This window comes from Sphingomonas sp. BL-S-25, assembly GCF_055521555.1.
This window is the reverse complement of the sequence record NZ_CM145486.1, coordinates 2,973,391-3,025,518: the sequence shown is the minus strand read 5'-3', so window position 1 is coordinate 3,025,518 and position 52,128 is coordinate 2,973,391. Positions and strand designations below refer to the sequence as shown.

Sequence of the window (52,128 nt, the reverse complement as noted above, 5' to 3'; positions counted from 1 at the left end):
CGGTCCTGGTCCGCCGCCGACATGTTCGGCTCGCCATAGCGGATCCACGCGTCGAGAAAGCTCACCGCCTCGGTCACATGTACCCAGGCCAGCAGATGCGGGTCGGTCGCGCGATAGGGCGTCCCGTCGGGCAGCGTCCCGCGGACATGCTCGTGCACCGCGCGCACCTTCGCGATCGCTGCCTGCGCCAGCGCGCGCTCGCCGTATGTCGTCACCGCGATGAACCGCGCGGTGCGCCGCAGCCGCCCCAGCATGTCCTCGCGAAAGGTCGAATGGTCCCACACCCCGGCCAGCGCCGAGGGGTGCAGCATCTGCAGCAGCAGCGCCGAGACCCCGCCGACCATCATCGACGTGACGTCGCCATGCACGCGCCAGATCACCGAGTCCGGCGGGTACAACGCATGGTCCGACCGCACCACCGGCGTCTCGCCGCGCTCGGCATCGTTGAAGATGTTGCGGATCGTGCCGATCAGCATCCGCCGCACCGGGCCCGCGCCCAGATCGATCGCCATGGCTCCGCCCGCTCCCCCGCTTCAGGCCAGCGCCGGCCCGGCACCCGTCGGCACCGCCGCCGGATCTTCGCCCGCCATAGGCGCACCCTCGCCGCGCGAATAGGTACCGATCAGCACGCCCGCGCCCAGCACCCGGCCCGCAATCGCCTCGACGATCGCCGAGCGCCCGGGGCTCTCGTCCAGATCGGCCAGGCTCGACAGCGCGAACAGCTGGAACACATAGTCATGGCTGCCATGGCCGGTCGGCGGATCGGGCGGCAACCAGCCTTCGCCCAGATAGCTGTTGCGTCCGACATCCGGCCCCGCCTCCACCGCGACATCGGCGACGATCGCCCCTTCGGCCAGCCGGTGGTCGTCCGCCGGGATCGCCCAGACCACGGCATGGACCAGAGGCTGCGGCGTCGGCGCATCGGCATCCTCGACGATCAGCGCGCACCCCGCCGTCCCCTCGGGCAGCGGCCCCCAGACGAGCGGCGGCGACACCCCCTCGCCATCGGCGGTAAACCGATCGGGCAGCCGCGCGCCCGCGGCAAAGGCCGGACTGGACAGGTCGATCTCGGCCACCCCCTCGGCAATACCGGGCTGCGCGACGACCAGCTTGCCATGCCCGGCGCGCACCGAGGCGAAGAGGGACCCGAGCCAGGCGGGAACATGTTCGAGCATGCGGACTCCTGATGCAGTGGTGCGGTCAACGGGTTGGCGGCGACATGGGTCCCGATCCTACATCCTTCTCCCGGCGGGAGAAGGAAGGGGCCCGCTCGCGAAGCGAGTGGGAAGGATGAGGGGGACGACGCCACCTTCGAACACCAGCGCTCCTATGCAAATCGCATTCCCTCTGCTTCACTCCCCCAAACGCGCCCAGCACACGCGCACCGGGGAGGAACCACCATGCCAGCCCAAATCACCCGCATACTCACCCTCCTCGCCGCCCTCCTCCTCCCCCACCCCGCCAACGCCCAGCCCGTCACCCCCAGCACCGCCTGGCAAATCTACGGCGCGCCCTCGGCCCACAGCCTCGACCCCGCCGTCCCCGGCAGCGCCACCGTCACCATCCAACCCCCGACAAAGCGCGCCGAACCCTGGTCGAGCGGCGCCGGCATCCCCATCCCCGGCGCGATTGCGGCGGGCGAGCGGGTCACCGCCGCCTTCTGGGCTCGCGCCGCCCGGCCGCTGCGCCTCACCGCATCGCTCCAGGGCAGCGCCCCCGATTACAAATCCTTCGCCAGCGCGCCCATGTCGCTCACCCCGAAATGGCAGCTCGTCACCATCTCCGGCGTCGCGCCGGCCGCCTTCGCCGCGGACAGCCAGTCGCTGTCGCTCCAGCTCGGCCATGCCGATGCCGAGGTGGCGCTCGGCCCGGTCGCCTTCGTCCGCGGACCCGTCGACCGCGCCGCGCTCACCCGCATCTTCGCCGAGTATCGCCCGAGCAGCATCGCGGTCGACCTGCGCATCGCGTCCGAGCCCGGCGTGACGCTGGCCGCGACGCTGCACCTCCCCACCGGGCGCGGCCCCTTCCCGCTCGCGGTGATGATCCAGGGCCATGGCCCCAATGGCCGCGGCGGCTTCGTGCCGCTGATCGACCGGCTGACCGGCCGCGGGATCGCCGCGCTCGAATATGACAAGCGCGGCATCGCCGGCTCTACCGGCACCTATGTCGAGGATGTCGCCCGCCTGACCGCCGATGCCGCCGCCGCGGTCGCGGCGATGCGCGCCCGCCGCGACATCGACCCCGCGCGCATCGCGCTGATCGGCCACAGCCAGGGCGGGGTGGTCGCCCCCGCACTGGCCGCCGCCGATCCCCGGATCGCGGCGATCGTCACGCTGGGCGGATCGGTCGGCGACGGCTTCCCCTATCTCCACCGCGCCATCCTGGGCCAGATGGTCCATGCCGGCGTCCCCGAAGCCGCGGCTACCCCGGCCGCCGACGCCTCGATCGCCCTGCTCCAGGCGCGCGCCGACAAGGCACCGCCCGCCACCATCGCCGCCCTGCGCAGCGCCGCGATCGACCGCTTCGAGGCCGCCGGTCTCCCCCGCCCCCAGGCCGAGGGCGCGCTGACCATGATCGACACGCCCGAGGCATGGGCGGCCAACAGCCTGCGCTCCGCCTCCGACCTCGCCGCGCTGCGCATCCCCGTACTGGCGGTGTTCGGCGAGAGGGACCCGCTGGTCATCGCCACCACCGAAGCCCCCGCCGCCCGCCAGGCCCTGTCCGCCAACCCCCGCGCCCGCGTCGTCGTGCTGAGCGGCCTCAGCCACTGGTTCCAGGAAGGCACCGTCACCGGCAACGCGGACGAAGTCGCGAAGCTCGGCCCCAATCTGGGCTCGCCGCGTCTGGTGATGCTGGTGGGGGATTGGCTGAACGAGGTGCTGGCGGAGAGGAAGCGGTAGGACGAATCCCTAAACCATCCTGACCATTTCGCTAAAGCTCCTTCTCCCCTTGTGGGAGAAGGAAGGGGCCCGCTGCCGAAGGCAGTGGGAAGGATGAGGGGGACGTACGATCAAGGCAGGTGAGCGCCTGAAACGTCCCACTCGTCCTTCCCTCACCCGCCGATACCCACACGGCGAACGCCGAGCCGCCTCTCGGACCTGCTCGTCGGTGAACAGTCATTCCAGCGCCACGTCGACCGCCAGATACCGAATGCGGAACGCCAGCGAATAGGGGCTGTCCCCACTGCGGCCCAGCACATGCGCGGTATAGAAATTCCCCGCCGCCATCTGCCGGTGACGCGCATCCCCCATCCCGTCACCGGCCAGGCCCGGACGGGGCAACCGGCGGCTGGCCGCGATAGAAACGCATCATGTCATCCCGGACCGCCCACAAGCCGAAGCCCAGGCCGAGCAGCGCCAGAAGGACGGCCCCGAGCACAAGCCCACCGACCAGGCGCCAGCGAGAAGGAATATCGGCAATCGGACGCATCGCAGCGTTTCTCCCATCATGTCACTTTGGTGCGGCGCCCCGAGACTAGTGACGTTATGCTTCCGCAAGCAAAGCCGAGGAACCGCCCATGCGCAACCAGCTACAACGCGCCGTCACCGCACTGGCGCAACCCGCCGAGGTCCAGTTGTCGCTGTTCCCCGACTTCGTGTGCAAGGCGGACGAACTGGCACTCGATTTCGAGGATGGCCTGTACGAGATGGTCGGCTACGAGGCGTCCTTCACGGACGCGCAACGCGCCGCGATCGACGCGATCGACCATCTGCTTTCGTCGATCTCCGGCAGCCGGCATGCCGCGCTGTGGACCGAGGCGGCCCTTAGCGAGCACCCGGTCTGGGACGAGATCCGCGACTTGGCAAAGGCCGCCGCCGCAACCTTCGGCTGGGACCTCCAAGCGATCCCCGCGTCGGACGCCGTCTATATCCCCGCTGCCCGGGACGGCGGCTGACCCGGCTACAGCCGTCCGATGCCGGCAGTCCGACCGCTTCCGCCTCGGTCCGCGATGGCCCGGACGATGCAATCGATCACCGCCCCGCCCGTCACGATCAGCCATCCCTCACCGATGCCGGCGATGCCCCAAAAGCCGCGCCACGCCCGCCCAAAGGACGATCAGCACACCACCGACCCCAAGCACCCACTCCAAGGCGGCGCGCAGGTCGGGCGCCTCTGCCAGCCGAAGCGCGAACAGCGTCGCCATCGCGCCCAATAGGATCAGCATCGCCCGCTCCAGAAAGGCCTTCAGCCCTTCGAGCATGGCATCGACCGCTTCGGCCCCCAATCGGTCCATCATCTACTCGTCTCCCTGCACGCCATCACCCGCCGCCCCTCAATCCGGGGTCGACTGGATCTGGCACACCAGCGCAACCCTGCCGTCGCCCAGATCGTCCAGCGAGAGCTCGGTATGGGGGCGGTTCCCGATCAATCTGCTGTAATGCCGCATCCTGTACCGGTCATGGGACGCCCGATCCAGGTCCAGCCGCGCCGCCTTGACGACCTGATCCACCGTGACGTGGTCACCGAACGTCGTGATATACATCGCGTTCGCATCGCCGATCATCCCGTTGATCCGCACCGACCGCACGGCCAGGCCGAGCAGCGTCATGCCAGGCGGCGCCGCGATTTCCCCGCCAACGCTCTCCAGATCGCCGTCGCGCGCTTCCCTGCTGAAGCCAAGCGCCCGCAACGCCTTCAGATCCTCGGCCCGCTCGGCGCGCCCCGCCGGGGTTCCGTGAGTCCTCCGGTAAGCGGCCAGCGGGTTCTCGTCGAAGACACAGGCGAGCGCCTTCCGATATTTGTCCGGCAGGCCCGCGGGGGCAGCGGAAGGCGACGCCACCTTCTCCATCGCCGCCGCCCGTTCGGCAGCCTGCCCACGTTGATCCGACGCCCCGCTGCACGCGGTCAGCACGATCATGCACGGCAGGACGATCCTCATGACCGACGCGGCGATGTTGCGGGCAACCGGATCAGCCTCCCGATCAATGCGGCGTCCCCTGCACCTGGCAGAGCAGCACGATCCCGCTGGCATTCCGGTCGTTCAAGGAAAGATTCGTATATGGGTTGGTACCGATCAACCTGCTGTACCGCCGCGACTTGTACCGGTCATAGAATTTGCGATCCAGTTCCAGCCTTGCTGCCTTCACGACCTGATCGACGGTGACGCGGGCATCGAACCGGGTGACGTACATTGCGTTGATATCGCCGATCATGCCGTTGAGCTCGATGCGGCGAACAGGCAGGCCGAGCAGGGTCATGCCGGGCGGCGCCGCGATTTCCCCGCCGACACTCTCCAGATCCCCGTCGCGCCCCTCTCTCGCAAAGCCGAGCGACCGCAACGCCTTCAGATCCTCGACCCGCTCGGCGCGCCCCGCCGGCGTCTCGTGCGTCCTTCTGTAAGCGGCCAGCGGGTTCTCGTCGAAGACACAGGCGAGCGCCTTCCGATATTTGTCCGGCAGGCCCGCGTGGGCAACGGAAGGCGACGCCACCTTATCCATCGCCGCCCGCCGCTCACCAGCCTGCCCACGTTGATCCGACGCCCCGCCGCACGCGGTCAGCACGATCATCCAGGGCAGGACGGTCTTCACGACCGGCGCGGCGATGTTGCGGGCAACCGGATCAGGCTCGCGCTCAATCCGGCGTTCCCTGGACATGGCACACCAGCTCGACCCCACTACCACCCCGGTCGTTCAGGGAAAGATCCATATAGGGGTTTTCGCCGATCAACCTGCTATACTCCCGCAACTTGTACCGGTCATAGGACGCGCGATCCATTTCCAGCCGCGCCGCCTTCACGACCTGATCCGCCGTGACACCGGCATCGAACCGGGTGACGTACATCGCGTTCACATCGCCGATCATGCCGTTGAGCTCGATGCGGCGAACGGGCAGGCCGAGCAGGGTCATGCCAGGCGGCGCCGCGATTTCGCCGCCGACGGTCTCCAGATCCCCGTCGCGCCCCTCTCTCGCAAAGCCGAGCGCCCGCAACGCCTTCAGATCCTCCGCCCGTTCGGCGCGCCCCGCCGGGGTTTCGTGGGTCCTCCGGTACGCGGCCAGCGGGTTCTCGTCGAAGACACAGGCGAGCGCCTTCAGATATTTGTCCGGCAGGCCCGCGTGGGCAACGGAAGGCGACGCCACCTTATCCATCGCCGCCCGCCGCTCAGCAGCCTGCCCGCGTTGATCCGACGCCCCGCTGCACGCCGTCAGCACGATCATCCAGGGCAGGACGGTCTTCACGACCGGCGCGGCGATGTTGCGGGCAACCGGATCAGGCTCGCGCTCAATCCGGCGTTCCCTGGACATGGCACACCAGCTCGACCCCACTACCACCCCGGTCGTTCAGGGAAAGATCCATATAGGGGTTTTCGCCGATCAACCTGCCATACTCCCGCAACTTGTACCGGTCATAGGACGCGCGATCCATTTCCAGCCGCGCCGCCTTCACGACCTGATCCGCCGTGACACCGGCATCGAACCGGGTAACGTACATTGCGTTGATATCGCCGATCATGCCGTTGAGCTCGATGCGGCGGACGGGCAGGCCGAGCAGGGTCATGCCGGGTGGCGCCGCGATTTCGCCGCCGACACTCTCCAGATCCCCGTCACGCCCCTCTCTCGCAAAGCCGAGCGACCGCAACGCCTTCAGATCCTCGACCCGCTCGGCGCGCCCCGCCGGCGTCTCGTGCGTCCTTCTGTAAGCGGCCAGCGGGTTCTCGTCGAAGACACAGGCGAGCGCCTTCCGATATTTGTCCGGCAGGCCCGCGTGGGCAACGGAAGGCGACGCCACCTTATCCATCGCCGCCCGCCGCTCACCAGCCTGCCCACGTTGATCCGACGCCCCGCTGCACGCGGTCAGCACGATCATGCACGACAGGACGATCCTCACGACCGACGCGGCACGCCGCGGCGCCCGGCCGATTGCCCGCCGATCGACGGCACCAAAGACGGCAAGACGGCCAATCGACCCATGCTCTCCTCCACCAGCGGAAGCGCGTGCAGGCGCATCATGATCGAGCACCGCGCGAGCGGCAAGTCCCCGCATCCGCACGCCCACCGAACCGCATACCGCCCGCCCCCGTCCATGCTACACCGCACTCCATGAAGACTCGCCCCGCCCTCGCCGCCGCCCTGCTCCTCGCCCTGACCGCGCTCCTCCCCGCCCCCGCCGCGGCCCAGCCCGCGCTCCGGCGCGCGGCTGACGAGCCCGCCACCGCCTTCGCCGCGCGCGTGCTCGGCCAGCCCGAGGCCGAGCTCCAGGTCGTCGAGACCGCCTGGAACGGCGCCCCCGCGATCTTCGCCGATCATCTGGTCCGGCAAACCACCGACAAGGGCTATGCGACCGAAACCCGCAGGCTCGTCCTGCTCTCGCGCGGCGCCGATGGCGGTTGGCGCCGCATCGCGGTGACCGATGCTGAGGAGGAAGGCGGCACCGCCGAGGTCGCGGCGATCGGCTTCGCCAATGCCGATCGCGACAAGGATCGCGAGCTGATCGTCCTGCTCAAATGGCCGCAGGTCCATTACGACTATGGCGGCGCCTTCTACGAAGTCCGCCTGTTCGACACCCCGCGCCCCGGTCAGAAGGCGCTGACCTTCCTCGCCGCGCCCAGCAAGATCTTCGGCGGCATCGGCTGCGAATGCAGCCGCCGCGACGGCAGTTCCTCGACCTTCCGCTTCAAGACGATCGCCCTGATCAAGCGCGAGCTGACGCGCCGGGGGTATTGATCGGGCTTCACGCGCGCACCGGGCAACCGCTCCGCGCACCGACGCTCCGGGATGGAGGACGGGTGGACCCCGGCATTCCAGCCGGGGTGACGCATCCCCTTGAACACCCCACCCGTCATGCCGGCCGAAGTGCCGGCATCCACCGCGCGGCACATCCCGCAGGTCAGGCGCTCACTGAGTCAGCTGGTCAAAGGCTACGACCCGCCCGCCGCCTTAGCGCCAATGCGGAGGACGCAGCCTGACGCAACCGGTGACTCACCGCCGGTTTATCCGGTCGACGCAGGCGACCTCGCGATCGGCGTCCCGAACCTTGGTGACGATCATGACGTCTGCCTCCCGGAACTGGTCGCCCCGCCTGGGCGCCTGTTCCGGGGCAATCGTGACCTGGCATATCCCGTCCGAAGCCAGCTTCAGATAGGCGCGCCGCGCGGTCTCACCCGACGCGGGCCGACCCAGACGGATAACGGCGTGATAGCGAATCGAGTCGGGGCCGATCTGCTGCGGATCGTCATCCCACATGAACGGGCGGATCGACGGCACCCGCCGTCCCGCCACATGCCATGAATCGTCGGCAGGGTGATAGACCGGCAGTTTCGCAAAGCCTTGTTCGTCAATCCCGACTCGTGTCACCGTCGGCTCGGTCAGGAACTCGAGCACCTGTGCCTTGCTGCTGGACATCCAGATAATGTCCGCGATCAGCACCGCGCCTGCCATAATGCATAATGTCGGTCGCAAACCGGGATAGGTCTTCATGGGATCAGTTGATCCGATAATCGCCCCGTCCGCAATGGCAGCGTAGGGCCGCGGCAGGTGCAGCGATCACCACCCCCGCCAGAACCACCATCCCCCGCATCCCCATCCTGCCCGCCCCCGGTTCAACCCGGCGTCTGCGGCAAATCGATCTTCACCGCATGCGTCTCGATCGGCGCCAACAGCAACAGCGCCGCGCAGCACGCGCCGATCCCCGCCCAGACATAGCGCTTCTCCCGCAGATCCACCGCCGCGCGGACGATGCAATAGATCGTCGCGATCATGCCCGCCGCCATCCACCAGGTCATGCCAGCCGCTGTCATGTCGATAGAGAACCACGTTCCCTTCCGCCCGCCAAGGGGAAAGGTGCGACCGTGGGCGCCCCGGTCCAGGCCCGCGCCAGGCTTGCGGTGCTTCCACACGCATGCGACCATCGGCGCGATGCAACGCGATCCATGCTGGTCCTGCGGCGGGGGATCGACCGTGCCGATACCGGCGCGGCGATGATCGGCAGGGATGACGGGTTGGAGAACGCATGGCTCTGAACGCGCACCGACATCTCCGCACGCTGCTCGCGGCGGCACTGCTGGCCGGCTGCACCGCCGCAGCGCCCGCCCCGTCCGAACTACCCGCCCGGATCCACTTCGCGACCGGCGTCTGCGACGGCACCTGCCCGGCATGGGAAGCGACCCTCACCGACAGCGGCGGCATCTTCACCGGCGGCCAGTTCGCGCGGGTCCAGGGCAAGCGCCGCTTCGCCCTGACGCCCGCGCGCTACCGTGAGATCGCCGAAGCCCTCGCCCCGCTGCGCCCCCGCGGCGAACGCGCGCTCTACGCCGGCCAACCGGGCTGCGAACAGGCCATCACCGACATGCGCACGATCGAGGTCCGCTGGGACGACCGCGACCAACTGTCCTTCTACACCGGCTGCGATGGCGCCGAGAATGCGCGCATCCATGACGCGCTGACCAGGGCGGAGCGGCTGATCCCCGTCGCGGCGCTGACCGGCGATGCAGGAGCGGCAGACTGACCGAGACCCCACCCCGGAGATACCAGCCGATCCCCCACCCCGTCATGCCGGCCGAAGTGCCGGCATCCACCGCACGGCACATCCCGCGGCACGGGCGCTCGCACGACCGGGCAGGTCAAAAGCGCGCAATCCGCCCCCTCTTCAGCGCACCGCCTTCGCAAGTGCCCCGATCGACTTGGCCGCCTCGGTGCTGTCGTACACACCCAGACTGTCGGGATCGACGCGCCAGCCCGTGCGGTCGCCCAGCAGGATGATCGCGGTGCGAAACGTCGGACTGGCCGGCGCCGCGCCGGACACATCGTAAATCAACCCGATCCGCCGAGTGGAACCCGCCGAGGACAAGGCATCCGCGTCGACAAGCTTCAGGCAGTCATAGGCGTCCATTTCCCCGCGACCAAACGTTTCCAGACGGTCCTTCCCCACGCGCACCCCGCACTGAACGTCGCTGAGCCCGTGTTTTGCGATCACTCTCCATCCGCGCAGCGTCACCCGGCTCCCGTCGTCGAAGCGGATTCGCCTGGCCGGGCCATCGGGGATGTCGGGATCGCCATGATGATTCTCGGGAATGTCGATGGCGGGGAAAGAGAAGGTGGCGGGCGCGGACGATGGCCGCGCCTGCGCCTCGTTGCCCGCCTCCCGCGGCGCCCCCTCCGGCGCGCCGCACGCAGCGAGCGCCAGCGCCGCCGCCGCCGCCGCCGGGACCAAGAACGCGATCGGTCGCCTGGTCACCGCACCCCTCCTCCCCACGGACGAGGCGCCAGCCCCAAATGAGTTGCCATCCCGGTCACCCTCGCCTTTGCGGTGCGGCGCAACGCCCGCCGGGTCCTTCAAGCCCGCACGGCGCTCAATAAAACGCCCCCCGATGCGCAAAGGCAGCCACACATCCATAGTGGCGACAATTTATGCCTCCGTCGCCACCGCCACCGCGCACCCTTGCCGCCCGCCCACCCGCGTGCGACCTTCGCCACCATGAACGAATATAGTTGCTGGTTCTGTGCCGGGAACATCGACCGCGTCGATACCGGCGCGGTGATGATCGTCGTCGAGAGCCTGTGGGACTGGGACGACGGGAACCGCAGCGACGCGTGGCAGAGCGTCTATGCCCACTCGCACTGCGCAAAGGCACGGCTGACGGGCGCCACGATGAGCATCGAGCCGCATATCTTCGGCGAGGCGCTGGAAACGTCGGAAAACCCGCCTAGCGAGGCCGAGGCTTGAGCCACCGCTGCAACGCGCGCGCCCCCTGAACCTGTCCGGCGAAGCGCCCCACATCCCCCATGACGAACCCCGCTTCCTTATCTAAGGTCGCCTGAATCACCGGCGCCATCGCCCGCGCCGGCCACCGGGACTGCGTGACGAATGAATGCCGTAGAAATCGAAGAAGCCGTTTCCGACCTGGTGCTCCAGCCGTTCGACCCGGCCGAATTCCCCTTTCAGTTCCTCCAGGCCTTCGGCGCGAAGGACACCACGCTCAAGCGCCTGCGCAAGGGCGATTCCAACGCGTCCGACGTCCCCGGCGCGGTGCTTCAGCGTAACAACATCCACATCGCCGTCGCCCCCGCGGGTCAGGTGACCGCGACCCTCGCCGCCCTGCGCGCCAGCCCGAAGACCGCGGCCGCCAAGGCCAAGTTCCTGCTCGCCACCGATGGCGACATGGTCGAGGCGGAGGATCTCGGCTCGGGCGACACCATCGCCTGCGCCTTCGCCGATCTGCCGCGCCACTTCGCCTTCTTCCTGCAGCTCGCCGGCATCTCCACCGTCAAGGAGATCAAGAACAACCCGATCGACGTCAAGGCGACCGGCCGGCTCAACCGCCTCTATGTCGAGCTGCTGAAGGACAATCCCGACTGGGCGACCGAGGATCGCCGCCACGAACTCAACCAGTTCATGGCGCGGCTGATCTTCTGCTTCTTTGCCGAGGATACCGGCATCTTCCGCGACAATCAGTTCACCGCGACCGTCGATCAGATGAGCCATGCCGGTCATGGCAGCGGCCCGGATCAATGGGGCAACACCCATCTCGTCCTGGCCGAACTGTTCCGCGCGATGGACACGCCCGTCACGCATGACGGCAATCTCGACGGCCGCCATCGCCGCGCGGCGGGCATCCGCCCCTATGCCGATGTCTTTCCCTATGTGAATGGCGGCCTGTTCACCGGCGTCACCGAATGCCCGCGCTTCAGCCGCACCGCCCGCGCTTACCTGCTGCGCGCCGGCGAGCTGGACTGGAAGGAGATCAACCCCGACATCTTCGGATCGATGATCCAGGCGGTCGCCGACGATGGCGAACGCGGCGAACTGGGCATGCACTATACCAGCGTGCCCAACATCCTGAAGGTGCTCAACCCGCTGTTCCTCGACGACCTGCGCGATCAGCTGGAGGCCGCGGGCGACAGCAAGTCGAAACTGCGCACGCTGCGCCGCCGACTGGCGCGGATCCGCGTGTTCGACCCCGCCTGCGGATCGGGCAATTTCCTGGTGATCGCGTACAAGGAAATGCGCGGCATCGAGGCACAGATCGTCACCCGCCTGGGCGGGGAGGCCAATCTCAAGCTCGACGAACGCCGCAGCGTCATCCCCCTGAGCAATTTCTACGGCATCGAGATCAAGGGCTTCGCGGCAGAGATCGCCCGCCTCGCCCTGCTGATCGCCGAATTCCAGGCCGACTGCCTCTATCTCAGCCAGCAGGAGGCCCGCGCGATGGTCCTGCCGCTGCACAAGACCGGGCAGATCACCGTTGGCAATGCGCTGCGGCTGGACTGGCTGGAGGTGTGTCCGCCGGTCGGGGCGACGATGGTCGAGGAGGAGGACCTGGCCGGGCCGACGGGGCGGTTGGCGCTGGAGGATGGGCTCGGTGAGGGCGCCGGGTGGGAGACGTATATTTGTGGGAATCCTCCTTATTACGGCAGCAAATGGCAATCTGAAGATCAGAAGGCTGACATGGCCTTGGTTTTTGGCGAGCAACTTGAGGGTTGGAGATCGCTGGATTACGTCGCCGGCTGGATTTACAAAGCTGCTCTATACAGTGTTTTTCAGAGATCATCAGCAGCTTTCGTGATGACCAACTCGATTTGCCAGGGGCAGCAGGTGCCAGCTCTATGGCCCGCCATTCGCAGGATGGGAACGGAGATTACATTCGCCTATACATCTTTCAAATGGGCAAATCTTGCTAATAACAATGCCGGGGTGACGGTAGTTATAGTCGGCATAGGAAACGGAATATTAGGTAAAAAGACCATATTTTCCACTGATGACGGAGGAACTTCTGTCGCGCGTTTAGTAGATAATATTAGCCCTTACTTGGTCGCAGGGTCGGATACATGGGTCGAAAAGGCATCATCATCGATCAGCAATCTACCGGACATGACTAGGGGGAACTCGCCTACAGATGGCGGACATCTTCTCGCAACCGGGCAAGAAGTCGATGATCTCGCACTTACAGACAACGAGAAGACGAGGTTCATTCGTCGCTTCTCAGGCTCTTACGAATTAATAAATGGAGTAGTCCGCTATTGCGTATGGATAGGAGATGACGAAATCGAACAAGCGCGCGGCATCCCGTCACTGGCGAGACGAATCGAAGCCGTTCGTGCATTCCGCATGGCCAGTAATAAGCAAGCAACCCGCGACGCTTCAGCGTGGCCGCATCGCTTCGATGAACGAAAGCGCCCGTCGAAGCGGCACTCTGTAGTCGTTCCGGTAGTCAGCTCCGAGAACAGGCCGTATTTGCCAGTCGGCATTGAAGACTCTTCTGTTATGCTATCGAACAAGAACTTTGCCATCCAAGACGGCCCGCTTTGGACGTTTGCCATTATCGCATCCCGTCTTCATTGGGTCTGGATCGGGACGGTTTGCGCGCGAATGAGGACGGACTTTTCCTATACTAACACTCTCGGCTGGAACACCTTCCCCGTCCCCAGGCTCACCGAACAGGATAAGGCAGACCTCACCCGCACCGCAGAGAATATACTACTCGCGCGCGAGGCGCATTTCCCCGCGACCATCGCCGATCTCTACGATCCCGATGCGATGCCGGACGACCTGCGCCGCGCGCATGACGAGAATGACGAGGTGCTGGAACGCATCTATATCGGCCGCCGCTTCCGCAACGACACCGAACGCCTGGAAAAGCTGTTCGACCTCTACACGAAGATGACCGCCGACCAGCCCAAGGCGAAGAAGGGCAGGAAGGCGGCATGACCCGCCTGTTCCGCATCGCTGATAACGGGCTGGTGGAAAGCCGTCGCAAGCCGCTCGATCTCGAAAGCCGGATCGAGGACTGGGTCGCGTCCGACCTCAGCCTGATCGGCGTCGATGGCATCATCATCGGGCGACAGGTGGCGACCGACCATGGCAAGCGGATCGACCTGCTCGCGATGGACGAGGACGGCAATCTGATCATCGTCGAATTGAAGCGCGACCGATCCCCGCGCGATATCGTCGGACAGGTGCTCGACTATGCGTCCTGGGTCCGCCACCTGACGACGAAGGACGTTCACGAACTGGCGCGCGCCGCGACCGGACGATCGCTGCCCGATCTCTACCGCGACCGCTATGCCAAGGCCGTGCCGGAAACCCTCAACGCCTCGCATCAGATGATCGTGGTGGCCAGCGAGGTCGACGAAGCGACCAAGCGGATCATCGAATATCTGTCCGAAGAACATGATGTCGGCATCAACGCCAGCTTCTTCAACATCTTCGGCGCCGAGGGTCATGAATGGCTGACCACCGAAAGCCTGTTGGATCAGGAGGAGGTCAAGGATCGCGCCGTCAAAAAGGCGCGCGCACCCTGGTCCGGCCTCTACTATGTCACCGGGGGCGCCGAGGAGGATCGGCCGTGGGAAGAATTGCGCCAGCACGGTTTCTTCACGGCCGATGGTGGCCGTCACTATACCAATCAGCTCGACCGGCTCGAGATCGGCGCACCGATCTTCTACTATCAGAAAAAGACCGGCTATCTCGGCTATGGCCGCGTCACGACCGAGAAGACGCTGGCGTCCGAGTTCGTGCTGGCGGACGGACGAAAACTGATCGAGGTGCTGCCGACGCGTTACCTGACGCAGTTCGCGGATGATCCCGATCGCGCCGCCTATGTGGTCGGCGTCGATTGGCGGCGCACCTTCGGCCGGGCAGATGCGAAGACGTATCAAGGCATCTTTGCGAACCAGGCGATCGCCTGCAAAATCTATGATCCGCAAACCGCCGATTTTCTGCGGGAACAGTTCGGCCTGCGTCTGGGGGAGGACCAATGAGTCAGTTCGAACCGGGCGGCGACGCCAAGGCGATTTCTCGCATCGCGACCGCCAAATATGGTGGCTTCGCCGGCATGTTCGAGGCGCATGGCTGGGCAGAACGCGGACGCGAAATGATGCGGAAGGTGCAGACGCGCGTACGGGATCATTACGGCTCGGTCGCTGCGTTCGTCGATCACCATGAACAGGCAGGCAAGTAGTCGAAGCGTGCCGCCGAAGCGGCACCCGGGGTCCGACCATCCGCTTGAACCCCCGCGCCGATCCATTATGTATCGCAATTGAGATACAGGAGGCAATGATGGCGACGTCCATGCTCCACGTGCGGATGGATGACAAGTTAAAGGCCGATGCGACGGCGGCGCTCGATGCGATCGGGCTGTCGACGGCGGATGCGGTGCGGCTGCTGTTCCGCCGCATCGTCGCCGAACAGGCCTTTCCGCTGGAGCTGAAGGTGCCCAATGCGGAAACGCGGGCGGCGATGGAAGAGATCGCGCAGATGAAGGCGGACGGGCGCGAGTCCTTCCCGACGGCCGAGGCGATGTTCGCAAGCCTGGAGCGTGGCGAATAAGCGCGCGCGCCATCCGCGCGCCTGCCGATATGCCAAGCCGTTTACCAAGGATTGGGACCGGCTCGATCGCTCGGGCCGCTACGACATGCGTCAGCTCAAGTCGGTCATCCTGCTGCTGATCGCCAATGACGGGCCGCTTGGGCCGGAATGGAAGGATCATCCGCTAAAGGGCGACTGGTCCGGCTACCGCGAATGCCACATCGGCGGCGACTTCCTGTTGATCTACCAGATCGACGAAATGCAGGGCAAAAGCGGCACCGTCTATTTTGCCCGCGCCGGCACCCATAGCGAGCTGTTCAACGAATGACCGAAACCCGCCCCATCCCCGCCGTCCGCCTGGTCACCGCGCATACCGGGGCCTCGTCCAGCGCCAACGAACTCGGCATGCGCCCGATGCAGGCGCGCGCCTATGCGCATCGCGGCGAGCAATATCTGCTGATCAAGTCACCCCCGGCGTCGGGCAAGTCGCGCGCGCTGATGTTCATCGCGCTCGACAAGCTCGCCAATCAGGGCGTCAAGCAGGCGATCATCGTGGTCCCGGAGCGCTCGATTGGCGGCAGCTTCGCCGACGAGCCGCTTTCCGCCCATGGCTTCTGGGCCGACTGGACGGTGAAGCCGCACTGGAACCTGTGCAACACGCCGGGCGCGGACGATGTGAAGGTGGCGAAGTCCAAGGTGAAGGCGGTCGGCGAGTTTCTCGCGTCGGACGACACGGTGCTGGTCTGCACCCATGCCACCTTCCGCTTTGCGGTGGACGAGCTGGGGATCGAAGCGTTCGACGACCGGCTGATCGCGGTCGACGAATTCCACCATGTCTCCGCCAATCCCGAAAATCGCCTGGGCGCGCAGCTGGGCCAGTTGATCGCGCGCGACCGGGTGCATCTGGTCGCGATGACCGGCAGCTATTTTCGCGGCGACGCCGCCGCGGTGCTGTCGCCCGAGGACGAGGCGAAGTTCGTCACCGTCACCTATACCTATTACGAACAACTCAACGGCTATCGCTATCTCAAGACGCTCGACATCGCCTACAGCTTCTACACCGGCCGCTATGTCGACAAGATCGTCGACCTGCTCGACCCGGCGGTAAAGACGATCGTCCATATCCCCAGCGTCAACAGCCGCGAAAGCACCAAGGACAAGCATCGCGAGGTCGAGGAGATCATGGATCACCTCGGCAGCTGGAAGGGGACCGATCCCGACACCGGCTTCCACCTGATCGAGACCGCCGCCGGCACCACGATCAAGGTCGCCGACCTGGTCGACGACGATCCCGCCAGGCGCGACCGCGTCTCCGCCGCGCTGAAAAGTCCCCAGGCACGCAGCGACCGCGACCATGTCGACATCATCATCGCGCTGGGCATGGCGAAGGAGGGGTTCGACTGGATCTGGTGCGAACATGCACTGACCGTCGGCTATCGCTCCAGCCTGACCGAGATCATCCAGATCATCGGCCGCGCCACTCGCGATGCGCCGGGCAAGACCGTCGCCCGCTTCACCAACCTGATCGCCGAACCCGCCGCCGCCGACGATGTCGTGGCGGAGGCGGTCAACGACACGCTGAAGGCGATCGCGGCCAGCCTGTTGATGGAACAGGTACTTGCCCCCCGCTTCGACTTCACGCCCAAGGACGCCGGGCCGAAGGAGGGGTTCGATTACGGCCCCGACGGCTATCAGCAGGGCCGCACCAATGTCGGCTTCAACGAGGAACGCGGCCAGTTCCATTTCGAGCTGAAGGACCTGATCCTGCCCAGCTCGGCCGAGGCGAAGCGGATCTGTGCCGCGGACATCAACGAGGTGCTGACCAGCTTCATCCAGGACAGGCAGGCGATCGAGCGCGGCCTGTTCGATCCCGAGGTCGTGCCCGAGGAGCTGACCCAGGTCCGCATGGGTCGGATCGTGCGCGATCGCTATCCCGAGTTGAGCGAGACCGATCAGGAGGCGATCCGCCAGCACGCCATCGCCGCGCTGAACGTGACGCAGCAGGCCGCGAAGATCGTCACCGAAAGCGCGACCGAGGATGCCGGCGGCGAGCTGAAGGCCAACACCTCGTTCGTCGACGGCGTGCGCAAGTTCATGAACGTGCGCGAGCTCGACATCGACCTGATCGACCGGATCAACCCGTTCGAGGCTGCCTATGCGATCCTGGCGCGGGCGATGAACGAGAATACGCTGCGCCAGGTCCAGGCGGCGATCTCCGCACGCAAGACGACGCTGAGCGAAGAGGACGCGCGCGCCTATGCGGTGCGCGCGCTCGAGTGGAAGCGCGAGCGCGGGCGTGCGCCCGAGGCGACCTCGCAGGATCCCTGGGAGCGCCAACTGGCCGAGGGCGTGGCAGCCTTGGCCCGCTACCGCGCAAAGGCGGCCGCCGCCAATGGCTGACATGACCGACGACGAGCTGCTGGCCGAACTGGGCATCGACCTGACGCCCAAGAAGGTCCGCGCCCGAACCCCGCGCGAGGAGCGCGTCATCGCCGGGTTCGAGGATATCGTGAAGTTCCGCGAGGAACATGGCCGCCCACCTCGGCACGGCGAGGATCGCGACATCTTCGAACGCCTCTATGCCGTGCGTCTCGATCGCCTGCGCGCGCTGGATGAGTATCACGCGCTGCTCGCCGAGTTCGACCGCTACGGCCTGCTGGCGGCGTCCGTGGATGGCACACCGGCCGAACAGCTCGACGACGATGCGCTGTTGGCGGAACTCGGCATCGACGATGGCGCCGCGGACGATATCACCCGGCTGCGCAACGTGCGCTCCAGCGAGGAACGCAAGGCGGCGGAGGACATCGCCAGCGCCAAGCGGTGCGAGGACTTTGCGAGCTTCAAGCCGCTGTTCGACCGGGTCGAGGCCGATCTGGCCTCGGGCGCACGCACCAGCCGCCCCTTCGTGCGCGACCTCGGTCTGTCCAAGGCCGAGATCCTGCCCGGCGAATTCTTCATCCTGGCGGGCCAGATCGCCTATGTCGCCGAGGCCGGGGAGCCGATCAAGGCGCCGAACGGAGAGACCGACGCCCGGCTGCGCGTGATCTACTCCAACGGCACCGAAAGCGACCTGCTGCTCCGCTCGCTTCAGCGCGCGCTGTACAAGGACGTAGGCGGCCGCCGCATCAGCGAACCCAGCGCCGGCCCGCTGTTTGCGGAAGCCCGCACCCCCTATACGCCACCCGATCCCGCGCCGGAGGACGAGCCCGAACAGCTCGCCAGCGGCACGCTCTACGTCCTACGCAGCCGGTCGACTCACCCGACCGTGGCCGCGCACCGCGACCTGGTTCACAAGATCGGCATCACCGGCGGATCGGTCGAGGCCCGCATCGCCGCCGCCCGCGACGATGCCACCTTCCTGCTGGCCGATGTCGACATCATCGCGACCTACAAGCTCTACGACATCCCCAGCCGCACCCGACTGGAAAGTCTGATCCACCGCGTGCTCGACCGGGTGCGCTTCGACGCCCAGATCCCCGACCGCTTCGGCAAGCTGGTCCGCCCCCGCGAATGGTTCATGGTCCCCCTCCCGATCATCGACGAAATCGTCCAGCGCATCGGCAACGGAACGCTGCAGGACATGGTCTATGACCCGAAAAAGGCGGCGCTGGTGCCGCACGAATAAGGGGCGCGGCGCGACTTTCCTTTTCCCCTTGTGGGAGAAGAACGCCGGGACGGTCATGCCCAACCTCCTTTTCCCCTCGTGGGAGAAGTGTGCCGGGTCGGTCATGCCCAACAACCTCCTTCTCCCCCCGTGGGAGAAGGAAGGGGCCCGCTGCCGCAGGCAGTGGGAAGGATGAGGGGGATGAACTGAGTTGAGACGCGCGCGTTCGCAAACTCCCCCTCACCCTTCCGCCGGCTCCGCCGGCTCCCTCCCTCTCCCACAGGGGGAGAGGGAATTTGGACCGCACCAATCTCCTTCTCCCCCTGTGGGAGAAGAGTGCCGGGTCGGTTATGCCCCCGGCATGACCTGAATAGCGCGGGGCGCTGTTCACCCGGCACTGGGCCCGCTCGCGAAGCGAGTGGGAAGGATGAGGGGGACGCTCGAAGAAGCCCCCCTCACAACTCCTCCCACCGCCGCCGCACCGCGCCTCCGCGCCCCGCCCCCATCCGCGCCGCCTCCTCCACCCACGCCACCACCGCGTCCATCTCCCGCCGCAGCGCCGCCTCGCCGTGCATGCGCCACTCCTCCGCGCTCACCCGCACCGAAGCGACCCGGCCGTCCGCCAGCGTGAAGTCCGCCGCCACGCCGCCGTCCGCCTCGCCCGCCGCGTCCAACGCCTGGCGCACATTCCTCAGCGCCGGCATCAGTCGCGCAGCTCCGCATACCGATCATACCACCCCCCCGGCGGGATCAGGCTGGCGGGGTCCAGCCGGTGGGGGGTGCGGGGCAGGACCGGCATCGCGAAGGTGCACGCCAGCGCGTCCGCATCGTCGGGCGATGCCAGCCCGCGCGCCTTCATATGCGCTTTCTTCTCCAGCTGGATCGCGGTCTCGCCCGCGCCATAGCCATATTCGACCCCGGTCAGATCGTCCTCGACCGCCTGTTCGTCGGGGATGCATCCGCCCGCGGCCAGCCAGGCGCGCATCGACGACCAGATTTCCGAGCGCTTGTTCGCGGTCGCGATCCGCACGCCGGCTGCCCATTCCACCGTCCCGCCGGCGCCGCCGAAATTGACCTCGAACACCGTCTTCAGCCCCAGCTGGCGCAGCCGGTCGATCACGCCGCCGCCGATGTTGCCGACATCGACGAAGATCGCGTCGGGGCGCCAGCGCTGCGCCTCGGCGGCGATCTCGCCGGCCAGCGTCATGCTGTCGACCTGGTGCCATCGCCGCCACGGCCGGCTGCGCGCATCGCGGCCGCATCGGATCGCCAGCGTCGAGTGATCGTCGCCGAACCGCGCGCAATCGACGCCGAAGACCAGAGGCTCGCTGGCCAGCGGCATCGGCAGCGGCCGGGTCCGCGCCTCGCGCGCCAGCGCGGCGGGGATGAACTGCATCGACGATGCGCTGGGGAACTGGCCCAGCACGCGCACCTTCACGATGTCGCTGTCCGCGCCATAGGTGCGCACCATCTCGTCGAGATAGGGCTTGTTGGTGCCCTCCACCGTGCGGCTGTCGATCGCGGCGGCGTTCCACAAATGGCGGTACCGGCCGAAACATTCGCGGAACCGCCCGCTATTCTGCGTCGGGTTGCCGAACGCGATCCAGAGGATCTCGGTCCCCTCGTCGGTCAGCGCCCCCTCGATCACTTCCCACACCTTGTCGGCGATGCTCGAGCTTTCGTCGGTGATGATGACGATGCGCTTGCCCTGATTGTGCAGGCCCGCAAACGCCTCGGTATTGTGCTCGCTCCAGGTGACGGCGTCGGCGCGCCAGCTTTCCTCATGCCCCTCGGCGCGAGCGAACAGCCCCGACTTGGCGATGCGCCACCAATGGCGGGTGATCGACAAATTGCGCCACTTGACCACTTCGGGCCATGTCTTGGTGCGCAGCTGCGGCTCGGTATTGGCGGTGATGACGATCCGCGTATCCTCGCACGTGTCCAGCCCCCAGCAGATCAGCATCGCGATCAGCGCCGACTTGCCGATGCCGTGACCGCTGGCGCGCACCATCCGGAACGGCGAATGGCGGGTCTCGGGGTTCTCCAGATGGGTTCGGATCGCGCGCATCGCCTCGACCTGCCATGCGCGCGGACCGGTCGCTCCGGCCAGCGGCCCGGTTCCCCAAGGAAAGGCATAGCGGGCATAGCCCAGCGGATCATGGGTGAAGCCGGCGATGTCGCGCGCCAGATCGCCTTCGGGGTCAGCGCGGCTCATCGCTGGCCTCCCCGCCCTGCGCCGCATTCGCCGCCGCGGTGCCGGCCGCGTCCTCCGCGGCACGCCCGGCCGCGACCGTCGCGCGCCGCTCGGCGATCAGCTTCGCCAAATCGATGCGGCCGCCCTCGGCATCGGCATGTTTGAGCAGGGTCGCCTCGCCATAGCGCCGCGGGTCCCATTTCGCGAGCAGCCGCAGCCTCGTGTCGACGCGCAGCTTGGCGCGCTGGATATGGTCGGTCACCGCCACCGGCCCGCCGCTGCCGCGTTCGCGCTCCTTCCAGTCGCCCTCGCTCGCGTCGGCGATCTCCAGCGCTTCCTCGGCCAGCGCGTCATGCCCCTGCATCCGCGCCTGCGCCACGCGCGCGGCAAAGCCCGGATCCGCCTCGATCCAGCGATAGACGATCCAGCGCCCCAGCCCGAGTTCGCGGCACAGCGCGCGCAGCGGCATGCCCTCGCTCAGCCCCTCGAGCAGGCGGATCTCGTCGCTCGCCCCCGGCCGGGTCGAACGGGCGAGGCGCGAGCGCGGGCGGCGCAGCGGGACCATGGCGCGCGGGGCTGCGTCCGCCGCGCCGTCCGGGCGATCCTCTGCCCCACTCATGCCACTGCCTCCCGGCGCGGGCGGCGATGCGCGGTGCGCGCCACCGTCCGCCCCGCCACGGTGCGGGCCAGCGCGTTGCTCAGCTCGCGAAACTCGGGGTCGTTCCGCCGCATCCGCCGCGCGGCATTGTACCCGCGCACCACCACCGAATGGTCGCGGTTGATCGCGCGGCCGATCTGCTCATAGGTCGCGCCCAGATAGTCGCGCGCCGCCCAGGCGACGGCATGGCGCTGTCCGACCAGGATCTCGCCGCGCCCGGGGGAGCGCAGCAGGGCGACGCCCTCGCTGCATCCCGCGGCGGCGAAGACCAGCCGGCTGAGTTCGATCGGCACATTGGCGACCTGCGCCAGTGCCTCGGGGCTTTCGTTGCGGTCGATCATGTCACTGGTCCTCGTTCGGAAGGTCGTTGATGTCGGGGGTGGCGGCCGCGGCGATCCGATCGCGCAGCCAGTCGGGCACGGCCGGGCGCGGCGGCCGGGCACCAGGCGCGGGCACGTCCAGCCCCAGCGCCTCGATGATCCGCCGCGCCTGTGCCGGGGTGCAGCGCGGCTCGGCCGGCAGCGCCGCCCCGCGCATCCGGGCAAGCGCGCCGGTCACGCGCTGGCGATCGGCCCGGCGGATCCGCCACAGCGGCTCGGCGGTCTCGAGGATCGCGGGCACGATCTGCGACGGATGCGTGCATCGCCGCCGCGCCGCCTGCGCCCCCGCCGCCAGCAGGTCGGCGGGAATGCCCTGAAGCGTGCCCCAGGCGGCGATCAGCCATTCGCGGCGATCCTCCTCGGCCATGCCGGACGGTGCGCACAGCATCAGGCACGCGGTCAGCTCGCGCCGGAAATCGGTCGGCCCCGCGGGCGCCAGCCGCCCCTCCGCCTCGCTCAGCGCCGCCTCGGCCAGCGGGATCATCGCCGCGTCACCCGCCGCCATCCGTTCCGGCACCAAAGACAGCAAGCGCCGCAGCCGCGGTGCGGCCGAGCTCGGGCTCGCGGCCGGCATGGCGGCCCTGGTGGCGGGCGCGGCGCGGGGTGCCGTGGATGGGCCGGTGGGGAAAGCGTTGGGCATGTCCATGGCCCGTGTCCTCATGTTCGAGTGGATCGACGATCGTTGCCCAGCCGCGCTCGGCCGAGGCGAGCACCAGCCGCCCGGGCGGCCATTCGGCGCAGGCGAATTTGGCGATCAGCCTGAGCTGATGGGCGTATGCAGCCTCGTTGTTCGCCAGCTGCTTGCGCCGGCGACAGGCGAGGAAATCCCGCCAATGCGCCGGCTCCACGCCGGGCGGGCACGACCACAGCCGCGGCGGCTCGGGCGGTGGCGGCGGTGCTGGCGGTGGCGGCGGAGGTGCGGGTGCCGGGGGTGCTGACGGCGGCGGTGGAGCTTCCGGCTCGGCTTCGCTCAGCCCCTCCCCGTCCCCCGAACCGGCCTCGCACGCAGGCGCGTCCGTGTGTGTATCCGCGGGGTTGGGGTTAATTTTGGGGGTCTGGGGGGCTTTATCAGGGGAAGGGGGTGCGTCCGGGACTGTCCCGTCCCCGTACCGTCCCTGTCCCGTCCCTGTCCCGTCCCCGTCCCGTCCCTGTCCCGTCCCCGCGGCGTCGCCCGGGCGCGCGTCGTCATAGCCAAGGTCGAGCTGCCCCGCCTCGCCGCCGCGCTGCCGCGTGCGATAGCGCCGCTTACGCTCCCGCTCGGCCGTCCGCCGGCGCTCCGACGCATCGTCGCGCGCAACGAGCGCCTCGACGGCGATCGCAATCGCCTCCGGCGTCGCCCCGGCATCGCTCATGGCCCGCACCAGCGCCGCGACGGTCATGCGCCGCCTCCACGAATGAGCGGGCGGAGTTTGCTCGCACAAAGACACGAAGCCACGAAGAAGGCGCCAACGCCCGGCCCGAGGCGCAAAAACGCCACCGCAAGAGCCGAACCCGACCCACCCCTGCCCCCTCCCTTCCAGGGAGGGGAACCCGCTCCCGCGACCCCCGGCTCACGCCGCCCGGCGGTGAGCGCGCAACGACGCAGCGACGCCCCGACCGGCTCCCCTCCCTGGCAAGGGAGGGGCTGGGGGTGGGTCGGCCGCGGCAGAAGCGCAACGGTAGAACCCCCAAATCCTCTCCCGGAGGGAGAGGGGGACCAGCCGCAGGCTGGTGGAGAGGGAGTTGCCCCACACGACCCGCTGCGTGCGCGGACACCCCCTCTCCACCCCGCCCTGCGGGCGCGGTTCCCCTCTCCCTCCGGGAGAGGAATAAAGGCGCGGATACCCCTCACGCCGCCTGCCACCCCAGGTCGCGGCGGATCTTGCCCCACAGCTGCCACACCCAGCCGTCGTCGATGCCGTTGGCCTTGCCCCAGCCGGTGATCGACCCGCCCTCGGCGACATGCGCCGCCAGCGCGGCCTTTTGCGCCTCGACCTTGGCCCGCGCCGCCGCGCTGCGCGTGCCGGGGCGCGCCACGGATTTATCCGTCATCGCGAGCCCGCTCATGCTGCCACGCTCCCCGGCACCACACCGCTCCACACCGCATCGGGATGGCCGCACACCACCCGTCCACAGCGCGCGCATGCCGCTCGCGGTGCGTGTCCCGGGCGCGACGGTGCATCGCTCCGCCCCTGCCCGGCGCTGCCCGCCACACTGCGCTTTCCCATGTCCGACATGCTCTTCCTCACTCCGTTCGACGGAATAATCCGTCCACCTGCCGCCCCGAGCGGGGCCGATCGCGCCTTCCCGGCGGTTCACTGCACAATGGCGCTTGTGCCGGACACATCCGTCATGCAATGCACAGTCCATGGCGAACCAACTCGATCTCGATCGGATCAGGGCAGTGCTGGCTGCGGCCACCGGGCCCTCGGGCGGATATTCCCAGCGCGGCCTGTCCGCCGCCGCGGGCGAGGGACGCGACTGCGTCGGCGACATCCTCAACGGCCGCAACCGCAACCCGACGATCAAGGTGCTGACCAACCTGGCGCGCGCGCTGGGCGGCGACCTGTCGATCTTCGGCCTGGCCGATGCGCCTGCCCCCGCCCGCCGTGCCGGCGATGCCGGCGTGCCTAGTGAAGACGATCTGATCGCGGCGCTGCTCGCGCTGCTGCCGGATATGCCGAGGGGATCGCCGGACAAACGCGCGCGATTTCTCGGCGAAGGCGTTGCACGCATTCTGAAGCTTCCTCGATCTCGGCCAGCCACCAAAGCTGAGCCGGCGCAGCCGTCCGCTGACGCAGCAACCGTTCCTCCTCGCGCAGCCACCAGCCGAGCTTGATATTCGCGATCGCGCACGCGCGAACGCACCGGACACATCCCGCCTCGCACGCCGGTTCGCTCAGGATCGTGTCGTCACCGCCCATGCGACTCGCCTCACTTGTTCTTTCTTTGTTCCTTATCGTAGGAAATTTCCTACATGGCAAGCAAAGCGTGCAGACCGCGCCCTCGCGAACGCGATTTCGCCCCTCGAATTAGTGGGTCCGAAATGGACGGACGCGCTGCATCCCGACGCTGCGCAGTGATCCGGGGTCGGCGCGATCGGCTCCGGGGTTCTCAGCCGCGCCCGGCAGGAGTCCTAGTCCTGAGCGGCGTAGCGGTCCGAAGGTGCACGCCCCTCGCGATCCTCTGCCGCGGCGCGGCGGTCGCGCGGATCGGGGACCGGGCGGGAGTCGCCCGATGCGGCGACCTCGTCGGGATCGGGCGCGTCGAAACGCTGGTCCTCGCGCGCAGGCGTCACTGCGTCCGACAGCGCGTCACGGGTCGATCCGGCACGATCCTGCACCGCGTCCACGCTGCCCAGCTCGTCATAGACCGGCGCCTGCCACTCGTCCTCACCCAGCCAGGCGACGCTGCTGTCCACCGCCGGCACCGCCTCGACCGGCGCGCTGTCGGCGGCATAGGTCGCGACCGGCGCATTACCTGGGGTGATGAAGGGCGCCGCGGGCATCGGCTCGGGCCTGGGCTCGTCCCACGCCGCGGCGACCGGCGCAGCGGTGTAGAAACCGAAGCTGCCGCCATCGGCAAAGGTCGCCAGGCTGATCCCCGCCGCCGCCGCGAGTGCCAGCGTGGTGCCGCCCGCGGCATAGAGTTTCATGCGTGAGGGACGCTTTGCCATGAGCTGCAAAACGGACGGCGGGCGGCTGCGTTCCCGACGGGTGGCGGACCGCATCAGCACGCCTGTGTTCCGGCGCAGGCCGGAACCCAGTTGGGCAGTTCCCGGCTGTCGCGAAACCTCGCGCGCACCGTAGCTGGGCTCCGGCCTGCGCCGGAGCACGGGCGAACGAGATGCCGTTCCCTGCCGAAAGAACTGGCGCAGTCAGCCACGCCCAATCCTCGCGCAATGCACAGCCCCGATCTTGTGTGACGGATATATCCGCCATACATGAGCCGCACCCCCTCAATCTCATGGAGCCGCCATGCCGCGCCCGGTCGCCCTGCCCCGCTGGACCCGCACGCCGCAGGCGCGTGCGCTGCTCGCGCGCATTGCCGCCGCCCCGCCCGAACTGCGCACGATCCGGCTCGAGCCGCATCATCGCTGGACCCGCGACGAGTGGCTGCGCGAATATGACCGCAACGACGACCGGGTCGATGCGCTGCGCCGCCTGCGCGCCGCCGCCTTCACCGCCGCCCAAGCACAAGGCGGCCGCCCGGCGGCGCTAGCGTTCGCCGCCGGCCCGGACCTGGACAGCGTGATCGCCGCCACGCTTGCCGGCCGCACGGCCGCGGAGGCGCGCATATGAGCCGCCACGATCCCGATCCCGACGCCCGCATCGCCGCGCTGCTGATGCAGGTCGATGCCAGCCTGGATCGCTCGCGCGACTGGATCGCGGCGCGGGGCACAACCCCGCCGCGCAATGCTCAGTCCCCACGCTCCACGCCGATCGCCACTGCCGCGTCGTGAACCGTCAGCCTGGTCCAGATGCCGTCGCGGACCAGGTGCATCACGCTCCCGCGCCCCTGCATCAGCGAGGTGCTGCCGCCCGCCGCGGGTAATTCGATACGCCCCAGTTCGCGGCTCGACCGGCGATCCAGCCTGACCAATGTCATGCGGTTCACGTCGTCGCCATAGCCGCCGCCCAGCAGCACGAGGTCGTCCTTCACCGCGATCGCGCTGGCGCCCGCGACCTGGTTCGACCAGAAGGCCGACTTGCCGTCGCGGACCCGGACGATCGGAAAGTCCGAATAATAACAGGCCCATAGATCGGTGCCGGACAGCGTCATCGCATAGGCATCGTCGATCCGCCTGCCCTCGGCCACCTGAGCGTTGAACGACCAGCGCGGCGTGCCCGCGGCATCGAATTGCACGATCCCGCCGCTCGACACCGGCCAGCTTCCGTCCTTGTTCCGGTCGCCGAACACGCCTTCATCGAAATAGCCGACCCAGATCGTGCCGTCCGGCGAGCATGACAGGCCCTGGATCCCGTCGCCCAGCGCCATCCTCTGCTCGATCCGCCCGTCGGCGGCATGGATCCGCACGTTCTTCTCGCCCGGATCGGCGCGCGATCCGGCGACCAGCCACCGGCCGTCCGCCGTTCGGTCGACAAAGGGGTGCGCGATCGACGGCACGGTGACCCCATCGCTCTCCGCGGTCCCGTCGAAGATCGACAGCCGCAGGTCGCCGTCCCACAGCGGCGGCGGCGGAGAGGGTCGCCACCGATCGCCGGCGTTCACTGCCTCCCACCAGCGCGCCTGTTCGGCGTGAACATCCCTGCGCGTGCGGATCAGCGCCAGCCGTCGATCGACCAGCGCGGCATAGCCATAGTCGAACCACCCCTTGGGCGTCGGCGGCAGCGGGATGGTCTCGGCGATGGTCTCGAGTGCGATCATCGCCCGAGGCTGGCAGCTGCGTGTGGCGCGCGCAAGCGAGTGGAGGATTGCAGTCTCCGCCCGCCCGTCGCCGATGGCATCCCCCGCGCAAATCGGGCACAAGCGCGGCCATGTCGGGGGAAGCATCGTCCAGCGGTCCAGCATGTGCGCGGTGCCCCGCGGCGCCGCGTGCGGGCGGGCGCTGAGGCGTGGCGCCGGCGGGGGCCGATCCCGATGCACCGCTGGTCGCCGCCGCGATCGCCGGCGACCGCCATGCCTTTTCCCGGCTGATCGAGCGTCATTACGATCGCATCCACGGCCTGGCGTGGCAGCTGACCGGATCGCGCGCCGATGCCGAGGATGTCGCGCAGGATGTGTGCTGTGCGCTGGTCGAGCGGATCGGCGGCTTTCGCGGCGAGGCGAAATTCTCGACCTGGCTGTGCGGCATCACCGTCAACGCCTGCCGCGACCTGCACCGCCGCCGGCGCAGCCGGGGCGGATTGCTCGACCGGCTGGGCGTGCTGGCGCGGCTGGGCAAGGGGCCGGACGGGCGCGAACTGCACGACGCGATGTGGCTGAAAAGCGCCATCGCCGGCCTGCCCGCGGCATATCGCGAGGCGGTGGTGCTGGTCGCGGGCGAGCAGCTGACGCACGCCGAGGCGGCGACGATCCTGGGGGTGTCGGAGGGCACCGTGTCCTGGCGCCTGCACGAGGCGCGCAAGCTGCTGGCGGGGAAGGACGAGGGGTAGCGGATTCGGGCGGTCACCGCGCCCCTGCTTAGTTTCTGCGCAAGCAGCTCTGGCGCACTCGTTTGTGGAGGCCGGGCTGAGATTTCGCACAAAGACACAAAGGCACAAAGGGTCGCCGATCGATCCTGACTGCTGCGCGTGCTGCGGCTCCGGGTGCTCAGACGCAAAGGCTCGCAGCCACCTACGCTCCGGGATCTGCCGCCCGGTGGATGCCAGCACTGCAGCCGGCATGACGGGGGATGAAGGGGGGACCGCGTCCCACTCTACCCGTCGCGAACCGGGGCGCGCAGCCGCCCGGCCGCACAGGCGTGTATTGACGCCGTCGCTATTCGCTGCGCGCCGTGCCGCTGCGCTTCTCGCCGACGGTGGCGGCGGCATAGGTCAGACCGCCCGCGACGATCCAGGGCAGGCCATAGAAGAGCATGAAGAACTCGAAGGACTGCCAGTCTTCGAACATCCAGAGCGGCTTTACGAAGAAGCCCAGCGTGATGGGGAACAACATCGTCGCCGGGGCCATCACCAGCGCGACGGCCAGGGTGACCATCCACCGATTCTGCGGACGATCGCGCGCGGCATCCCAAAGCAGCGAGACCAGGCGGCGTGAACTCGGCATGGTGATGGATTGCCTCAAGCGGGCCGGAGACTCAACAGCGATGACGATCCGGTAGCCGCCATTCTCCGAACCTGAACTTGGGACAAACCTGGAGTAGTCGGTCCTGCGAACAGCCGACCGCGAGCCTCTGCCGTCCGATCGGGCACGTGCTGATTGACCGCCGCGGCGGCGCCGTTACGCTCCGATCACACGCTGGAGGGGGCTGACATGGGAAATTTCGCGATGCCTGGCCTGATGGCGGCATTGTCCGTCGCGGCGGTCCAGACCGAAGCGGGCGGCTGGACGATCGAGTCGGCCAGCGCCGGTCGCGGCGAGGTGCTGTCGCTCCAACTGGGCTCCGGGCAATCCTATCGCTTCGAATGCACCGCCAGCGACGTGATCGTCACCCAGACGGCTGTCACAAAGCTTCTCGATCTGAAGGGCGAGAAGATTGGCGACGGGCCAGACGCCGCGATGCCCGAGGGCGCAGCGAAGATGGGCATGATGGCGATGGGACAATCCGTGATGGAAGCCGGAGAAGGCATGGAGTTGCTTCCGGCACAGGCGGTAAAGAATTCGGCCGGTGGATGGGACCTGACGATCCGACTGGCGAAGAACGACAAACGGCTGACCGTCGTCCCGAGGAGCGATATGATCGCGCTTTTCACCACCGGGCAGAGCGGCGGCATTTCGCTAACGCTGCGCGACCGAACAATCTGGTCACGGTTCCTGAAACGCTGCCGGACTGAGAGCTGAGGCGCAGCATAGTCCGATGCGATGCCTCCGGTTCGTCCAATTCGCGCTTCTTCTGGCGCTGACCGCTGCCCCCGCGGTGCAGGCCCGGTCCGATCCCGCGCCGTCACCTCCCGCCGGGCGGATGCTCCACAGCTGCGTCCCCGGGCCATGGATCCTGTTCTTTCCGCGCAACTCGGCGAAGCTGGACCCGGCCGCGCGGGCCGCGCTGGACGAGGTGGTCCGGGCGTGGCGGGAAAAGCCATGCGGCGCCATCGCCATCCTGATCGGCGGACATGCCGACCCCGGCGAGAGGCGCAGGCTGGATGCGCGGCGGGCGCGGGCGGTGCGCGACTATGTTCGCCGGCGCGGTTTCCCGGCCCGCAACATAGCGGTGGAGACGATGGGCACCACTCAACCGCGGGTGGCGGCGCCCGCCGGTGTCGAGGAGCCGCAGAACCAGCGCGTCGAGGTCGTGGCCGGTCCGCCATGGGACTGACTGCCGGTGGTCGTGGCGTGCGGGGTGGGTCCGGCGGATGCCCTGGACGATCTCCGCTCCGGGATGTGCCGCTCGGTAGGGGCCGGCACTTGGGGCTATAAGACTTGCGCTGTGCCCCACCGCTAATCCCCGGGACAATCGCGCCTAGGTCTCACAACCGCGTCCGTTGCCACATCCGTGTTCCGGCGAAGGCCGGAACCCAGTCGGGATAGCCCATTGGCTCCCGCGAAACCTCGTGCACGCCGGAGCTGGGCTCCGGCCTTCGCCGGAGCACGGGGTGGTATGAGCCGATGCGAGTCCACCCCCTCACCCCAGCGTCAGGTAGATCTCCGCCTCGATCACCCAGTCCGCGCCTAGCCTGCGCCATTTCGCGGTGTAGCTGCCATGGGCCAGCACCGTGCCGGAGGTGGTGACGCCCTGCCAGTGGCCGTGTTCCAGTGCCATCGGGCCGGCGGGGCTTGGTTCGATGCGGTCGGGGGTACGGGTGTAGGTGGTGGGGTCGGGTGCGGCGAATTCGCGTTTCCATGCCTGGAGCTGCGCCTTGCGGCCGGACAGCAGCGCGCTGTCGGTGCCGGCGATCAGGACCGCCTGAGGGGCGAGGATCGAGCCGATCGCCGGCAGGTCGCGCTCGGCCAGGGCGCGGTTGAAGGCGGCGCGGCGCAGGCGGATGGCCAGGTCGGTTGCGGTGTCGATGGGCGCGGTCATCGCCGTGCTGTGCCAGAAATGGCCGGCGGCTTCACCTGTCCGGACGGGCGCGGCGCAACCGGCGGCGCGGTCGCCGCGTTGAGGCGGCCAAACCGGAACAGGAGTGGACGATGGCAACGCAGCTCAAGAAGGGCGACAAGGTCAGCTGGAAGAGTCACGGCGGCACCGCGCATGGCAAGGTGGTCAAGAAGGTCACCTCGCCCACCACGATCAAGGGTCACAAGGTCGCCGCGTCCAAGGACAATCCCGAATATGTCGTCGAGACGAGCGAGGGCAAGCGCGCGGCGCACAAGCCCGGCGCGCTGAAGAAGGACTGAGCGTGGCGGACGACAGCTTCACCCCGACGCTGCGCATGGCGTCGGCGGCGCGGCGCGGGCTCAGGCTGCGCGAGAAGTTCGGGCGCGGCGGAACCGATGTCGGCGTCGCCCGGGCAAGGCAGCTGGCGAACCGCGACGCGGTGTCGGCGAAGGACGTGCGGTCGATGCACAGCTTCTTCGCGCGGCATGAGGTCGACAAGAATGCGAAGACGCACGAGTGGGGATCGGACCGCGATCCCTCGGCCGGGTTCATCGCCTGGCTGCTGTGGGGCGGCGATGCGGGCAAGGCCTGGGCCGATGCCAAGGTGAAGACGCTCGACGCTTGAGCGCCGTTCGAGGATGCGCCTCTCGGCGCATTGCGGCACCGTCTGGAAAATCGCCCCTTCGCGATTTTCCAAGCAATGTCCCTATCAGGCGGCCAGTTCGTACAGCCGCCGGTCCCAATCCTCGATCCGCCCGGTCTCGAGCCGCTTGAGCGCCAGCGCGCGCCAGCCGGGCGTCAGCGGGTCGAGCGCGGCCATCGCCGCCCATTCGCCGCGGTCCTGATCGGCGCCATAGAGTGCGCGCGACAGGCGGTCGATCGTCCAGCCGGGCGCGCGGCGGTCGATCCGGGTCAGCACCGCGTCGGGCGCGACCCGGCCGCCCTCGATCACCCGGTAATACCAGCCGGTCCGACCGCTGTCCTGAACGCGGCGCGACATGCCGGGCACGGCGAAGCGGCGGTTGAGCTTCCAGCAGGGCTGCCGCCCCTGGCTGACCTCGATCACCGCCTGGCCCAGGCGAAAGACGTCGCCCACCGCCACCTCGCGCTCGGTCAGGCCGAGCGTCGACAGGTTCTCGCCGAACGCACCGGGCGCGGCCAGCAGCGCTTTGGCGCCGATCTCGTCGGCCCAGCCCGCATAATGGTCGAACGGATAGTGATGCAGCGCCTTTTCCGGCCCGCCATGGTGGCGCAGGTCGCCCTGCTCGTCGCCGACCAGCCCGTCCTCGCGCAGCATCAGCGGCGCCGCGGCGGGCGCCTTGGCGATGCCGCTGGTCACCCCGCCCGCCCCCAGCGCCGCGACGCGACCGGTCAGCAGCGCGCGCAGCGGGATCGGCGGCAGGTCGTGGGCCCTATTCATGCCCATCAGCATGCGTCGCACCGGCAGCCGCTGGCAATGCGGGATTGCCACAGGCACAGACCCGCGGCGAGATGCGGGCTGACGATGGCGCAAACCCCGAAGCTGGGCTAAGCCGCCTGACGCGCGACCGACAGCGTTGGTCGAGCGTCGCGAAACCCGCGGGGGGTGACGTGCATTATCTCCAGTCGGACCGCGGGTGACCTTCGCGCCGAATGTGGAAACGGATGGAAAGCCGCAGCGTGCAGCAGGACGAGACGGACGAACAGCGCGAGTTCGAAGGGGGCGGCCAGAGCTCGGGGATTCCGGCGGGCGACGCACTGACCGAGCGCGAGGGCGAGCCGACCGCGGGCCGCGCGCGGCGCCACTGGCGCGAGAGCGTGATCACCAGGCCGGGTCTCGACGACCGCAGCGACGTGTTCTTCGCCGCGATCGAGATGACGCGGATGCCGATGATCCTGACCGACCCCAATCAGGACGACAATCCGATCGCCTTCGCCAACAAGGCGTTTCTCGACCTGACCGGTTACGAGGAAAGCGAGGTGCTGGGTCGCAACTGCCGCTTCCTCCAGGGCGCACAGACCGACCGCGAGCAGGTGACCGAGCTGCGCGAAGCGATCGCGCGGCGCGAATCGATCGCGCTCGAGATCCTGAACTACAAGCGCGACGGATCGCCCTTCTGGAACGCGGTGTTCATCGGCCCGGTCTATGACACCAGCGGCAACCTCCTCTATTTCTTCGCCAGCCAGCTGGACGTCAGCCGCCGTCGCGAGAGCGAGCAGGCCTTCCAGCAGGCACAGAAGATGGAGGCGATCGGCCAGCTGACCGCCGGGCTGGCGCACGATTTCAACAATCTGCTCCAGGTGATCAACGGCAATCTCGAATTGCTGTCGGCGCGCGCCGAGGACGAGCGTCAGCTTGCCTATCTCGCGCGGGCGCGCGGCGCGGCCGAGCGCGGCGCGAAGCTGACCGGCCAGCTGCTCGCCTTTGCCCGCAAGACGCGGCTGGCGCCGGTGCCGGTCGATGTCGGCGCGTGCATCACCAATTTCGTCGACATGCTGGAAAGCTCGCTGGGCCGTGCGGTCGAGCTGCACCTCAGCCTGCGCCGCGGCCTGCCGGCGGCGGTGGTCGATGTCGAGCAGCTGGAAATGGCGATCCTGAACATCGCGCTGAACGCCCGCGATGCGATGCCCTCGGGCGGGCTGCTGACCATCGCCACGGGCAAGCTGCACCTGAACGGCGATGCCGCGGCGCGCCAGCTTCCCCCCGGCGACTATGTAACGATCGAGCTGACCGACGAGGGCGAAGGCATGGCGCCCCATGTCGCCGAACGCGCGGTCGAGCCCTTCTTCACAACCAAGGCGACCGGCAAGGGCACCGGCCTTGGCCTAGCCATGGCCAGCGGCTTCGTCCAGCAATCGCGCGGTCGGCTGGAGATCGACAGCATTGTCGGCAAGGGCACGACGGTGCGGATGCTGTTCCCGATCGCCACCGCCGACGAGCGCGCGGCGGGGATCCACGCCCCCACCCACGCGGCGGCGCATCAGGAAACCAGGCCGGTGACCGGCGCGCATATCCTGGTGGTCGAGGACAGCCCCGACGTGCTGACGCTGGCGCACGACAATCTGGTCGATGCCGGATACCGGGTGACCACCGCCGAGAGCGGCGACCTGGGACTGAAGGCGTTCGAGCGGCTGCGCGAGAGCGACCCGGTCGACCTGCTGTTCACCGACCTGGTCATGCCGGGCAGCATGAACGGCATCCGCCTGGCCGAGGCGGTGGCGGCGATCGACCCCGATCTGCCGGTGCTGATGACCACCGGCTATAATGAGGAGCTGGTGGCCGACGGACCGCACCGGCTGGGCCATGACGTGCTGGGCAAGCCGTACCGCAAGGCCGAACTGCTCGACCGGGTGGCGCAGGCACTGGCCAATCGCCGCTCGGGCACCGAGAGGCGCAACGCATCGGAATTCGGCGCGGCGCAGGAATAGGCGGGGTCCGCGCGCGAATTTCGGCGCTGATTGATGCGAGCACCGACCCGGGCCGAACCGATGCCAGGCAATCCGTCTCGACCCTCAATGCGATCCGGGAGCTGGTGAGCTTGTCACGGGATAAGGCGCTTGATGAAGCCTTTCAGGCGGCTGAGGCCAGCACGTCGTTCGAGGCGCACCTCGCGTTCAAGGAGCAGCTGCTGGCTGCTGGAACCAGCGATGCCATGGCGTATCATTTCGACGCGATCGGCCGCACCGGCAATGCCGATCTGCGCGAAGTGCTTGCGACCTTCTTCCATTGGTGGGGCAAGCCGGCGACGGGCTACCTGCTCGAGCGGCTGCAGACGGAGTCCGAGCCGTTGGTGATCGGCATCGGGCTGCAGATCCTTGGCCGGATGCGAGCACCGGGGACGCTCATGCTGGCGCGCCGACACCTTCACCATTTTGACGATTTCGTCCGCGAAAAGGCGTGCATCGTGCTGGGCTGGTGCGGCCAGGCGACCGACATCCCTCGCCTCGCCCTCCTGCAAAGCGGAGATCCCTGCGTCGCGGTGCGCAAATGGGCGGCCACCCAGCAAGCGCACATCCATGATCGCCTCAAGCGCGTCGAACCGAAAGTCGTGGCCAATCTGCACAGCGCGCTCGAAACCGAATCCCATCCCGACGTGATTGCCATGAACATCCTAGCTGCGGAGATGGTGCTCCGGCGCCGCTTCGGCATGCGGGAAGGCGATAGCGGGGAGTATGACGCTCCAGGCCTTGCAGAGCCGCGGCGCAAGGCCTTGGTGGCGTTACGGAACCGACTGAGGCGACTGGACACCTGCTAGCCTGGGCGGGCGGTACAGCTCCGCCATCGCCGTTGACCCGCGCAACAACCGGCTCCGACCAGCGAGAAGGGCCCCGGTGTGGTGCCGCGGCGCTACCGCCAGTGCGAAGCGAACACCATCGGACCGATCCCGACCGCTCCCCTCCCCGACCAGGGAGGGGCTGGGGGTGGGTCGGCCGGGGGCTGGGCTGGACGGTGCCGCAGGAGCCGACTCCCACCCACCCCTGGCCCCTCCCTTCCAGGGAGGGGAACCTGTTGCGTCCGGCTTGTCGCGGGGTGCTCTTACCGCAGGCGATGCGATGCGCGGCCCGCCGCCTACCGCTCGCGCGAGGGGGAGTTGGGCTGGTCGCCGGTCTTCTGGTCGCCGAGCTGGCCGGTGCCGTGATAGGCCTGTTCGCTCTGGCCGCCGTGGAAGGTGCCGCCCTCGCCCGCTTCCTCCTTGCCGGTGTGCGGGTTGGGATAGGCGCCGCCGCCGGATTCGCCCGGCTGGTCCTTGCCGCGGCGTGAGGCCAGTTCGCCATTGTCGTCGGTGTCGGCGGGCTCGGTGCCCGCGCCGTCGGCCTGCATCGGCTGTTTCGCGTCGGTCATTCTTTGCCTCCTGGGCGCCGGCGCAGGTGCCGGGCGCGAGGGGGTCAGACGCGCCCGGCACGGCGCGGTTCCGCGTTACCGGTGCAACGCCCCACGCAACCTTCGGCGCGCTCGCGACTTAAGCAGCGGCATGGCCGGGCGCCGCGATTGTGCGGGCCGCCCGCCCTCGGAGAGGACCATGCGAGCATTCTATATCGTCGCCCCGATCGCCCTGGCGCTGGCGGGCTGCAACACCGCGGACCGCACCGCGAACGAGGTCAGCAACGCGGCCGATGCGGCGGGCGCCGCGATCCGTGACGGGGCCGAGGATGTCGGCAACACCGCGCGCGACGCGACCGAGGCGGTGGGCAACGGCATCGAGGGTGCGGGCAACGTCATTGCCGCAGCCGAGAATCACGACGGCTGGGTCGGGCGCTGGCGCGGGGTCGAGGGCACCTATCTGGTGATCTCGAAGGCAGCGACGCCCGGCGACTACAAGCTGGAGATGCAATATACGCTGGACGACAAGGGCACTTTCGACGGCAGCTCCACCGGCGACGGCATCGCGTTCCAGCGTCCCGACGGCAACCAGGTGCTGCGCGCCTCGACCGGCGATGCGACCGGCCTGAAATGGCTGGCGGGCAAGAAGGACTGTCTGAAGGTCAAGGACGGCGAGGGCTATTGCCGCGACTGACCGTTAAGCGGGCGGCGGGCCTTGGGGTCCGCCGTCACCGGCGGCGCAGGACCAGCCGGTCGAACAGCCACGACAGCAACGCATAGAGCGCGACCGCCGCAACCGCGAACAGCCAGGGCGGCAGCGGTGGCAGGGACGGACCGATGCTGCCATCCGGCCCCATCCGGTCGCCCATGAACAGCCCCGTCGCCAGATAGAGCGCGAACAGCCAATAGGCGGCGCTGAGCACCCCCTTGGCGATCCAGGCGGCAAGTCCCTTCACCGCGTCGCGGCCGGGATAGCGCGGCGAATCATCGTCTCATAATCCGCTGCCTGGCCGCTGCCATGATGCGGCCGCAGCCCGTGACGCAGGCGATACCAGTCGGCGATGATCGATGCCTGTTGCTCGACCTTGTAGCCGGTCAGGTCGCGCGCCGGATCGATCGCGCCATAATCATAGACCCCGCCCTCGATGAACACGCGGCGGAACTTCAGCCAGACGCCGCGCTGGATCTGCCAGACATGGGCGAGTTCGTGGATCAGCAGCCACATCAGGCTGGGGCTGGCGGAGAAGTCGGCATTGTAGAGCGGCGGCGGGAAATAGACATGGCCGTTGGGCGCCATCGCCGTGTCGTTCGGCTGCCAGAAGGCATATTTGCCGCGGTGGATGCGCACCGTGGTGAAGTCGATGCCGGCGCCGTACATCCAGCGCGCCTCGCGCAGCTCGCCCTGGGTGAGCTCGCGAACGATTTCCTCAGCCATTGATGCCCCTCCGGCGATGGTGCCAGGCGCGGCCGATCAGCGCGAAGCCGAGCACGAAGACCAGCAGCAGTCCGGCAATCGCCAGCCGCGTCGTCTGGGACACCGAGCCGGTGACCGCATCGACCGGATCCGCGCCGGTGATGCTGAAGCACAGCCAGGCAGCGGCAAACCAGTAGAGCGCAGCTGCCAGTGCGGTGCCCAGATATGCCATCGCGGTCGCGCCACCTTTCATCCGCGCAGGGTTCCGGACCCGCGCTAGGGAGTCAATCGCTCACCGCCGAAATGGTTCAGTCTCGGATGTCGGACTGCACCTTGGGCACCACGCCTCCGTCACCCCGGCCGCAGTGCCGGGGTCCACCGGTCGGCACATCCCGGACCGAAGGTCTTGAGGTGTCCGTCGCGCTGGGCCGCTGACACGCGCCACCGCAGGTCCGGGATGGAGGACGGGTGGACCCCGGCACTTTGGCCGGGGTGACGCCGGAATTGAAAGGTTTTAGCCCGGCAGCGCTTGCCCGATCGCCAGGCCGGCGAGGCGCGCGGTTGCCAGCAGCTGATCGAGGCCATGGCCGCTACGGGCTCTCGCGGACAGGCCGGTCATGGTGGTCGTCACGAAATCGGTCAGCCGGTCCGCATCGTCGGGATGGCGCGCGGCGATAAAGGTGCGGATCACCGCCTCCGCGGCGCGGCTGAAACCAAGGGCGGCGTCGCGGGCGTCGGGATCGGCGCAGCGCGTGCCCTCCAACACCATGCAGCCTGCCGCCGCCGGGTCGATCGCGGGATCGGCGGCATAGTGGCGGGCGGCCTGTTCCAGCAGCTTGGCGAGCGCCTCGGCCACCGGGCGATCGGGGCGCAGGATGTCGGCGAGCGGGATTGCGCCGGTTTCGCTCCAGCGATCGAGCACGCGCGAATAGAGCCCGGCCTTGCTGCCGAACGCGGCATAGAAGCTGGGCGGGTTGATCCCCAGCGCGTCGGTGACATCAGCGACGCTGACCGCATCATAGCCGCGGGCGTGGAACAGCGCTTGCGCGGTCGCCACGGCGCCGTCCGGGTCGAACCGGCGCGGCCGGCCGCGCGGGCGAGGATTATTTGTAGTCACGATTACAAAACTCCTTGAACCCGGCATGACTAGTTTTATGTAGCGCTTCCTACATTATTTTTCAAGGAGGCCCCGATGGGCGCGTTTCACGGAAAGACCATTCTCGTTCTAGGCGGCAGCCGGGGGATCGGCGCGGCGATCGTCCGGCGCTTTGCCGCCGATGGCGCGCGGGTGACCTTCACCTATGCCGGATCGCATGACGCGGCGCAGGCGCTGGCGGCGGAAACGGGAAGCACCGCGGTGGTGACCGACAGTGCCGACCGTGACGCGGTGATCGCACGGGTGCGCGAGAGCGGGCCGATCGACGTGCTGGTCGTCAATTCGGGCATCGCGATCTTCGGCGACGCGCTGGACCAGGATCCCGACGCGATCGACCGGCTGCTGCGGATCAACGTCCACACCCCCTATCACGCATCGGTCGAGGCGGCGCGGCAGATGCCCGAGGGCGGGCGGATCATCGTGATGGGATCGGTCAATGGCGACCGCATGCCGGTGCCGGGCATGGCCTCCTATGCGCTCAGCAAGTCGGCGCTGCAGGGACTGGCGCGCGGGCTGGCGCGCGATTTCGGCCCGCGCGGCATCACGATCAACGTGGTCCAGCCCGGCCCGATCAACACCGACGCCAACCCCGCGGACGGCCCGATGCGCGACCTGCTGCACAGCTTCATGGCGATCAAGCGCCACGGCAGCGCGGAGGAAGTGGCCGGCATGGTGGCGTGGCTGGCCGGGCCCGAGGCGGGGTTCGTGACCGGGGCGATGCACACGATCGACGGGGCGTTCGGGGCGTAGGAACCGGCGCTCGACCGGTGCCAGCGGGCGCGGATCGCTCAGCCGATGAACGGCCCCCTGCAACGCCTGCAGAACAGCATCACCTCGGAACCGTCCGGCAGGGACAGGGTACCGACCCGAAGCTGCTCGATCTCCCACGTCCCGACGCTGCCATCAACGAAAAGGACACGACCACTTGCGCGACAGGGCGATCGGTCCAGCGTGGCGTCGGCTGCTTGCGGATCGGTCTGCCTGGCTTTGCTCAAGAACTGGCGGACCTGTTCCTGGGTCAACTGAAATTTCGAGCAGTCGAGGTTATACGGTGCCTCCTCATAGGCCTTGATACCGTTATGCTCGATCATGATTCGCTGTATACGGGGAAGCCGAGTGGGACAAAGTGGTGGGACATACTCGCTGGCCGTCGTGCATTGCCCCGACACCAGTGCTGCGGCGAGTAGAAACATTACCATCGTGCTGTCTTTGCTTCCGTTGGCTGTTTGTATGATAACGTGGGATGTCTATATATCTCTGACATGGATACGTGCAAAGTCTGTGAAATTTCGCGAACCAGCCATTGAAGTGCGGCATTCTGGTCCGCTTGTAACATCTACGTATCTCTTTGCAGATGTGATAAACTCGCCGACAAGCTCAATTCCTATGCTGTCCTTGTTTGACGGATAGCGCAAAGGGAAGCTTTTCTTGAGCTCTAACCTACTGTGGCCTTTAGGATTAAATTTCGCGTATTTTTCATTTCCACCGGCGAGCACCTATTCTCCATCAAGCATCGCGGCTTCAACAGTCCTATATGGTTGGTGTAGTAGAGCAGCGAAGCCGTCTGATAGATGGTGCCATCCTTATCGATTAGAAAATGCGTGCCCAGGGGACGTGTGCGATAGCCAGCGATCGCAGCCTGCGCCGACGAGCCGCCGGTCTGGTGGACGACAATGCCGTGAACCACACCCAGCTTGCCGCTGCCCAACCCCGCGACCAGTTGCAGCTTGACACGAGGATTTAGAACGCGGCCTTCCTTGTCGATGGTAAGCTTAGCGAGCCTTTCATCATTCCGGTTATCATAGCTCACAAATAAAAGAGCCACAACTCAGGTCTGGTCCCGCCACTATTTATTCGGCGATACGCGCGCGGCAGCACCATCGTTCTAACCGCCGTGTCCGCGATCGCGCGGCGGTTGGCTGACATCTCGCGTCCGTGGCAGCGTATTTTATTCGCGTCTCAACGAATGTGCGCCCACCGATCGCCAGCGTCTCACACAATTCTCGCGAAAAATGCCCCTCTATTGCAGTGCCAAACGGTCATCAGTGCGAGCTGGTACACGTAGCATCGTGATGGAGGGGGCTGCCACAGCTGTTGCGAACCCCTCCCCCATTCGCTTGAACCCGGAGCCGCAGGCTCCTGGGGAGGAGAGGGTTGGAAACCGAACGAGCGCGACGTCGTTCGGTCCGTGCAAGGAGAGCGCAATGAACCAGGTGACCGGCGGATGCCTGTGCGGGGCGGTGCGGATCGTGGCGACGGGCCAACCCTACCGCGTCGGCATCTGCCACTGTCTCGATTGCCGCAAGCATCACGGCGCGCTCTTCTATGCCGCGGCGATCTTTGCCGAGGATGCAGTCACCGTCACCGGCGAGACGCGCGCCTATCAGGCGCGGCATTTCTGTGCCGAGTGCGGGTCGTCGCTGTTCGCGCGCTATGGCGACGAGATCGAGGTCCATCTGGGCACGTTCGATGCGCCCGACCGGTTCGTGCCGACCTATGAAAACTGGACGATCCGCCGCGAGGCCTGGCTGCCGCCCTTCGCGCTGACCCATCATTATCCGCGCGACCGCGAGACCAGCGGCCGCAGCGACGACTGAGGGAATGGTTTGAAAAATCGCGAAAGAGCGATTTTCAGGACTGCACCAGCCCGCTCCCCCACCCGACCACCCATATGATACTGCCGTTGGGTGGTCGGGTGGGAGAGCGGGCCGACACCGCAATGCGCCAACAGGCGCATCCCGAAACGCCTATCCCAGCACGTCGGTCATCAGCCGGCGCCAGTTGCCGCCCATGATCTTGTCGACCTCGCGCGCGCGGAAGCCCGATGCCTTCAGCGCGTCGTGGATGCGCTGCATCCGGTCGATGCGGTTCAGTTCGGGGATGACGACATGTTCGGGCGTCCATTCGAAGCCGGCAATGCCCAGGCCGCGCATCGCGCGCCACCATTCCAGATATTCCTGCACGCCCCTGGCATTGTCGTTGTTCAGCTTCACCAGATTGGTCTGGCCGGCCATCGGGAAGTCGTTCGCAACCCCGACCGCGTCGATCCCGCCGACCTTCACGACATGGCGGATATTGGCGATGTAATCGGCGACGGTCGGGACCTTGTTGCGAGTCAGCCAGAAGCTCATCATGAAGATGCCCATCACCCCGCCGCGCCCGGCAATGGCGCGGATCACCTCGTCGGGGGCGCAGCGCGGGTGGTCGACGATCGCGCGCACCGCGCCGTGGCTGAGCGCGATCGGGGTGGTCGACCGCTTTGCCGCCTCGAGCATTGTCGCGTCGGATCCGTGCGACACGTCGGGCAGGATGCGCAGCCGGTTCATCTCGGCCAGCCCCTCGATCCCCAGCGGGGTCAGGCCCGACTGCTTCACCTCCAGCGCGCCGCCGGCAAAGGCGGTGTTGTTATGATGGGTGAACTGCAGGACGCGCAGCCCCTTGGCGTGGAAATGGGCGAGGCGCGACAGGTCGTCGCCGATCATCTCGGTCGACTGGAACTGGAGGAACACCGCGCAGCCCGGGCGCTTGCCGATGTCGCTGCCCTTCAGCGCGACATGGGCATAGGGCGAGTTGGCGAGGCGCGCGACCGCCTTGTCGATCGCCGGATCATTGGCGGCGAAGTTGCGGTGATAACGCGGGACATTGTCGGCATCGCGCACCTCGATGATCTCCGAAATATCGGCGATCATCGCGCCCAGTCCGGCGCGGCGGATGTCGGCCAGATCGTCGGGCAGGAAGCTGAGCGAGTCGAAGAACAGCGGCTCGCTTGCACGCCGATCGCCCGCCGCGCGCGCCGTTCCGACCGAGGCGGCCGCTGCCATCGCGAGCATTGCCGATCGCCGTGTGAACATCGCTCTACCCTTTCGTCGCGCCCCCGCTGGTCCGTTCCGTCTGTGCGAACTGTTGCATAACTGCAACCCCGCCGGGAATAACGACAAGGCTGCAGAAACCCGCAGAAATCCAAGGATATCTGCAGAGTCCAAGGCGTTCAGCGGCTTGGCTACACCTATGGTGCGCGTGCGAACGGCTATCCTCTCCGCACACGACATCCAAAATGGTTGATCTTGGGCCGTCAGTACGCTTGGGGGGCTGCCGTCACGGAAACGTCACGGACATGTTTGCCGGGCAACGCGTAACCACGATCCCCTTGTACGGGGGTCTGTAACGAGTGGAGTAACAATGAAGTATCAGGGACAAACCCGCGGCGCATGGGGACGCGCTGCGTCGCCGGTCGCGCTTGCGCTGGCGCTTTCGCTGGGCGGTGTCGCGCACGCCCAGGACGCCGCACCGACCCAGGCTGAAGACACGCAGGCCGAAGACGGCGGCGTGATCGTCGTCACCGGTTCGCGCATCGCCCGTACCGACCTGACCTCCCCGGTTCCGGTCGCCGTCGTCAGCACCGAGGAAATCCAGCGCACCGGCGCCGCGAACATCCAGGACGTGCTGGCCGAACTGCCGGCCGTGGGCCAGAACATCAGCCGCACCTCGAGCAATTTCTCGACCACCGGCAACGGTCAGGCGACCGTCAACCTGCGCAACCTCGGCTCGTCGCGCACGCTCGTGCTCGTCAACGGCCGTCGTTTCGTCGCGGGCATCCCCGGCACGTCGATCGTCGACCTGAACACCATCCCGACCGACCTGATCAAGCAGGTCGAGGTCGTCACCGGCGGCGCATCGGCACTGTACGGTTCGGAAGCGATCGCGGGTGTGGTCAACTTCATCCTCGACGACGAGTTTCAGGGCCTGCGCCTCCATGGCCAGGCAAACCTGACCGACAAGGGTGACGCAGCGCGTCAGCTGATCTCGGCAGTTGCCGGCACGAGCTTCGCCGATGGCCGCGGCCACATCGTGGTTTCGGGCAGCTATGACCGTGACGAAGGCCTGCGCTCGCGCAACCGCGGCTTCTCGGCCGTCGACAACCCCAACCGCAGCGCGTTCAACGCCCAGGGCCTCTTCAGCCCGGACGGCAGCTTCGCGCCCGGCGCCGGCACGTTCACCTATGATGCCTTCAACAATCTGAAGAACTATCAGAGCGCGAACATCGACGGCTATAACCGCAATGCCGACCGCTATCTGGCGCTGCCGGTCGAGCGTTACCTCGGCTCGGCGATGGGCAAGTTCGAGATTTCGCCCGCGGCCACCGTGTACGGCGAGTTCCAGTATGCTAAGTCGAAGTCGCGCAGCGGCCTCGAGCCCCAGGCGGTTGCCAACACCGACCTGCTCTATGCCGACGGCACCGCGTTCGCCGGTATCCCGATCACCAACCCGTTCATCCCGACGGCGATCCGCAATCAGATGATCGCAGACGGTGTCACCAACCTCGCCTTCCGCCGCCGTTCAAACGACATCTTCGATCGTAGCAACCAGAATGATCGTGAAACCTGGCGCGCCGTCGCTGGTATCCGCGGCGATCTGGGTTCGAACCTGAAGTACGACCTGTACTACACGCACGGCGAAACCCGCGACATCACCCAGTCGGGCACGGTGTTCGGTCCGGAATATGCCAACGCGCTGAACGCGGTTGCCGGTCCCAACGGTCCGGTCTGCTCGATCAACGTCGATGCGAACCCGAACAACAACGACCCGAACTGCGTGCCGATCAACATCTTCGGCTTCAACACCGTTTCGCCGGAAGCGGCTGCATATGTCACGCGCAATGGCACTCGGACTCGCTATGAAGCACGGGTGAAGCAGGACGTGGTGTCGGGCTCGCTGCAGGGCAGCCTGTTCGAACTGCCGGGCGGGCCGCTCAACTTCGCGGTCGGCGGCGAGTATCGCCACGAGCGCAGCACCGAGGACTTTGACGAGGCGACCAACCTGGGCCTGACGCTGGGCAACAAGCTCACCGACACCCGTGGTTCGTACAACGTCAAGGAAGGCTTCGTCGAAGTCGAGGCGCCGATCATCTCGAACCGTCCGTTCTTCTATGCGCTGACGATCCGCGGTGCGGCCCGTTATGCCGACTATTCGACCGTCGGTGGCGTGTGGAGCTGGAACGCCGGTGCGGAATGGGCTCCGATCCGTGACCTGCGCTTCCGCGGCATGTATGCCGAGGCGACCCGCGCCCCGAACATCTCGGAACTGTACTCGGCGCAGAACGAGACCTTCCCGGCAGTGGTCGACCCGTGCGACCAGGGCCGCGGCCTGGGCGACGACGCGCCGACGACCGGCCTGCCGAGCCTGCCTGCAGCCTGTCTCGCCAACCCGGCGATCGCGGCGGCGGTGGCGAATGGCGGCTTCGTCTACTCGACGGCGCAGATCCAGAACGTCAACGGGTTCCTGAGCGGCAATCCGAACCTGCGTGAGGAAACCGCGAAGACGCTGACCCTGGGCGGCGTGTTCCAGCCGAGCTTCGTGCCCGGCCTCAGCCTGACGGTCGATTATTACGACATCAAGGTCGAGAACGCGATCGGCATCATCGGCCAGCAGACGTCGCTGGACGAGTGCATCACCGGTGGTGGCGAAGCGATCTTCTGCAACAGCATCGTCCGCGGTTCGGACGGGTATCTGGTCAGCGTCAATGCGCCGAACCTGAACACCGGTTCGTTCGAGGTGTCGGGCATCGACACTCAGCTGCGCTATGGTCGTGCGATCGGCAGCAATGCGCGGATCGATTTCGATCTGCGCTGGACGCATCTGCTGAAGCAGCAGCAGACCTCGTATGTCGGCGGCCCGGTTCAGGATGAGCTCGGCCAGCTGGACTGCTATGGCTGCGGCCGTCTCGGAACCGGCTTCCGTGACAAGGTCAACGCATCGGCCACCGCACGCTTCGACGGCGTGTCGCTGAACTGGCGCGTGAACTACCTGTCGTCGGTGGTGGACGATCTGACCTCGCCGACGCCGATCCGCACCGGTGCCTTCTGGTATCACGACGCGCAGATCCGGTTCGAGCCGGAATCGAGCCGCAAGTACGCCTTCTACCTCGGCGTCGACAACATGTTCGACAAGAAGCCCCCGATCTTCGGTGACACGAACCTCGTGACCTTCCCGGGCACGCAGACTTCGGCGAACACCTATGATCTGTACGGCCGCATGCTCTACGCAGGTGTCGACTTCCGCTTCTGATCCCACCGATCCGAAGCAGTGAAATGTCCCCCGGGAACGCCAGTCGTTCCCGGGGGATTTTCGTTTGCGGGTGTTAGACGCTGCGCGAGCGAGGCGTCGAAAGAAGACACGCTGCAACCCCGTGCTCCGGCGAAGGCCGGAGCCCAGCCACGGCGACGGAGAGCTTTCGCGAAACTCGAAAGGCTTACCCGACTGGGCTCCGGCCTTCGCCGGAGCACAAGGCAGCCTTACCCATCCAGAACCTCGCGCACCTTGGCAGCCAGCTGATCGATGCCGAAGGGCTTGGACAGGAAGTTGGTGCCGGGATCGAGCACCCCGTCATGGACCACCGCGTCGCGGGTATAGCCGGTGATGAACAGCAATTTGAGGTCCGGGATCCTCGTCAGGGCGATGTCGGCCAGCTGGCGCCCGTTGATGCCCGGCATCACCACGTCGCTGAGCAACAGCGTCGCGCCCTGCCCCGCCTCGATCATCGCCAGCGCTTCCTCGCCGCTGCCGGCATGGACCACGGTATAGCCCAGGTCGCGCAGCGCCTCGACCGCGAACTCGCGCAGCCGCGCCTCGTCCTCGACCAGCAGGATCAGCTCCCCGGCATCGCCGCCCAGCGCCTGGCCCGAGGCGCGGTGGCGCGTGATCGCGGGCGCATCGCCCAGATAGCGCGGCAGGAAGACCTTCACCGTCGTTCCCCGGCCCGGTTCGGACAGGATCTTCACATGGCCGCCCGACTGGCGGACGAAACCGAACACCTGGCTGAGCCCGAGGCCGGTACCCTTGCCCACCGTCTTCGTGGTGAAGAACGGATCGAACGCCTTGGCCAGCACTTCGGGCGACATGCCGATGCCGGTGTCGGTGATCGCGAGCAGGACATATTGCCCCTCGGGCACATCCTCCGCCCGGGCATAGGCCTCGTCGAGATGGGCGTTGCCGCCCTCGATCGTCAGCGTGCCGCCATCGGGCATCGCGTCGCGGGCATTGACCGCGAGATTGACGATCACACTTTCCAGCTGGTTGCTGTCGGCATGGACCTGCCACAGGTTGCCGCCCAGGCTGGTCCTGAGCCGCACCCGCTCGCCCAGCGTGCGCTCCAGCATCTCGGTCAGGCCGGAGATCAGCGTGCCCAGGTCGATCGGTTCGGGATCGAGCGGCGACTGACGCGAAAAGGCGAGCAGCCGCTGGGTCAGCGCCGCGGCGCGGGTGGCGCCGTCCATCGCCGACACCAGATAGCGCGAGACATCGGTATCGCCGCGCTGGAGCTTGCGCTCCATCAGGTCGAGCCCGCCGATCACGATCGCCAGCATGTTGTTGAAATCATGCGCGATGCCGCCGGTCAGCTGGCCGACCGCCTCCATCTTCTGCAGCTGGCGCACCTGGCTCTCGGCCTGCTCACGCCCGGCGGTCTGATGATGCAGCTCGCTTTCCTGCTGCGCGACGCGGCTCTGCAACCCGATCATCGCCTCGCCGCGCTCGACCGCCAGCAGGGTCAGCTCGCCCACTTCGCGGACCAGCGCGATATCGTCCTCGCTCCAGTCGCGCACCTGATCGGAATGAAGGAAAAAGGCCGAATGAAAGCGCTCCGCGCGCCGGATCGGCACGGTCAGTCCGGATCGGACGCCCATCGCCGCGATCGTGTCCAGCCCGCCCAGCGGATCATGCTCGGCGTCGCTATAGCTGATCGCGACGCCGCTTTCCCATGCCTCGGCAATACGCTCGCCGCAGAACTCGACCTCATGCTCGCCCGACAGCGGCGCCATCCGGCTGGAGCTCCACACCGGACCGATGCGGATCCGTCCCCCGGGCAGCGCGCGATAATAGCCGCAGCGATCGGCACCGAAGCGCACGCCCAGCGCCTCGACCGCCAGCCGCAGCATCGCATCGGGGGATGCGAGGTCGCGCTGGCGCGCGCTCAGCGCCGCGACGAAATCCCGCTCGTCCTTGGCGGCCTCGATCGCCTTGGTCGCCTGCATCCGCTCGGTAATATCGTAGCTGACGCCGGGAAAGCGGGCGCAGTCGCCGATCGTGCCCGCCATGCAGCGGCCCAGCGACTGGAGCCAGCGCACCGCGCCCCCCTCCTCGACCAGCCGATATTCCTCGCGGAACAGGCTGCCATCGGCCACCGCGCGCTGAAGCGCCTCGCGCACGCGCGGCTGATCCTCGGGATGGACCCGGTCGAAAAAGGCGCTTGCCGGCGCCCCCGCCGCGGCGATGGCCGGCTCAAGGCCGTGCAACTGCGCATAGCGCGCATCGGCCGTCACCAGGCCCGTCGCGACGTCCCATTCCCAGGTACCGATCCCCTCGCCCACCGACAGCGCATTCTGAAGCCGCGCATCCGACTCGTCGCGGTCGCGCTGCGCCAGGATCCGTTCGGTCGTCTCGCCGGTGACGCAGAACAGCCCGGCGATCGCACCGTCATCGTCGCGCACCGGCGAATAGGAAAAGCTCCACCAGCTTTCTTCGGGCTCGCCCTGCCGGTGCAGGTCGAGCTTCATGTCGGTGACGCTCGTGCTCTCGCCGGCCAGCGTCGCATCGACCAGCGGACCGATATCGTCCCAGATGTCGCCCCACAATTCGCGGAACGGACGGCCGAGCGCGCCATCGGCGCGCAGGCCGAGCACCGGGCGATAGGCGTCGTTGTAGAAGCTGGTGAGTTCGGGCCCCCAGGCGAGGAACATCGGCGTCGGACAGGCCAGCATGGTCGACACCAGGGTGACCAGCGCGCGCGGCCAGCGATCGGGCGGACCCAGCACCGACCGGTTCCAGTCGGTGGCGACGATCTCGCGCCCGACCCGGGTTTCGGTCAGCTCCCGGCCGAACCCGGGAAAGGCATCGCCGTCGCTCATCCGTCACCCCATGCGCACGCCGCAGGACGCGGCGGCCCTATCGATGCGGGCAGCGCCTGCACACGTCAACCCACGCGATCGAGAAGCGGCCGATCCTGCCTCGATTGCGCCGCCACGGAACGCCGGACCCGCGGGGCGGTTGAACGATCGAGGAGACCAGCCATGACCGACAAGGATCGCGACCGCAATTTCGACGACATCGCCGAGCGCAGCGAGGCGGCCGGCATCGCCGACGAAAGCGCCGCCTATACCGACGCAATCGCGCGCGAGGAGGAAGAGGATTCGACCGGCGACTCGGATAGCGCGGCCGGCGCGACCGAGAGCGGCCGATCGAGCAACGCCCCCGCCGAGGGCGACGAGGAAAGCGCCCCGCGCCAGCCGGGCTCGCCGGGCTGACTGACCGGGCCGGTCCACTCTAGGATCAGCCCTGTGCTCCGGCGAAGGCCGGAGCCCAGCTATGGCGGATGTGGCCCGGCCGAGCGCAGAGGCTCGCTGGACTGGGTTCCGGCCTTCGCCGGAACACCGGGTTGCTGCACTCGGGGTCCACGACTGTCCTGCGATTATGGGGACGAGCCTGCGCGGCCTCGACACGCGGTTCGGATCCGGCTTGGCGCAACGCGCGCGATGTGGTTGCATGGCGCCGCGCCGACGGCAGTGAAGCGGCGATCCGGAGAGGACTGGATGAAGCGCCTGACCTTGCGGATACCGCTAACCCTGCGAAACCGCATCGCTTGTGGCGCCGACATCGCATGCCGCTGATCCGGCTGCCGCAGATCGACCAGCCGACGCTCGACTATGCGCGAGGCGCGCTGCGCTATTTCCTGATCGTCTGGCTGATCGCGTTGGTCTGTGGCGCGGCCGGCCCCTGGACGGGCCATGGCGGGATGCTGGCCTTCCTGATCGGCCTGGTCGTCACAGCCGCCGCGGCGATCGGGGGTGCGGTCTACTGGCTGATCCGCGCGATCAAGCTGGATCGGCAGAGCGACAAATGGTTGAGCGGATGGTGGATGGCGATGCCCTTCGGCTTGCTGATCCTGTCCTTTCCCGCGGCCGCCTATCTTGGCGCCGTCGGAACGATGCTTGGTCACCTCGCCCGGCTGACGGTCGAGCATCGGCAATATGAGGCGATCATCGCCCGCGCGCCTTCGGTCCCGCGCGAAGTCGCCCGGTCGGAACCGACCGAAGGCCCAAACCATGTCGGCCTGGCCTATCGCATCGAGCACGGACCGCCGTTGCGCGTGATGTTCCGTCCCGACGGGAGCCGCTGGATGGCCGGATCGATCGTCTATGACGAGTCCGGCGACGTGATGAACGGCCCGGGTCCGCCGGGCTTTGGCGAGTTCAGACCGCGCGTCGGCGAGATAATGTCGGATTGCGCGAGGCTGTGGCGCAAGTATGAAGTGTGCTGGGCGGACTGGTGAGCACCCGCCTGCCGGCGCTTCAGACCGCCCGCACCGGCTGTCGCAGGATCGTCTTCAGCCTCGCAGCCTCGGTCTTGCGCGGGTCGCTCAGGTAGATTTCGTGGTGCGGGCCGGCGAAGGTGACGCCGAGGCGCGGCATCACCTCCTCGTGCAGTCGATGTAGCGTCGGCCCTTCGTCGTCATAGCTGCCGATATGCAGGATCTGCAGCGAGCGCCCCTCGACATGGGGCTCGAAGCGCAGCGTCGAGGGGCGATCGTCGCGCTTTCGCCGCGTCTTCGTCACGGCATCCTCGAACATCTCCGGCGTGACGAAATCGGGCGCCATGATCATGACCGTCCAGCGCCAGCGATCCTTCTCGCGCCGGACGAAGCTGCCGGGATCGTCCGACCACCACAACGCCTCCAGCGGCGGGACGACATAGTCGCGGCCCAGCCGCGCCTTCGCCGCGAATTTCATCGCGTAGCTGACACCGTAGAGTCACTCGACGGCGGTCCGATAGTCGGGCGCGGTGTTCGGATCGCCCGCGCCATCGACCTTCACGAACGCCAGGGTCGGTACATCCACTTCGGAAAAGTCGCGCGACGAGGGCGCGAACAACGCCCGGAACTGCTTCTTGAGATCGAGCTTGTCCATTCACGTTCCTCAGGTGGCATGCACGATCCCATGGCGTCAGCGGCGCAACCTGCGGCCGAGCCAGAAGGGGAAGATCAAACACGTGCCGAGCAGGCAGAAGAACAGCTTCCAGCGCGTGAACGCCACGCACGCCTGATAGTCCTGCGCGTCGCGGGCCGTTCCGCAGTCGCCCATGCCGGCGACGAAGAGGGTCACGACCCCCGCCACCATGACGAAGATCACGCAGTCGACGATCAACTGCCAGCGCCGCAATGCGTGTCCTCTCGGGAACCTCATGCCCACAGCATGCGCCACTGGCGCGACGCTGGCAATCGGAGCGACGGGGGTGCCGTGAAGTCGAGCCGCCCAAGCTCGACCAGACCGGCTATCGCGAACCGATGCGGAAGCGTAGCCTGCGGTCGTCGAGCCGAGCAAGCGTGCCGACGGGGAGGATGACATGGCTGAGGTGTCGAGCGACTTTCTTCTCGATCTGTACGGCTGCACGCGGCAGCCGGACCGCTGGCGCGGCGTGCTCGACCAGCTGTGCAGCACAATGTCGGTGCGCAGCGCGACCGTCCAGCTGTTCGGCCGCGACCGGTTCAGGCTGCGCCAGCACTGGTGCGCGCGCGACAGCTTCTCCAGCGCCCATGCGCAGCAGCACGATGCGCTGGTCAACAACGACGCCAATCCCCGCACCGACCTGCGCCTGACCCTGCCGATCGGCCACGACCCGATCCTGCGCGACGCGACGATGTTCGCGCCGGGATGCATCGAGATGAAGGCATTGCACCGGCGGCTGTCATCGCTCGGGCTGGGGCAGGCGATCGGGCTCGAGATCCCGTTGCATGACGACAGCGCGCTCACGCTGATGCTGCACCGTGCCAGCGACGACGACCGGATCTTCTCGATCGAGGAGGAGCGGTTCCTGCGCATGCTGGCGCCGCATCTGGAGCAGATGGCGCAGGCGAGCGCGGCATTCGCCGCGATCACCGCGGAGCGGGACGCGGGCCGCGCCGCGCTGAACCGGGTCGGCGCCGGGATGCTGGCGTGCGACGCGGACGGCCGCATCGTCTGGCTGGACGACAGCGCGCGCGCGCTGATCGCCCGCTCGCGGCATCTGGCGATCCGGGACGGGATGTTGCGCCCGACCGCCCCCGACGAACGCGATGCGCTGGGCGAGCGGATCATCGCGGTCACCGCGCGCACCGATCCGGCCCCCGACCGCATGGCGATCGTCATCGGCCGGGGTCGGGCCGATCCGCTGCAGGCACTGGTCTGCGCCGCGCCACCGACGGAGGCCGGCGCCGCACCGCTTGCCCCGGACCGGCGCCATGCGCTCGTCCTGCTCTCCGAACCGCACCGGCGCGTGACCTATGCGACGCGCGAGATCGCCGAACTCTTCGGCCTCTCCCCTGCCGAGGCGGCGCTGGCTGCCGCGCTGGCCGCCGGGGCGTCGCTGCAGGATTATTCGGCGCAGCGCGGAATCAGCATCGGCACTGCCCGGATCCAGCTGAAGCATGTGCTGGCCAAGACCGGCACCCATCGCCAGGCGGAACTGGTCGGACAGATTGCGCGGTCGGTCCTCGGCCAGGCCGGAGCCCCGCTGCACTGAACTCGCCGCGACCCGATCGCGAACCCATAGTATCGGTCGACATATCCTGTTTGGGAGTTTCCGGCGCGGCGTGCCGGCATCTAGCCTGCGGAGCAGCACGCCAGCGATGGGCGCGCAGAAAAGCAGGGAGAGGATGACATGGGCACCCGATTCGCGCGCCTGATTTCGCGTGGCTTGTGCGGCACGCTGGCGCTGATGGCGATCCCCGCCCAGGCGCAGCAGACGCTGCCGCCCCAGGTCGCCGCCGGCCAGCCGTCCGAGGTTCCAACCGCGGTGCAGGTCCTGCGCTGGCACATGCTGGACGGCGACGTGAATGCGCTGACCTTCCGCAGCATGGACACGCTGTTCACCACCCGGACCGTCGCCCGCTCCGGCCCCGTGTGGCAGTTGCCCGAGGCGGACCATGCGCTCGATTTCGACTATCGCTACAAGGGCAAGACCTACGCCGCCGACGCCTTTGCCGAGCGCACCTACACCAACGCGCTGATGAT

General features: G+C 67.6%; 66 protein-coding genes (2 of these 66 cut by a window edge). 30 read left to right on the top strand and 36 right to left on the bottom strand.

All coding sequences use genetic code 11. The features are described 5' to 3' along the window. On the bottom strand, positions 1-512 hold the 5' portion of the coding sequence (locus ACZ1H8_RS14615) for an oxygenase MpaB family protein (protein WP_465177906.1). The gene continues 343 nt to the left of window position 1, outside the view; 512 of the gene's 855 nt are visible here — the first part of the coding sequence; the start codon lies at positions 510-512; its stop codon lies beyond the left edge, outside the window. A 21-nt stretch (positions 513-533) separates the two neighbouring features. Then, complete coding sequence (locus ACZ1H8_RS14610; protein WP_465177905.1) at positions 534-1,175, bottom strand: YbhB/YbcL family Raf kinase inhibitor-like protein; 642 nt, start codon at positions 1,173-1,175, stop codon at positions 534-536. Between the two features lie 225 nt (positions 1,176-1,400). Here ACZ1H8_RS14610 and ACZ1H8_RS14605 point away from each other — a divergent pair, with 225 nt between their 5' ends. Continuing rightward, the gene (locus ACZ1H8_RS14605; RefSeq protein ID WP_465177904.1) at positions 1,401-2,900 is read left to right on the top strand and encodes an alpha/beta hydrolase family protein; all 1,500 of its coding nucleotides are present in this window, start codon (positions 1,401-1,403) and stop codon (positions 2,898-2,900) included. 216 nt (positions 2,901-3,116) lie between these two features. Here ACZ1H8_RS14605 and ACZ1H8_RS14600 read toward each other — a convergent pair whose 3' ends face one another. Together ACZ1H8_RS14600 and ACZ1H8_RS14595 are read right to left on the bottom strand one after the other, a co-directional pair. Next, entirely contained in the window at positions 3,117-3,251 is a 135-nt protein-coding gene (locus ACZ1H8_RS14600; RefSeq protein ID WP_465177903.1) for a hypothetical protein, read from the bottom strand. Positions 3,252-3,255: 4 nt separating this feature from the next. After that, positions 3,256-3,429, bottom strand: coding sequence for a hypothetical protein (locus tag ACZ1H8_RS14595; RefSeq protein ID WP_465177902.1), 174 nt, complete (start codon positions 3,427-3,429; stop codon positions 3,256-3,258). 88 nt (positions 3,430-3,517) lie between these two features. On the opposite strand from ACZ1H8_RS14595, the gene ACZ1H8_RS14590 reads away from it, so the two are divergent. Beyond that, positions 3,518-3,895 carry a hypothetical protein gene (locus ACZ1H8_RS14590; RefSeq protein WP_465177901.1) on the top strand — a complete coding sequence of 126 codons (378 nt, stop codon included), beginning with the start codon at positions 3,518-3,520 and terminating at the stop codon, positions 3,893-3,895. 108 nt (positions 3,896-4,003) lie between these two features. Here the strand turns inward: ACZ1H8_RS14590 and ACZ1H8_RS14585 are convergent, their stop codons facing one another. From ACZ1H8_RS14585 to ACZ1H8_RS14565, 5 genes are all read right to left on the bottom strand, one after another. After that, positions 4,004-4,237, bottom strand: coding sequence for a hypothetical protein (locus ACZ1H8_RS14585; protein WP_465177900.1), 234 nt, complete (start codon positions 4,235-4,237; stop codon positions 4,004-4,006). 36 nt (positions 4,238-4,273) lie between these two features. Then, complete coding sequence (locus tag ACZ1H8_RS14580; RefSeq protein WP_465177899.1) at positions 4,274-4,858, bottom strand: hypothetical protein; 585 nt, start codon at positions 4,856-4,858, stop codon at positions 4,274-4,276. A gap of 64 nt (positions 4,859-4,922) precedes the next feature. Beyond that, positions 4,923-5,507 carry a hypothetical protein gene (locus ACZ1H8_RS14575; RefSeq protein ID WP_465177898.1) on the bottom strand — a complete coding sequence of 195 codons (585 nt, stop codon included), beginning with the start codon at positions 5,505-5,507 and terminating at the stop codon, positions 4,923-4,925. Between the two features lie 64 nt (positions 5,508-5,571). Then, entirely contained in the window at positions 5,572-6,177 is a 606-nt protein-coding gene (locus ACZ1H8_RS14570; RefSeq protein ID WP_465177897.1) for a hypothetical protein, read from the bottom strand. A gap of 43 nt (positions 6,178-6,220) precedes the next feature. Next, positions 6,221-6,805, bottom strand: coding sequence for a hypothetical protein (locus ACZ1H8_RS14565; RefSeq protein WP_465177896.1), 585 nt, complete (start codon positions 6,803-6,805; stop codon positions 6,221-6,223). A gap of 233 nt (positions 6,806-7,038) precedes the next feature. On the opposite strand from ACZ1H8_RS14565, the gene ACZ1H8_RS14560 reads away from it, so the two are divergent. After that, the gene (locus ACZ1H8_RS14560; protein ID WP_465177895.1) at positions 7,039-7,662 is read left to right on the top strand and encodes a hypothetical protein; all 624 of its coding nucleotides are present in this window, start codon (positions 7,039-7,041) and stop codon (positions 7,660-7,662) included. A 255-nt stretch (positions 7,663-7,917) separates the two neighbouring features. Here the strand turns inward: ACZ1H8_RS14560 and ACZ1H8_RS14555 are convergent, their stop codons facing one another. After that, positions 7,918-8,364, bottom strand: coding sequence for a hypothetical protein (locus ACZ1H8_RS14555; RefSeq protein ID WP_465177894.1), 447 nt, complete (start codon positions 8,362-8,364; stop codon positions 7,918-7,920). A 173-nt stretch (positions 8,365-8,537) separates the two neighbouring features. Then, complete coding sequence (locus ACZ1H8_RS14550) at positions 8,538-8,720, bottom strand: hypothetical protein (RefSeq protein ID WP_465177893.1); 183 nt, start codon at positions 8,718-8,720, stop codon at positions 8,538-8,540. 227 nt (positions 8,721-8,947) lie between these two features. Here ACZ1H8_RS14550 and ACZ1H8_RS14545 point away from each other — a divergent pair, with 227 nt between their 5' ends. Continuing rightward, the gene (locus ACZ1H8_RS14545) at positions 8,948-9,442 is read left to right on the top strand and encodes a DUF6438 domain-containing protein (RefSeq protein ID WP_465177892.1); all 495 of its coding nucleotides are present in this window, start codon (positions 8,948-8,950) and stop codon (positions 9,440-9,442) included. Positions 9,443-9,583: 141 nt separating this feature from the next. Here the strand turns inward: ACZ1H8_RS14545 and ACZ1H8_RS14540 are convergent, their stop codons facing one another. Beyond that, positions 9,584-10,330: a hypothetical protein gene (locus ACZ1H8_RS14540; RefSeq protein ID WP_465177891.1), complete on the bottom strand. Its 747-nt coding sequence runs from the start codon at positions 10,328-10,330 to the stop codon at positions 9,584-9,586. An 81-nt stretch (positions 10,331-10,411) separates the two neighbouring features. Between ACZ1H8_RS14540 and ACZ1H8_RS14535 the strand changes: the two genes are divergently transcribed. The 8 genes from ACZ1H8_RS14535 (at position 10,412) to ACZ1H8_RS14500 (ending at position 18,866) form a co-directional block, all read left to right on the top strand. Further along, on the top strand, positions 10,412-10,660 hold the full coding sequence (locus ACZ1H8_RS14535) for a hypothetical protein (RefSeq protein ID WP_465177890.1): 249 nt from the start codon (positions 10,412-10,414) through the stop codon (positions 10,658-10,660). 141 nt (positions 10,661-10,801) lie between these two features. Beyond that, a complete protein-coding gene (locus ACZ1H8_RS14530; protein WP_465177888.1) occupies positions 10,802-13,642 on the top strand; it encodes a class I SAM-dependent DNA methyltransferase in 2,841 nt (946 codons plus the stop codon). Continuing rightward, positions 13,639-14,694, top strand: a complete 1,056-nt coding sequence (locus ACZ1H8_RS14525) for an endonuclease NucS domain-containing protein (protein ID WP_465177887.1) — start codon at positions 13,639-13,641, stop codon at positions 14,692-14,694. The genes ACZ1H8_RS14530 and ACZ1H8_RS14525 overlap by 4 nt, the downstream gene beginning before the upstream one ends. Beyond that, on the top strand, positions 14,691-14,894 hold the full coding sequence (locus tag ACZ1H8_RS14520) for a hypothetical protein (RefSeq protein ID WP_346248962.1): 204 nt from the start codon (positions 14,691-14,693) through the stop codon (positions 14,892-14,894). The genes ACZ1H8_RS14525 and ACZ1H8_RS14520 overlap by 4 nt, the downstream gene beginning before the upstream one ends. Before the next feature lie 98 nt (positions 14,895-14,992). Continuing rightward, positions 14,993-15,262 carry a type II toxin-antitoxin system RelB/DinJ family antitoxin gene (locus ACZ1H8_RS14515; RefSeq protein WP_465177886.1) on the top strand — a complete coding sequence of 90 codons (270 nt, stop codon included), beginning with the start codon at positions 14,993-14,995 and terminating at the stop codon, positions 15,260-15,262. After that, complete coding sequence (locus ACZ1H8_RS14510; protein ID WP_465177885.1) at positions 15,252-15,569, top strand: type II toxin-antitoxin system YafQ family toxin; 318 nt, start codon at positions 15,252-15,254, stop codon at positions 15,567-15,569. The genes ACZ1H8_RS14515 and ACZ1H8_RS14510 overlap by 11 nt, the downstream gene beginning before the upstream one ends. Then, a complete protein-coding gene (locus tag ACZ1H8_RS14505; RefSeq protein ID WP_465177884.1) occupies positions 15,566-17,641 on the top strand; it encodes a DEAD/DEAH box helicase in 2,076 nt (691 codons plus the stop codon). The genes ACZ1H8_RS14510 and ACZ1H8_RS14505 overlap by 4 nt, the downstream gene beginning before the upstream one ends. Next, the gene (locus ACZ1H8_RS14500) at positions 17,634-18,866 is read left to right on the top strand and encodes a GIY-YIG nuclease family protein (protein ID WP_465177883.1); all 1,233 of its coding nucleotides are present in this window, start codon (positions 17,634-17,636) and stop codon (positions 18,864-18,866) included. Before ACZ1H8_RS14505 ends, ACZ1H8_RS14500 begins: the two co-directional genes overlap by 8 nt. A 434-nt stretch (positions 18,867-19,300) precedes the next feature. On the opposite strand, the gene ACZ1H8_RS14495 is transcribed toward ACZ1H8_RS14500, so the two are convergent. The 7 genes from ACZ1H8_RS14495 to ACZ1H8_RS14465 form a co-directional block, all read right to left on the bottom strand. Continuing rightward, positions 19,301-19,549 (bottom strand): hypothetical protein, encoded by a 249-nt coding sequence (locus ACZ1H8_RS14495; protein ID WP_465177882.1) that lies wholly within the window; start codon positions 19,547-19,549, stop codon positions 19,301-19,303. Further along, positions 19,549-21,060, bottom strand: coding sequence for a terminase (locus tag ACZ1H8_RS14490; protein ID WP_465177881.1), 1,512 nt, complete (start codon positions 21,058-21,060; stop codon positions 19,549-19,551). Before ACZ1H8_RS14490 ends, ACZ1H8_RS14495 begins: the two co-directional genes overlap by 1 nt. Beyond that, positions 21,047-21,658: a terminase small subunit-like protein gene (locus ACZ1H8_RS14485; protein ID WP_465177880.1), complete on the bottom strand. Its 612-nt coding sequence runs from the start codon at positions 21,656-21,658 to the stop codon at positions 21,047-21,049. The genes ACZ1H8_RS14490 and ACZ1H8_RS14485 overlap by 14 nt, the downstream gene beginning before the upstream one ends. Then, positions 21,655-22,038 (bottom strand): hypothetical protein, encoded by a 384-nt coding sequence (locus ACZ1H8_RS14480; RefSeq protein ID WP_110152667.1) that lies wholly within the window; start codon positions 22,036-22,038, stop codon positions 21,655-21,657. The genes ACZ1H8_RS14485 and ACZ1H8_RS14480 overlap by 4 nt, the downstream gene beginning before the upstream one ends. 1 nt (position 22,039) lies before the next feature. Then, entirely contained in the window at positions 22,040-22,594 is a 555-nt protein-coding gene (locus tag ACZ1H8_RS14475) for a hypothetical protein (protein WP_465177879.1), read from the bottom strand. Beyond that, positions 22,569-22,925: a hypothetical protein gene (locus ACZ1H8_RS14470; RefSeq protein WP_465177878.1), complete on the bottom strand. Its 357-nt coding sequence runs from the start codon at positions 22,923-22,925 to the stop codon at positions 22,569-22,571. The genes ACZ1H8_RS14475 and ACZ1H8_RS14470 overlap by 26 nt, the downstream gene beginning before the upstream one ends. A gap of 979 nt (positions 22,926-23,904) precedes the next feature. Then, a complete protein-coding gene (locus ACZ1H8_RS14465; RefSeq protein WP_465177877.1) occupies positions 23,905-24,108 on the bottom strand; it encodes a hypothetical protein in 204 nt (67 codons plus the stop codon). Between the two features lie 316 nt (positions 24,109-24,424). Between ACZ1H8_RS14465 and ACZ1H8_RS14460 the strand changes: the two genes are divergently transcribed. Next, complete coding sequence (locus ACZ1H8_RS14460; RefSeq protein WP_465177876.1) at positions 24,425-24,895, top strand: helix-turn-helix domain-containing protein; 471 nt, start codon at positions 24,425-24,427, stop codon at positions 24,893-24,895. Between the two features lie 297 nt (positions 24,896-25,192). On the opposite strand, the gene ACZ1H8_RS14455 is transcribed toward ACZ1H8_RS14460, so the two are convergent. Next, positions 25,193-25,711, bottom strand: a complete 519-nt coding sequence (locus ACZ1H8_RS14455; RefSeq protein WP_465177875.1) for a hypothetical protein — start codon at positions 25,709-25,711, stop codon at positions 25,193-25,195. Between the two features lie 322 nt (positions 25,712-26,033). On the opposite strand from ACZ1H8_RS14455, the gene ACZ1H8_RS14450 reads away from it, so the two are divergent. Further along, the gene (locus ACZ1H8_RS14450) at positions 26,034-26,357 is read left to right on the top strand and encodes a hypothetical protein (RefSeq protein WP_465177874.1); all 324 of its coding nucleotides are present in this window, start codon (positions 26,034-26,036) and stop codon (positions 26,355-26,357) included. Next, entirely contained in the window at positions 26,354-26,518 is a 165-nt protein-coding gene (locus ACZ1H8_RS14445) for a hypothetical protein (protein ID WP_465177873.1), read from the top strand. The genes ACZ1H8_RS14450 and ACZ1H8_RS14445 overlap by 4 nt, the downstream gene beginning before the upstream one ends. Here the strand turns inward: ACZ1H8_RS14445 and ACZ1H8_RS14440 are convergent. After that, positions 26,476-27,444 (bottom strand): hypothetical protein, encoded by a 969-nt coding sequence (locus ACZ1H8_RS14440; protein ID WP_465177872.1) that lies wholly within the window; start codon positions 27,442-27,444, stop codon positions 26,476-26,478. The genes ACZ1H8_RS14445 and ACZ1H8_RS14440 overlap by 43 nt on opposite strands. A gap of 188 nt (positions 27,445-27,632) precedes the next feature. On the opposite strand from ACZ1H8_RS14440, the gene ACZ1H8_RS14435 reads away from it, so the two are divergent. After that, positions 27,633-28,172, top strand: a complete 540-nt coding sequence (locus ACZ1H8_RS14435) for an RNA polymerase sigma factor (RefSeq protein WP_465177871.1) — start codon at positions 27,633-27,635, stop codon at positions 28,170-28,172. 325 nt (positions 28,173-28,497) lie between these two features. Here ACZ1H8_RS14435 and ACZ1H8_RS14430 read toward each other — a convergent pair whose 3' ends face one another. Continuing rightward, positions 28,498-28,785 carry a hypothetical protein gene (locus ACZ1H8_RS14430; protein WP_465177870.1) on the bottom strand — a complete coding sequence of 96 codons (288 nt, stop codon included), beginning with the start codon at positions 28,783-28,785 and terminating at the stop codon, positions 28,498-28,500. A gap of 207 nt (positions 28,786-28,992) precedes the next feature. Here ACZ1H8_RS14430 and ACZ1H8_RS14425 point away from each other — a divergent pair, with 207 nt between their 5' ends. Together ACZ1H8_RS14425 and ACZ1H8_RS14420 are read left to right on the top strand one after the other, a co-directional pair. After that, positions 28,993-29,520: a hypothetical protein gene (locus ACZ1H8_RS14425; RefSeq protein WP_465177869.1), complete on the top strand. Its 528-nt coding sequence runs from the start codon at positions 28,993-28,995 to the stop codon at positions 29,518-29,520. Between the two features lie 16 nt (positions 29,521-29,536). After that, positions 29,537-29,995 carry an OmpA family protein gene (locus tag ACZ1H8_RS14420; RefSeq protein WP_465177868.1) on the top strand — a complete coding sequence of 153 codons (459 nt, stop codon included), beginning with the start codon at positions 29,537-29,539 and terminating at the stop codon, positions 29,993-29,995. Between the two features lie 306 nt (positions 29,996-30,301). Here ACZ1H8_RS14420 and ACZ1H8_RS14415 read toward each other — a convergent pair whose 3' ends face one another. Next, positions 30,302-30,700, bottom strand: a complete 399-nt coding sequence (locus tag ACZ1H8_RS14415; RefSeq protein WP_465177867.1) for a nuclear transport factor 2 family protein — start codon at positions 30,698-30,700, stop codon at positions 30,302-30,304. Positions 30,701-30,810: 110 nt separating this feature from the next. Here ACZ1H8_RS14415 and ACZ1H8_RS14410 point away from each other — a divergent pair, with 110 nt between their 5' ends. Then, positions 30,811-31,017 (top strand): hypervirulence associated TUDOR domain-containing protein, encoded by a 207-nt coding sequence (locus tag ACZ1H8_RS14410; protein WP_110149611.1) that lies wholly within the window; start codon positions 30,811-30,813, stop codon positions 31,015-31,017. A 2-nt stretch (positions 31,018-31,019) separates the two neighbouring features. Continuing rightward, entirely contained in the window at positions 31,020-31,343 is a 324-nt protein-coding gene (locus ACZ1H8_RS14405) for a hypothetical protein (RefSeq protein WP_465177866.1), read from the top strand. An 84-nt stretch (positions 31,344-31,427) separates the two neighbouring features. Here the strand turns inward: ACZ1H8_RS14405 and ACZ1H8_RS14400 are convergent, their stop codons facing one another. Further along, positions 31,428-32,138, bottom strand: a complete 711-nt coding sequence (locus tag ACZ1H8_RS14400; protein ID WP_465177865.1) for an MOSC domain-containing protein — start codon at positions 32,136-32,138, stop codon at positions 31,428-31,430. Between the two features lie 224 nt (positions 32,139-32,362). Here ACZ1H8_RS14400 and ACZ1H8_RS14395 point away from each other — a divergent pair, with 224 nt between their 5' ends. Together ACZ1H8_RS14395 and ACZ1H8_RS14390 are read left to right on the top strand one after the other, a co-directional pair. Then, a complete protein-coding gene (locus ACZ1H8_RS14395) occupies positions 32,363-34,126 on the top strand; it encodes a PAS domain-containing protein (RefSeq protein ID WP_465177864.1) in 1,764 nt (587 codons plus the stop codon). A 104-nt stretch (positions 34,127-34,230) separates the two neighbouring features. Next, positions 34,231-34,953 carry a HEAT repeat domain-containing protein gene (locus tag ACZ1H8_RS14390; RefSeq protein ID WP_465177863.1) on the top strand — a complete coding sequence of 241 codons (723 nt, stop codon included), beginning with the start codon at positions 34,231-34,233 and terminating at the stop codon, positions 34,951-34,953. A 314-nt stretch (positions 34,954-35,267) separates the two neighbouring features. Here the strand turns inward: ACZ1H8_RS14390 and ACZ1H8_RS14385 are convergent, their stop codons facing one another. Next, the gene (locus ACZ1H8_RS14385; RefSeq protein WP_465177861.1) at positions 35,268-35,540 is read right to left on the bottom strand and encodes a hypothetical protein; all 273 of its coding nucleotides are present in this window, start codon (positions 35,538-35,540) and stop codon (positions 35,268-35,270) included. A 178-nt stretch (positions 35,541-35,718) separates the two neighbouring features. Here ACZ1H8_RS14385 and ACZ1H8_RS14380 point away from each other — a divergent pair, with 178 nt between their 5' ends. After that, on the top strand, positions 35,719-36,213 hold the full coding sequence (locus ACZ1H8_RS14380) for a hypothetical protein (protein ID WP_465177860.1): 495 nt from the start codon (positions 35,719-35,721) through the stop codon (positions 36,211-36,213). 34 nt (positions 36,214-36,247) lie between these two features. Here the strand turns inward: ACZ1H8_RS14380 and ACZ1H8_RS14375 are convergent, their stop codons facing one another. The 4 genes from ACZ1H8_RS14375 to ACZ1H8_RS14360 form a co-directional block, all read right to left on the bottom strand. Continuing rightward, entirely contained in the window at positions 36,248-36,475 is a 228-nt protein-coding gene (locus ACZ1H8_RS14375; protein WP_465177859.1) for a hypothetical protein, read from the bottom strand. After that, the gene (locus ACZ1H8_RS14370) at positions 36,472-36,954 is read right to left on the bottom strand and encodes an eCIS core domain-containing protein (RefSeq protein ID WP_465177858.1); all 483 of its coding nucleotides are present in this window, start codon (positions 36,952-36,954) and stop codon (positions 36,472-36,474) included. The genes ACZ1H8_RS14375 and ACZ1H8_RS14370 overlap by 4 nt, the downstream gene beginning before the upstream one ends. Beyond that, positions 36,947-37,186 (bottom strand): hypothetical protein, encoded by a 240-nt coding sequence (locus tag ACZ1H8_RS14365; RefSeq protein ID WP_465177857.1) that lies wholly within the window; start codon positions 37,184-37,186, stop codon positions 36,947-36,949. Before ACZ1H8_RS14365 ends, ACZ1H8_RS14370 begins: the two co-directional genes overlap by 8 nt. A gap of 261 nt (positions 37,187-37,447) precedes the next feature. Beyond that, positions 37,448-38,050 (bottom strand): TetR/AcrR family transcriptional regulator, encoded by a 603-nt coding sequence (locus tag ACZ1H8_RS14360; RefSeq protein WP_465177856.1) that lies wholly within the window; start codon positions 38,048-38,050, stop codon positions 37,448-37,450. Between the two features lie 75 nt (positions 38,051-38,125). Between ACZ1H8_RS14360 and bdcA the strand changes: the two genes are divergently transcribed. Continuing rightward, complete coding sequence (gene bdcA / locus ACZ1H8_RS14355) at positions 38,126-38,839, top strand: SDR family oxidoreductase (protein ID WP_465177855.1); 714 nt, start codon at positions 38,126-38,128, stop codon at positions 38,837-38,839. 38 nt (positions 38,840-38,877) lie between these two features. On the opposite strand, the gene ACZ1H8_RS14350 is transcribed toward bdcA, so the two are convergent. Both ACZ1H8_RS14350 and ACZ1H8_RS14345 read right to left on the bottom strand, forming a co-directional pair. Then, positions 38,878-39,180, bottom strand: coding sequence for a hypothetical protein (locus ACZ1H8_RS14350; protein WP_465177854.1), 303 nt, complete (start codon positions 39,178-39,180; stop codon positions 38,878-38,880). Between the two features lie 344 nt (positions 39,181-39,524). Then, on the bottom strand, positions 39,525-39,899 hold the full coding sequence (locus tag ACZ1H8_RS14345) for an N-acetylmuramoyl-L-alanine amidase (protein ID WP_465177853.1): 375 nt from the start codon (positions 39,897-39,899) through the stop codon (positions 39,525-39,527). Positions 39,900-40,293: 394 nt separating this feature from the next. On the opposite strand from ACZ1H8_RS14345, the gene ACZ1H8_RS14340 reads away from it, so the two are divergent. Then, positions 40,294-40,686, top strand: coding sequence for a GFA family protein (locus ACZ1H8_RS14340; RefSeq protein WP_465177852.1), 393 nt, complete (start codon positions 40,294-40,296; stop codon positions 40,684-40,686). Positions 40,687-40,836: 150 nt separating this feature from the next. On the opposite strand, the gene ACZ1H8_RS14335 is transcribed toward ACZ1H8_RS14340, so the two are convergent. Further along, the gene (locus ACZ1H8_RS14335; RefSeq protein ID WP_465177851.1) at positions 40,837-41,940 is read right to left on the bottom strand and encodes a membrane dipeptidase; all 1,104 of its coding nucleotides are present in this window, start codon (positions 41,938-41,940) and stop codon (positions 40,837-40,839) included. A 328-nt stretch (positions 41,941-42,268) separates the two neighbouring features. Between ACZ1H8_RS14335 and ACZ1H8_RS14330 the strand changes: the two genes are divergently transcribed. Then, entirely contained in the window at positions 42,269-45,154 is a 2,886-nt protein-coding gene (locus ACZ1H8_RS14330; protein ID WP_465177850.1) for a TonB-dependent receptor plug domain-containing protein, read from the top strand. Between the two features lie 227 nt (positions 45,155-45,381). On the opposite strand, the gene ACZ1H8_RS14325 is transcribed toward ACZ1H8_RS14330, so the two are convergent. Further along, positions 45,382-47,991: an ATP-binding protein gene (locus ACZ1H8_RS14325; protein WP_465177849.1), complete on the bottom strand. Its 2,610-nt coding sequence runs from the start codon at positions 47,989-47,991 to the stop codon at positions 45,382-45,384. A 162-nt stretch (positions 47,992-48,153) separates the two neighbouring features. On the opposite strand from ACZ1H8_RS14325, the gene ACZ1H8_RS14320 reads away from it, so the two are divergent. Both ACZ1H8_RS14320 and ACZ1H8_RS14315 read left to right on the top strand, forming a co-directional pair. Continuing rightward, positions 48,154-48,387, top strand: coding sequence for a hypothetical protein (locus ACZ1H8_RS14320; protein ID WP_465177848.1), 234 nt, complete (start codon positions 48,154-48,156; stop codon positions 48,385-48,387). A gap of 335 nt (positions 48,388-48,722) precedes the next feature. Beyond that, the gene (locus ACZ1H8_RS14315) at positions 48,723-49,412 is read left to right on the top strand and encodes a hypothetical protein (RefSeq protein ID WP_465177847.1); all 690 of its coding nucleotides are present in this window, start codon (positions 48,723-48,725) and stop codon (positions 49,410-49,412) included. Between the two features lie 19 nt (positions 49,413-49,431). On the opposite strand, the gene ACZ1H8_RS14310 is transcribed toward ACZ1H8_RS14315, so the two are convergent. The 3 genes from ACZ1H8_RS14310 to ACZ1H8_RS14300 are packed head-to-tail and all read right to left on the bottom strand — an operon-like array spanning position 49,432 to position 50,322. Continuing rightward, positions 49,432-49,869, bottom strand: coding sequence for a GyrI-like domain-containing protein (locus ACZ1H8_RS14310; RefSeq protein ID WP_465177846.1), 438 nt, complete (start codon positions 49,867-49,869; stop codon positions 49,432-49,434). A gap of 21 nt (positions 49,870-49,890) precedes the next feature. Next, positions 49,891-50,046 carry a hypothetical protein gene (locus ACZ1H8_RS14305; protein WP_465177845.1) on the bottom strand — a complete coding sequence of 52 codons (156 nt, stop codon included), beginning with the start codon at positions 50,044-50,046 and terminating at the stop codon, positions 49,891-49,893. A gap of 36 nt (positions 50,047-50,082) precedes the next feature. After that, the gene (locus tag ACZ1H8_RS14300; RefSeq protein WP_465177844.1) at positions 50,083-50,322 is read right to left on the bottom strand and encodes a hypothetical protein; all 240 of its coding nucleotides are present in this window, start codon (positions 50,320-50,322) and stop codon (positions 50,083-50,085) included. 160 nt (positions 50,323-50,482) lie between these two features. On the opposite strand from ACZ1H8_RS14300, the gene ACZ1H8_RS14295 reads away from it, so the two are divergent. Continuing rightward, a complete protein-coding gene (locus ACZ1H8_RS14295) occupies positions 50,483-51,637 on the top strand; it encodes a helix-turn-helix transcriptional regulator (protein ID WP_465177843.1) in 1,155 nt (384 codons plus the stop codon). Positions 51,638-51,775: 138 nt separating this feature from the next. Beyond that, positions 51,776-52,128: the start of a serine hydrolase domain-containing protein gene (locus ACZ1H8_RS14290; protein ID WP_465177842.1), read on the top strand. It continues 886 nt past the right edge of the window; the window shows 353 of its 1,239 coding nt (coding positions 1-353); the start codon lies at positions 51,776-51,778; the stop codon falls past the right edge of the window.

Coding starts and splice junctions, on each gene's coding strand:
- ACZ1H8_RS14300 (WP_465177844.1), bottom strand. CDS start 50,322: ATGAGGTTCCCGAGAGGACACGCATTGCGGCGCTGGCAGTTGATCGTC.
- ACZ1H8_RS14535 (WP_465177890.1), top strand. CDS start 10,412: ATGAACGAATATAGTTGCTGGTTCTGTGCCGGGAACATCGACCGCGTC.
- ACZ1H8_RS14445 (WP_465177873.1), top strand. CDS start 26,354: ATGAGCCGCCACGATCCCGATCCCGACGCCCGCATCGCCGCGCTGCTG.
- ACZ1H8_RS14410 (WP_110149611.1), top strand. CDS start 30,811: ATGGCAACGCAGCTCAAGAAGGGCGACAAGGTCAGCTGGAAGAGTCAC.
- ACZ1H8_RS14395 (WP_465177864.1), top strand. CDS start 32,363: ATGGAAAGCCGCAGCGTGCAGCAGGACGAGACGGACGAACAGCGCGAG.
- ACZ1H8_RS14575 (WP_465177898.1), bottom strand. CDS start 5,507: ATGATCGTGCTGACCGCGTGCGGCGGGGCGTCGGATCAACGTGGGCAG.
- ACZ1H8_RS14400 (WP_465177865.1), bottom strand. CDS start 32,138: ATGAATAGGGCCCACGACCTGCCGCCGATCCCGCTGCGCGCGCTGCTG.
- ACZ1H8_RS14460 (WP_465177876.1), top strand. CDS start 24,425: ATGGCGAACCAACTCGATCTCGATCGGATCAGGGCAGTGCTGGCTGCG.
- ACZ1H8_RS14420 (WP_465177868.1), top strand. CDS start 29,537: ATGCGATGCCTCCGGTTCGTCCAATTCGCGCTTCTTCTGGCGCTGACC.
- ACZ1H8_RS14440 (WP_465177872.1), bottom strand. CDS start 27,444: ATGATCGCACTCGAGACCATCGCCGAGACCATCCCGCTGCCGCCGACG.
- ACZ1H8_RS14485 (WP_465177880.1), bottom strand. CDS start 21,658: ATGAGTGGGGCAGAGGATCGCCCGGACGGCGCGGCGGACGCAGCCCCG.
- ACZ1H8_RS14515 (WP_465177886.1), top strand. CDS start 14,993: ATGGCGACGTCCATGCTCCACGTGCGGATGGATGACAAGTTAAAGGCC.
- ACZ1H8_RS14525 (WP_465177887.1), top strand. CDS start 13,639: ATGACCCGCCTGTTCCGCATCGCTGATAACGGGCTGGTGGAAAGCCGT.
- bdcA (WP_465177855.1), top strand. CDS start 38,126: ATGGGCGCGTTTCACGGAAAGACCATTCTCGTTCTAGGCGGCAGCCGG.
- ACZ1H8_RS14415 (WP_465177867.1), bottom strand. CDS start 30,700: ATGACCGCGCCCATCGACACCGCAACCGACCTGGCCATCCGCCTGCGC.
- ACZ1H8_RS14320 (WP_465177848.1), top strand. CDS start 48,154: ATGACCGACAAGGATCGCGACCGCAATTTCGACGACATCGCCGAGCGC.
- ACZ1H8_RS14340 (WP_465177852.1), top strand. CDS start 40,294: ATGAACCAGGTGACCGGCGGATGCCTGTGCGGGGCGGTGCGGATCGTG.
- ACZ1H8_RS14530 (WP_465177888.1), top strand. CDS start 10,802: ATGAATGCCGTAGAAATCGAAGAAGCCGTTTCCGACCTGGTGCTCCAG.
- ACZ1H8_RS14585 (WP_465177900.1), bottom strand. CDS start 4,237: ATGATGGACCGATTGGGGGCCGAAGCGGTCGATGCCATGCTCGAAGGG.
- ACZ1H8_RS14325 (WP_465177849.1), bottom strand. CDS start 47,991: ATGAGCGACGGCGATGCCTTTCCCGGGTTCGGCCGGGAGCTGACCGAA.
- ACZ1H8_RS14385 (WP_465177861.1), bottom strand. CDS start 35,540: ATGACCGACGCGAAACAGCCGATGCAGGCCGACGGCGCGGGCACCGAG.
- ACZ1H8_RS14505 (WP_465177884.1), top strand. CDS start 15,566: ATGACCGAAACCCGCCCCATCCCCGCCGTCCGCCTGGTCACCGCGCAT.
- ACZ1H8_RS14490 (WP_465177881.1), bottom strand. CDS start 21,060: ATGAGCCGCGCTGACCCCGAAGGCGATCTGGCGCGCGACATCGCCGGC.
- ACZ1H8_RS14545 (WP_465177892.1), top strand. CDS start 8,948: ATGGCTCTGAACGCGCACCGACATCTCCGCACGCTGCTCGCGGCGGCA.
- ACZ1H8_RS14365 (WP_465177857.1), bottom strand. CDS start 37,186: ATGAAAGGTGGCGCGACCGCGATGGCATATCTGGGCACCGCACTGGCA.
- ACZ1H8_RS14565 (WP_465177896.1), bottom strand. CDS start 6,805: ATGATCGTGCTGACCGCGTGCAGCGGGGCGTCGGATCAACGTGGGCAG.
- ACZ1H8_RS14550 (WP_465177893.1), bottom strand. CDS start 8,720: ATGACCTGGTGGATGGCGGCGGGCATGATCGCGACGATCTATTGCATC.
- ACZ1H8_RS14295 (WP_465177843.1), top strand. CDS start 50,483: ATGGCTGAGGTGTCGAGCGACTTTCTTCTCGATCTGTACGGCTGCACG.
- ACZ1H8_RS14560 (WP_465177895.1), top strand. CDS start 7,039: ATGAAGACTCGCCCCGCCCTCGCCGCCGCCCTGCTCCTCGCCCTGACC.
- ACZ1H8_RS14465 (WP_465177877.1), bottom strand. CDS start 24,108: ATGACGGATAAATCCGTGGCGCGCCCCGGCACGCGCAGCGCGGCGGCG.
- ACZ1H8_RS14590 (WP_465177901.1), top strand. CDS start 3,518: ATGCGCAACCAGCTACAACGCGCCGTCACCGCACTGGCGCAACCCGCC.
- ACZ1H8_RS14380 (WP_465177860.1), top strand. CDS start 35,719: ATGCGAGCATTCTATATCGTCGCCCCGATCGCCCTGGCGCTGGCGGGC.
- ACZ1H8_RS14540 (WP_465177891.1), bottom strand. CDS start 10,330: ATGGATGTGTGGCTGCCTTTGCGCATCGGGGGGCGTTTTATTGAGCGC.
- ACZ1H8_RS14520 (WP_346248962.1), top strand. CDS start 14,691: ATGAGTCAGTTCGAACCGGGCGGCGACGCCAAGGCGATTTCTCGCATC.
- ACZ1H8_RS14335 (WP_465177851.1), bottom strand. CDS start 41,940: ATGTTCACACGGCGATCGGCAATGCTCGCGATGGCAGCGGCCGCCTCG.
- ACZ1H8_RS14370 (WP_465177858.1), bottom strand. CDS start 36,954: ATGGCTGAGGAAATCGTTCGCGAGCTCACCCAGGGCGAGCTGCGCGAG.
- ACZ1H8_RS14480 (WP_110152667.1), bottom strand. CDS start 22,038: ATGATCGACCGCAACGAAAGCCCCGAGGCACTGGCGCAGGTCGCCAAT.
- ACZ1H8_RS14455 (WP_465177875.1), bottom strand. CDS start 25,711: ATGAAACTCTATGCCGCGGGCGGCACCACGCTGGCACTCGCGGCGGCG.
- ACZ1H8_RS14580 (WP_465177899.1), bottom strand. CDS start 4,858: ATGATCGTGCTGACCGCGTGCAGCGGGGCGTCGGATCAACGTGGGCAG.
- ACZ1H8_RS14600 (WP_465177903.1), bottom strand. CDS start 3,251: ATGGGGGATGCGCGTCACCGGCAGATGGCGGCGGGGAATTTCTATACC.
- ACZ1H8_RS14305 (WP_465177845.1), bottom strand. CDS start 50,046: ATGGACAAGCTCGATCTCAAGAAGCAGTTCCGGGCGTTGTTCGCGCCC.
- ACZ1H8_RS14495 (WP_465177882.1), bottom strand. CDS start 19,549: ATGCCGGCGCTGAGGAATGTGCGCCAGGCGTTGGACGCGGCGGGCGAG.
- ACZ1H8_RS14350 (WP_465177854.1), bottom strand. CDS start 39,180: ATGATCGAGCATAACGGTATCAAGGCCTATGAGGAGGCACCGTATAAC.
- ACZ1H8_RS14330 (WP_465177850.1), top strand. CDS start 42,269: ATGAAGTATCAGGGACAAACCCGCGGCGCATGGGGACGCGCTGCGTCG.
- ACZ1H8_RS14450 (WP_465177874.1), top strand. CDS start 26,034: ATGCCGCGCCCGGTCGCCCTGCCCCGCTGGACCCGCACGCCGCAGGCG.
- ACZ1H8_RS14500 (WP_465177883.1), top strand. CDS start 17,634: ATGGCTGACATGACCGACGACGAGCTGCTGGCCGAACTGGGCATCGAC.
- ACZ1H8_RS14605 (WP_465177904.1), top strand. CDS start 1,401: ATGCCAGCCCAAATCACCCGCATACTCACCCTCCTCGCCGCCCTCCTC.
- ACZ1H8_RS14425 (WP_465177869.1), top strand. CDS start 28,993: ATGGGAAATTTCGCGATGCCTGGCCTGATGGCGGCATTGTCCGTCGCG.
- ACZ1H8_RS14430 (WP_465177870.1), bottom strand. CDS start 28,785: ATGCCGAGTTCACGCCGCCTGGTCTCGCTGCTTTGGGATGCCGCGCGC.
- ACZ1H8_RS14610 (WP_465177905.1), bottom strand. CDS start 1,175: ATGCTCGAACATGTTCCCGCCTGGCTCGGGTCCCTCTTCGCCTCGGTG.
- ACZ1H8_RS14595 (WP_465177902.1), bottom strand. CDS start 3,429: ATGCGTCCGATTGCCGATATTCCTTCTCGCTGGCGCCTGGTCGGTGGG.
- ACZ1H8_RS14310 (WP_465177846.1), bottom strand. CDS start 49,869: ATGAAATTCGCGGCGAAGGCGCGGCTGGGCCGCGACTATGTCGTCCCG.